General features: G+C 38.5%; 62 protein-coding genes and 1 pseudogene (2 of these 63 running past the window's edge). 28 read left to right on the top strand and 35 right to left on the bottom strand.

Features of this window, described 5'->3' with window-relative positions:
- Together F3G91_RS10045 and F3G91_RS10040 are read left to right on the top strand one after the other, a co-directional pair.
- Positions 1-172 carry the end of a zinc ribbon domain-containing protein gene (locus F3G91_RS10045; RefSeq protein ID WP_149701474.1) on the top strand. Its footprint begins 380 nt before the window's first position, so the window shows 172 of its 552 coding nt (coding positions 381-552); its start codon lies off the left edge, out of view; it ends in the stop codon at positions 170-172.
- Positions 173-184: 12 nt separating this feature from the next.
- Positions 185-2,155 carry a double zinc ribbon domain-containing protein gene (locus F3G91_RS10040; RefSeq protein ID WP_149701473.1) on the top strand — a complete coding sequence of 657 codons (1,971 nt, stop codon included), beginning with the start codon at positions 185-187 and terminating at the stop codon, positions 2,153-2,155.
- A 36-nt stretch (positions 2,156-2,191) separates the two neighbouring features.
- On the opposite strand, the gene F3G91_RS10035 is transcribed toward F3G91_RS10040, so the two are convergent.
- The 3 genes from F3G91_RS10035 to F3G91_RS10025 form a co-directional block, all read right to left on the bottom strand.
- Positions 2,192-3,742: a type IV secretory system conjugative DNA transfer family protein gene (locus tag F3G91_RS10035; protein WP_149701472.1), complete on the bottom strand. Its 1,551-nt coding sequence runs from the start codon at positions 3,740-3,742 to the stop codon at positions 2,192-2,194.
- Position 3,743: 1 nt separating this feature from the next.
- Complete coding sequence (locus F3G91_RS10030) at positions 3,744-4,301, bottom strand: ClpP family protease (protein ID WP_021083671.1); 558 nt, start codon at positions 4,299-4,301, stop codon at positions 3,744-3,746.
- 96 nt (positions 4,302-4,397) lie between these two features.
- A complete protein-coding gene (locus tag F3G91_RS10025; protein ID WP_149701471.1) occupies positions 4,398-5,687 on the bottom strand; it encodes a hypothetical protein in 1,290 nt (429 codons plus the stop codon).
- Positions 5,688-5,881: 194 nt separating this feature from the next.
- Between F3G91_RS10025 and F3G91_RS10020 the strand changes: the two genes are divergently transcribed.
- Together F3G91_RS10020 and F3G91_RS10015 are read left to right on the top strand one after the other, a co-directional pair.
- Positions 5,882-6,424: a hypothetical protein gene (locus F3G91_RS10020; RefSeq protein ID WP_149701470.1), complete on the top strand. Its 543-nt coding sequence runs from the start codon at positions 5,882-5,884 to the stop codon at positions 6,422-6,424.
- On the top strand, positions 6,421-6,912 hold the full coding sequence (locus F3G91_RS10015) for a hypothetical protein (protein ID WP_149701469.1): 492 nt from the start codon (positions 6,421-6,423) through the stop codon (positions 6,910-6,912). Before F3G91_RS10020 ends, F3G91_RS10015 begins: the two co-directional genes overlap by 4 nt.
- A 128-nt stretch (positions 6,913-7,040) precedes the next feature.
- Here F3G91_RS10015 and F3G91_RS10010 read toward each other — a convergent pair whose 3' ends face one another.
- From F3G91_RS10010 to F3G91_RS10000, 3 genes are all read right to left on the bottom strand, one after another.
- A complete protein-coding gene (locus F3G91_RS10010) occupies positions 7,041-7,661 on the bottom strand; it encodes a hypothetical protein (RefSeq protein WP_149701468.1) in 621 nt (206 codons plus the stop codon).
- Between the two features lie 14 nt (positions 7,662-7,675).
- A complete protein-coding gene (locus F3G91_RS10005) occupies positions 7,676-8,596 on the bottom strand; it encodes a hypothetical protein (RefSeq protein WP_149701467.1) in 921 nt (306 codons plus the stop codon).
- 128 nt (positions 8,597-8,724) lie between these two features.
- Positions 8,725-9,156, bottom strand: a complete 432-nt coding sequence (locus F3G91_RS10000) for a hypothetical protein (protein ID WP_002941319.1) — start codon at positions 9,154-9,156, stop codon at positions 8,725-8,727.
- A gap of 135 nt (positions 9,157-9,291) precedes the next feature.
- Here F3G91_RS10000 and F3G91_RS09995 point away from each other — a divergent pair, with 135 nt between their 5' ends.
- Positions 9,292-9,771 carry a hypothetical protein gene (locus tag F3G91_RS09995; RefSeq protein ID WP_149701466.1) on the top strand — a complete coding sequence of 160 codons (480 nt, stop codon included), beginning with the start codon at positions 9,292-9,294 and terminating at the stop codon, positions 9,769-9,771.
- 8 nt (positions 9,772-9,779) lie between these two features.
- The gene (locus F3G91_RS09990) at positions 9,780-11,069 is read left to right on the top strand and encodes an SEL1-like repeat protein (RefSeq protein ID WP_188116833.1); all 1,290 of its coding nucleotides are present in this window, start codon (positions 9,780-9,782) and stop codon (positions 11,067-11,069) included.
- Positions 11,070-11,341: 272 nt separating this feature from the next.
- Here F3G91_RS09990 and F3G91_RS09985 read toward each other — a convergent pair whose 3' ends face one another.
- Complete coding sequence (locus tag F3G91_RS09985) at positions 11,342-11,878, bottom strand: hypothetical protein (protein ID WP_149701464.1); 537 nt, start codon at positions 11,876-11,878, stop codon at positions 11,342-11,344.
- A 218-nt stretch (positions 11,879-12,096) separates the two neighbouring features.
- Here F3G91_RS09985 and F3G91_RS09980 point away from each other — a divergent pair, with 218 nt between their 5' ends.
- A complete protein-coding gene (locus F3G91_RS09980) occupies positions 12,097-13,335 on the top strand; it encodes a hypothetical protein (RefSeq protein WP_107796921.1) in 1,239 nt (412 codons plus the stop codon).
- Positions 13,336-13,356: 21 nt separating this feature from the next.
- Here F3G91_RS09980 and F3G91_RS09975 read toward each other — a convergent pair whose 3' ends face one another.
- The 4 genes from F3G91_RS09975 to tupA all read right to left on the bottom strand — a co-directional run bounded on the left by F3G91_RS09975 (position 13,357) and on the right by tupA (position 18,010).
- Positions 13,357-13,644 carry a type II toxin-antitoxin system RelE/ParE family toxin gene (locus F3G91_RS09975; protein ID WP_107796920.1) on the bottom strand — a complete coding sequence of 96 codons (288 nt, stop codon included), beginning with the start codon at positions 13,642-13,644 and terminating at the stop codon, positions 13,357-13,359.
- The gene (locus tag F3G91_RS09970) at positions 13,645-13,896 is read right to left on the bottom strand and encodes a hypothetical protein (protein WP_107796919.1); all 252 of its coding nucleotides are present in this window, start codon (positions 13,894-13,896) and stop codon (positions 13,645-13,647) included.
- Between the two features lie 791 nt (positions 13,897-14,687).
- Positions 14,688-16,931, bottom strand: a complete 2,244-nt coding sequence (locus F3G91_RS10775; RefSeq protein WP_411160734.1) for a molybdopterin oxidoreductase family protein — start codon at positions 16,929-16,931, stop codon at positions 14,688-14,690.
- A 260-nt stretch (positions 16,932-17,191) separates the two neighbouring features.
- Entirely contained in the window at positions 17,192-18,010 is an 819-nt protein-coding gene (gene tupA / locus F3G91_RS09955) for a tungstate ABC transporter substrate-binding protein TupA (protein ID WP_002941321.1), read from the bottom strand.
- Between the two features lie 71 nt (positions 18,011-18,081).
- On the opposite strand from tupA, the gene tupB reads away from it, so the two are divergent.
- The 10 genes from tupB to F3G91_RS09905 all read left to right on the top strand — a co-directional run bounded on the left by tupB (position 18,082) and on the right by F3G91_RS09905 (position 27,704).
- Positions 18,082-18,774, top strand: a complete 693-nt coding sequence (tupB, locus tag F3G91_RS09950) for a tungstate ABC transporter permease TupB (protein ID WP_107930093.1) — start codon at positions 18,082-18,084, stop codon at positions 18,772-18,774.
- A 9-nt stretch (positions 18,775-18,783) separates the two neighbouring features.
- Complete coding sequence (gene tupC, locus F3G91_RS09945) at positions 18,784-19,737, top strand: tungstate ABC transporter ATP-binding protein TupC (RefSeq protein ID WP_149701461.1); 954 nt, start codon at positions 18,784-18,786, stop codon at positions 19,735-19,737.
- 245 nt (positions 19,738-19,982) lie between these two features.
- Entirely contained in the window at positions 19,983-20,678 is a 696-nt protein-coding gene (locus tag F3G91_RS09940) for a TorD/DmsD family molecular chaperone (protein WP_148818444.1), read from the top strand.
- On the top strand, positions 20,668-20,841 hold the full coding sequence (locus F3G91_RS09935) for a twin-arginine translocation signal domain-containing protein (RefSeq protein ID WP_002941238.1): 174 nt from the start codon (positions 20,668-20,670) through the stop codon (positions 20,839-20,841). Before F3G91_RS09940 ends, F3G91_RS09935 begins: the two co-directional genes overlap by 11 nt.
- Before the next feature lie 30 nt (positions 20,842-20,871).
- Positions 20,872-23,697 (top strand): formate dehydrogenase subunit alpha, encoded by a 2,826-nt coding sequence (locus tag F3G91_RS09930; protein WP_149701460.1) that lies wholly within the window; start codon positions 20,872-20,874, stop codon positions 23,695-23,697.
- A gap of 1 nt (position 23,698) precedes the next feature.
- The gene (fdh3B, locus tag F3G91_RS09925; protein WP_009294800.1) at positions 23,699-24,340 is read left to right on the top strand and encodes a formate dehydrogenase FDH3 subunit beta; all 642 of its coding nucleotides are present in this window, start codon (positions 23,699-23,701) and stop codon (positions 24,338-24,340) included.
- A 218-nt stretch (positions 24,341-24,558) separates the two neighbouring features.
- Positions 24,559-25,341 (top strand): formate dehydrogenase accessory sulfurtransferase FdhD, encoded by a 783-nt coding sequence (gene fdhD / locus F3G91_RS09920; RefSeq protein WP_149701459.1) that lies wholly within the window; start codon positions 24,559-24,561, stop codon positions 25,339-25,341.
- Complete coding sequence (locus tag F3G91_RS09915) at positions 25,334-26,077, top strand: winged helix-turn-helix domain-containing protein (RefSeq protein ID WP_149701458.1); 744 nt, start codon at positions 25,334-25,336, stop codon at positions 26,075-26,077. Before fdhD ends, F3G91_RS09915 begins: the two co-directional genes overlap by 8 nt.
- 25 nt (positions 26,078-26,102) lie before the next feature.
- Positions 26,103-26,291 carry a hypothetical protein gene (locus F3G91_RS09910; RefSeq protein WP_002941192.1) on the top strand — a complete coding sequence of 63 codons (189 nt, stop codon included), beginning with the start codon at positions 26,103-26,105 and terminating at the stop codon, positions 26,289-26,291.
- A gap of 87 nt (positions 26,292-26,378) precedes the next feature.
- Positions 26,379-27,704, top strand: coding sequence for an aminotransferase class V-fold PLP-dependent enzyme (locus F3G91_RS09905; protein ID WP_149701457.1), 1,326 nt, complete (start codon positions 26,379-26,381; stop codon positions 27,702-27,704).
- Positions 27,705-28,114: 410 nt separating this feature from the next.
- On the opposite strand, the gene F3G91_RS09900 is transcribed toward F3G91_RS09905, so the two are convergent.
- The 6 genes from F3G91_RS09900 to F3G91_RS09875 are packed head-to-tail and all read right to left on the bottom strand — an operon-like array spanning position 28,115 to position 31,590.
- Positions 28,115-28,426: a DUF6980 family protein gene (locus tag F3G91_RS09900; protein WP_219811074.1), complete on the bottom strand. Its 312-nt coding sequence runs from the start codon at positions 28,424-28,426 to the stop codon at positions 28,115-28,117.
- Positions 28,427-28,463: 37 nt separating this feature from the next.
- Positions 28,464-29,078, bottom strand: a complete 615-nt coding sequence (gene hisG / locus F3G91_RS09895) for an ATP phosphoribosyltransferase (RefSeq protein ID WP_087582879.1) — start codon at positions 29,076-29,078, stop codon at positions 28,464-28,466.
- Positions 29,075-29,704 (bottom strand): type III pantothenate kinase, encoded by a 630-nt coding sequence (locus F3G91_RS09890; RefSeq protein ID WP_103569661.1) that lies wholly within the window; start codon positions 29,702-29,704, stop codon positions 29,075-29,077. The genes hisG and F3G91_RS09890 overlap by 4 nt, the downstream gene beginning before the upstream one ends.
- Positions 29,691-30,023 (bottom strand): hypothetical protein, encoded by a 333-nt coding sequence (locus tag F3G91_RS09885; RefSeq protein WP_103650332.1) that lies wholly within the window; start codon positions 30,021-30,023, stop codon positions 29,691-29,693. The genes F3G91_RS09890 and F3G91_RS09885 overlap by 14 nt, the downstream gene beginning before the upstream one ends.
- Entirely contained in the window at positions 30,020-31,027 is a 1,008-nt protein-coding gene (locus F3G91_RS09880) for an L-seryl-tRNA selenium transferase (protein WP_149701456.1), read from the bottom strand. Before F3G91_RS09880 ends, F3G91_RS09885 begins: the two co-directional genes overlap by 4 nt.
- Positions 31,027-31,590: a tetratricopeptide repeat protein gene (locus tag F3G91_RS09875; protein WP_103650330.1), complete on the bottom strand. Its 564-nt coding sequence runs from the start codon at positions 31,588-31,590 to the stop codon at positions 31,027-31,029. Before F3G91_RS09875 ends, F3G91_RS09880 begins: the two co-directional genes overlap by 1 nt.
- A gap of 124 nt (positions 31,591-31,714) precedes the next feature.
- Here F3G91_RS09875 and gatC point away from each other — a divergent pair, with 124 nt between their 5' ends.
- The 10 genes from gatC to F3G91_RS09825 are packed head-to-tail and all read left to right on the top strand — an operon-like array spanning position 31,715 to position 39,832.
- Positions 31,715-32,002, top strand: coding sequence for an Asp-tRNA(Asn)/Glu-tRNA(Gln) amidotransferase subunit GatC (gatC, locus tag F3G91_RS09870; RefSeq protein ID WP_021085025.1), 288 nt, complete (start codon positions 31,715-31,717; stop codon positions 32,000-32,002).
- Positions 32,003-32,005: 3 nt separating this feature from the next.
- Entirely contained in the window at positions 32,006-33,139 is a 1,134-nt protein-coding gene (locus F3G91_RS09865; protein WP_103650329.1) for a type IV pilus twitching motility protein PilT, read from the top strand.
- On the top strand, positions 33,139-33,756 hold the full coding sequence (locus F3G91_RS09860) for a CvpA family protein (RefSeq protein ID WP_149701493.1): 618 nt from the start codon (positions 33,139-33,141) through the stop codon (positions 33,754-33,756). The genes F3G91_RS09865 and F3G91_RS09860 overlap by 1 nt, the downstream gene beginning before the upstream one ends.
- Entirely contained in the window at positions 33,753-34,220 is a 468-nt protein-coding gene (locus F3G91_RS09855) for a Fur family transcriptional regulator (RefSeq protein WP_002941362.1), read from the top strand. The genes F3G91_RS09860 and F3G91_RS09855 overlap by 4 nt, the downstream gene beginning before the upstream one ends.
- A 4-nt stretch (positions 34,221-34,224) precedes the next feature.
- Positions 34,225-35,733 carry a lysine--tRNA ligase gene (gene lysS, locus F3G91_RS09850; protein WP_223227876.1) on the top strand — a complete coding sequence of 503 codons (1,509 nt, stop codon included), beginning with the start codon at positions 34,225-34,227 and terminating at the stop codon, positions 35,731-35,733.
- Positions 35,730-36,974, top strand: coding sequence for a serine hydroxymethyltransferase (locus F3G91_RS09845; RefSeq protein ID WP_103602875.1), 1,245 nt, complete (start codon positions 35,730-35,732; stop codon positions 36,972-36,974). The genes lysS and F3G91_RS09845 overlap by 4 nt, the downstream gene beginning before the upstream one ends.
- On the top strand, positions 36,974-37,516 hold the full coding sequence (locus F3G91_RS09840) for a DUF1882 domain-containing protein (RefSeq protein ID WP_002941307.1): 543 nt from the start codon (positions 36,974-36,976) through the stop codon (positions 37,514-37,516). Before F3G91_RS09845 ends, F3G91_RS09840 begins: the two co-directional genes overlap by 1 nt.
- A 9-nt stretch (positions 37,517-37,525) precedes the next feature.
- Positions 37,526-38,419, top strand: coding sequence for an SPOR domain-containing protein (locus tag F3G91_RS09835; RefSeq protein ID WP_149701455.1), 894 nt, complete (start codon positions 37,526-37,528; stop codon positions 38,417-38,419).
- Positions 38,416-39,204, top strand: coding sequence for a shikimate dehydrogenase (locus F3G91_RS09830; RefSeq protein ID WP_149701454.1), 789 nt, complete (start codon positions 38,416-38,418; stop codon positions 39,202-39,204). Before F3G91_RS09835 ends, F3G91_RS09830 begins: the two co-directional genes overlap by 4 nt.
- Before the next feature lie 49 nt (positions 39,205-39,253).
- A complete protein-coding gene (locus F3G91_RS09825) occupies positions 39,254-39,832 on the top strand; it encodes a hypothetical protein (RefSeq protein WP_149701453.1) in 579 nt (192 codons plus the stop codon).
- A gap of 58 nt (positions 39,833-39,890) precedes the next feature.
- Here F3G91_RS09825 and F3G91_RS09820 read toward each other — a convergent pair whose 3' ends face one another.
- The 7 genes from F3G91_RS09820 to gltX form a co-directional block, all read right to left on the bottom strand.
- Positions 39,891-41,726 carry an aryl-sulfate sulfotransferase gene (locus F3G91_RS09820; RefSeq protein WP_103573127.1) on the bottom strand — a complete coding sequence of 612 codons (1,836 nt, stop codon included), beginning with the start codon at positions 41,724-41,726 and terminating at the stop codon, positions 39,891-39,893.
- A 295-nt stretch (positions 41,727-42,021) separates the two neighbouring features.
- The gene (locus F3G91_RS09815) at positions 42,022-42,696 is read right to left on the bottom strand and encodes an MqnA/MqnD/SBP family protein (protein WP_103650325.1); all 675 of its coding nucleotides are present in this window, start codon (positions 42,694-42,696) and stop codon (positions 42,022-42,024) included.
- Complete coding sequence (locus F3G91_RS09810; protein WP_103650324.1) at positions 42,693-42,965, bottom strand: barstar family protein; 273 nt, start codon at positions 42,963-42,965, stop codon at positions 42,693-42,695. Before F3G91_RS09810 ends, F3G91_RS09815 begins: the two co-directional genes overlap by 4 nt.
- Complete coding sequence (locus F3G91_RS09805; RefSeq protein WP_004317681.1) at positions 42,962-43,468, bottom strand: ribonuclease domain-containing protein; 507 nt, start codon at positions 43,466-43,468, stop codon at positions 42,962-42,964. Before F3G91_RS09805 ends, F3G91_RS09810 begins: the two co-directional genes overlap by 4 nt.
- Before the next feature lie 9 nt (positions 43,469-43,477).
- The gene (upp, locus tag F3G91_RS09800) at positions 43,478-44,104 is read right to left on the bottom strand and encodes a uracil phosphoribosyltransferase (protein ID WP_103636570.1); all 627 of its coding nucleotides are present in this window, start codon (positions 44,102-44,104) and stop codon (positions 43,478-43,480) included.
- A 90-nt stretch (positions 44,105-44,194) separates the two neighbouring features.
- Entirely contained in the window at positions 44,195-45,448 is a 1,254-nt protein-coding gene (locus F3G91_RS09795; protein WP_149701452.1) for a malic enzyme-like NAD(P)-binding protein, read from the bottom strand.
- On the bottom strand, positions 45,445-46,824 hold the full coding sequence (gene gltX / locus F3G91_RS09790; RefSeq protein ID WP_148803498.1) for a glutamate--tRNA ligase: 1,380 nt from the start codon (positions 46,822-46,824) through the stop codon (positions 45,445-45,447). The genes F3G91_RS09795 and gltX overlap by 4 nt, the downstream gene beginning before the upstream one ends.
- Positions 46,825-46,894: 70 nt before the next feature.
- Here gltX and F3G91_RS09785 point away from each other — a divergent pair, with 70 nt between their 5' ends.
- Entirely contained in the window at positions 46,895-47,725 is an 831-nt protein-coding gene (locus F3G91_RS09785) for a peptidylprolyl isomerase (RefSeq protein ID WP_149701451.1), read from the top strand.
- A 90-nt stretch (positions 47,726-47,815) separates the two neighbouring features.
- Here the strand turns inward: F3G91_RS09785 and F3G91_RS09780 are convergent.
- The 11 genes and pseudogenes from F3G91_RS09780 to F3G91_RS09735 all read right to left on the bottom strand — a co-directional run.
- Positions 47,816-48,222: pseudogene (locus F3G91_RS09780) on the bottom strand (YedE family putative selenium transporter); the annotation flags it as partial.
- A gap of 89 nt (positions 48,223-48,311) precedes the next feature.
- Complete coding sequence (gene dapE, locus F3G91_RS09775; protein WP_149701450.1) at positions 48,312-49,403, bottom strand: succinyl-diaminopimelate desuccinylase; 1,092 nt, start codon at positions 49,401-49,403, stop codon at positions 48,312-48,314.
- A complete protein-coding gene (locus F3G91_RS09770; RefSeq protein WP_223227872.1) occupies positions 49,403-50,779 on the bottom strand; it encodes an EAL domain-containing protein in 1,377 nt (458 codons plus the stop codon). Before F3G91_RS09770 ends, dapE begins: the two co-directional genes overlap by 1 nt.
- A gap of 72 nt (positions 50,780-50,851) precedes the next feature.
- Positions 50,852-51,313, bottom strand: coding sequence for a hypothetical protein (locus tag F3G91_RS10535; RefSeq protein ID WP_223227871.1), 462 nt, complete (start codon positions 51,311-51,313; stop codon positions 50,852-50,854).
- A gap of 96 nt (positions 51,314-51,409) precedes the next feature.
- Positions 51,410-53,611 carry an endonuclease MutS2 gene (locus tag F3G91_RS09765; protein WP_188116832.1) on the bottom strand — a complete coding sequence of 734 codons (2,202 nt, stop codon included), beginning with the start codon at positions 53,609-53,611 and terminating at the stop codon, positions 51,410-51,412.
- Complete coding sequence (locus F3G91_RS09760) at positions 53,608-53,952, bottom strand: hypothetical protein (protein ID WP_149701448.1); 345 nt, start codon at positions 53,950-53,952, stop codon at positions 53,608-53,610. The genes F3G91_RS09765 and F3G91_RS09760 overlap by 4 nt, the downstream gene beginning before the upstream one ends.
- Complete coding sequence (locus tag F3G91_RS09755; RefSeq protein ID WP_149701447.1) at positions 53,946-54,263, bottom strand: hypothetical protein; 318 nt, start codon at positions 54,261-54,263, stop codon at positions 53,946-53,948. The genes F3G91_RS09760 and F3G91_RS09755 overlap by 7 nt, the downstream gene beginning before the upstream one ends.
- On the bottom strand, positions 54,263-55,570 hold the full coding sequence (gene murC, locus F3G91_RS09750; protein ID WP_103569703.1) for a UDP-N-acetylmuramate--L-alanine ligase: 1,308 nt from the start codon (positions 55,568-55,570) through the stop codon (positions 54,263-54,265). The genes F3G91_RS09755 and murC overlap by 1 nt, the downstream gene beginning before the upstream one ends.
- Positions 55,571-55,655: 85 nt before the next feature.
- Positions 55,656-56,009 (bottom strand): MmcQ/YjbR family DNA-binding protein, encoded by a 354-nt coding sequence (locus F3G91_RS09745; protein WP_149701446.1) that lies wholly within the window; start codon positions 56,007-56,009, stop codon positions 55,656-55,658.
- A 3-nt stretch (positions 56,010-56,012) separates the two neighbouring features.
- The gene (locus F3G91_RS09740; protein ID WP_149701445.1) at positions 56,013-56,573 is read right to left on the bottom strand and encodes a DNA-3-methyladenine glycosylase I; all 561 of its coding nucleotides are present in this window, start codon (positions 56,571-56,573) and stop codon (positions 56,013-56,015) included.
- On the bottom strand, positions 56,570-57,143 hold the 3' portion of the coding sequence (locus F3G91_RS09735; protein WP_149701492.1) for a carbon-nitrogen hydrolase family protein. 221 nt of this gene lie beyond the right edge of the window; only the last 574 of its 795 coding nucleotides appear in the window; its start codon lies off the right edge, out of view — the gene reads right to left on this strand; it ends in the stop codon at positions 56,570-56,572. The genes F3G91_RS09740 and F3G91_RS09735 overlap by 4 nt, the downstream gene beginning before the upstream one ends.

Raw genomic sequence — 57,143 nt, 5'->3', positions numbered from 1 at the left:
TATTGTTTCTATAGTTTATACAATAGGTTTGCTTGTGACGCAAATCATAGCGGGTGCAATAGCAAATAATGTTCTTCCAGTAAAAACAGTTAAATTTAATTATGGCTGGGCAATTGGTGCATTTTTAGTATTGCTTATTGCACAATTGATATCTCTAAGACTATTTTTTTAGTAGGATTTGAGCATGAACAACAATCTAGTCAAATGTCCTTTTTGTGCTGAAGAAATAGAAAATGATTTGGAATTTTGTCCAATCTGCGATACACAACTAAAAACGCAGTGCCCTTTTTGTAAAGAAGAAGTAAAGACAAATGCCACCAAGTGCAGATTTTGTGGTGAAACCTTGCACTTTATGCCAAAAACCAAAAAAGAGATCATTAAAGAGCAAGAAGAGAGTGAAAGAAAAAGGCTGCGAAAGTTAGAAGAAGAAGCAAGAGAGGAGCAGCTAAGAAAAGAAAAAGAAGAAGAGGCGATTCGCTTGAGAGAGCAAAGACAGCGTGAGCTAGAAGAAGCTAGACTTGCTGAGGAAGCCAAAAAAAGAGAAAACAAAGAGCAACTAAAAAAGCACATAAAAAAATACAAATTTATATATGCTATATCTATTTTTATACTTGCTGTTGCGGTAGCCTCTGCATTTATATTCTTAGGAAATCCAAGCAGATATGAAATTTATAGCTTAGAAAATGAATGCGAAAATCAAAATAGTGATAGTTGTATGAAGTTGGCATACTTTTATAACAAGGAGCATGACACTGCAGCAAAGCTGTATGCAGACAAAGCGATAAGTCTTCTAAAAGAGAAGTGCAAATCTGACCCTAAAGCCTGCTATCAACTAGGCCTGCTTTATGAACATGGCGACTATCAAACTAGTAGTTTTACTTTAGAGAAGATAAAAAATATAGATTATAAAGAGGCTTATGAATACTACAAAACATCTTGCAAATCAGATAATACGCAAGCTTGCGATAAGCAAAAAGCACTTGAAGACGATGCAAAAATTGCTTGCGAGATAGGGATAAGCGATGGCTGCATAAAACTGGCTAAAGATTATGAACAAAAAAACGACCTAGAGCATGCAAACGAGATCTATACAAAGCTTTGCAACAATAATAACAAAGAAGCTTGCAAGGCTTTAGCTGGCAATCTACTAAAAGGTAATCCCTCTGAAAAAAATATAAAAGTAGCTTATGAGATATATAAAAAAGTTGATGTCTCTAAAGCAAATACAGTTTTTAACGGCGAACATGGATGCCTTCTAAACAATAGTCTTGCTTGCTTTGAAATGGGATTAGAATATAACAGCAATGGTGATTATAAGAAGGCAAATGAATATTTTGAGATGGGGTGTAATTTAGGAGATGGCGGATCTTGCTCTCATTTAGGTGTTAATTACCAAATGGGAAATGGGGTCTTGGCAGATATAAATAAAGCAAAAGAGTTTTACCAAAAAGCTTGTGATCTTAAAGATGGTTTGACTTGCAAAAGCCTGGCCAATCTATATAGGCTTGAAAAAAATATAGATAGTGCTGCCATAAATTATGAAAAAGCTTGTAATCTTGATATGGCTGAATCATGTGGGTATGCAAGCGAACTTTTTAAGGATGACGCAAACTCTTTTAAAGATCTAAAAAAAGCTATCGAATTTGCTAAAAAAGGGTGCGATCTAAAAGATGGCAAGAGCTGCTTTATCCTTGGTGCTAGATACGGAGAAGGTGATGGTATAAAAAAGGATCTTAAAGAGGCCAATAAATACTATCAAAAAGCTTGCGATCTAAATAACGGTGCTGATGGATGTGCAAGTCTTGGTTATAACTATAAATATGGCTATGGGATAACTAAAGATCTAACTTTGGCCAATAAATATAATAAAAAAGCTTGCGACGCAGGAAGTGGTAGAGGTTGTAACTATCTTGGCGTAAACTATAGAGATGGGGTTGGCTTTGAAAAAAATATGCAAACCGCATACTCTTATTTCAGAAAATCTTGTTATGACTACAACTATGCTAGGGGATGCACAAATTTAGGCGAAATATTATGCATATATGGCAATTATACCAATGCAAAACAAGAGGCACAAGATGCGCTAAATAAAGCATACTATGAACTTGGTGACAAGAAAGCACTAGATATACTTAATAAATATTTTAGCTACTAAAAACTCATGGGAATTTCCCATGAGTAAATTTACATCTTATAAAACCCCCTGCCAGAGATCTTCATCTTCGTCTTTTGACTCTTTTGCTTCTTGAACTAAAACGTTTAGTCTTTTAAGTAGCGCATCAAGTTTTTGATTTAGCACTGGCACTTCAGACTTCTTTTTTGTCACTATGTCTTGCTTTATGAGCAAAGAGCGCCTTTTAAATAGCTGCTCGTTATATACCAAAATTTCATTATCCCCAAGAGTTACATTAGTAAAACTACTACCGATGCCAAGCTCTTTTTGGTAGCTTAGCTCAGCCTTTAAAAGATCATTTTCATCTATAAATATAGGCGAGGCCTTATAAATTTTACCATCGTGGTAATACTCAAATTTTTTTAACTTGCTAAAGTCTTTATCCTCTCCACTGGCGTATTGTCTGACCGAGTTTTTAAAGAAGTATTGATTGGTTAAATTTCCCACCAGCTCTTTATATCTTGAGTCGCTACCAAGGCTACTTTTTAGCACGTCTTCGTTTTGAAAGGCGAGTATGAGTTCGACCCTAGCCTCTCTTAGCACGTCAGCGTGCAGGTCCGTTGATGGATTTAGCACACGCTGCGCTTCATCTATAAAGATACTAACTGGCACCTTCTCTTCGTTTGCTATGCGTTGCGCCATATTTGAAAGGGTGGAATTTAGCATAAGCTCAACCGCACTATCCTTTAGCCCCTGAGAATTTACAACGACTATCTTTCCTTCATTTAGTAGCTTGCTTATGCTATTGCCATGATAGTTTAGCATCTCATCGTCAGCTATGCTTTGCAAGGCAAAAAGCATAAATGTGTAGTTTGAGAAAAGCCTTGCTTTTTGTGACTCTTCATCATTTCTTATACCTTCATACTCCTTAAAAGCTTGTATGAAATTTTCAGATTTTTCATTAAACTCGCCTAATGCCCAAATTTTCTCATTTAAAGAGCTAACCAAATGTCTTTTGCTTATACCTTTTGCAAATGCCGTTTCGCTTTTTACATGATCATCTACCAGCTTAACTAAGGCATAAAATTTTTTAAAGTCGCCTAGCTGCTGGGTTGATTTGCATAAATTTGCAAAGCTTGGCTTTATATCTTTTGCTCTATTTTCTATATATGGGGTGCAAAAACCTTGCTCCGTAAGGTCACATATCGCCTTCATCGTTGAAAGAGACTTTGTAGCGATATTTGCCGCTAAATTTCCCCAAAAAGGATCACGCTTTGTGCCAAATGTCTTTTGAAAGAAATTCATCAATAAACTCTCACTTGCGTCATCCATTATGTTTATTTTGTTTCCCCATGGCACATTTATCATTACGACATCTTTTAGTCTGCCATGCTTATTGGCTAGAAATTTAACCTTTTTATGCTCAACTCCTTTGTAGTCAAAGACAAGCATCCCATGCCCTACTTTTATGCGTTCGTCCATCGCTGGCAGGATCGCTGAAGTGGTCTTACCGCAACCTGTTTGCCCTGTTATCATCGCATGCGTAAAGCTAATAGGTATGCTAAGAGCGTTTGAAGTAGCGACTTGAGCTAGGTCTTTTTTGTTGTTGATTAGTGAAAAAACTGACATATTATTCTCCTTTATTAGTTGGTATTATTTCATTAGCTAGGCCATAAGCGATGGCTGATGATGCGTCTATATAGCAGTCTCTATCGGTGAGCTGTTCTATCTTTGCTATTTTTAGGTTGCTGTTAGCCTTTATCATCTCATTGACTTTTGATTTGATTTTTAAAATTTGATTTGCGATTAGCTCGATGTCGCTTGCCTGACCCGATGCACCGCCAAGAGGCTGATGAAGCATGAGGCTTGAGTTTGGCAACATATAGCGCTTATCTCCGTTTAAAAATATGAGTGCAGACATAGAGGCAGCTAGCCCCACGCAAAATGTATTGATTGGTGATTTTATGGTTTTCATAAAGTCGATTAGTCCAAAGCCATCATATATCGAGCCTCCAGGGCCACTTATATATATGTTTATGTCGCTTTGATCTACGCTGTCAAGATACAAAAGTGTCTTTTGCGTAGTTAGGCAAATTTCTTGATCGATCTGCCCATATAAAAAGATATTTCTATCAGCTAGCAAGCTCATGTGAATGTCGGCGAAATTTAACTTGTCAAACTCTGCCATCTTCTCTCCTTGTTTTGATTTTTGTGAGAGAAGTTTAAGATAGTAGATGAGTCTTTAAATTCCACCTATTGCTTCTAGAGCCGGTGGCTTGGTAGTTTATAAAAGCTCTATGTCGTTTATGTGATGTCCTAAAGCAGTAGTTCTTTTTTCATCGATGAATAAATTTAAGCTCTTACCAAGAAGATCTTCAAAGTAAATTTTAGCTAGCTCTTTAGAGTTTTTATATTTAAACGTAGCATGCACAGCAAGGTATAGTCCGTAGATATCATCTATAAGCCACTGCCTTGCGTATCTATCTTTGTTTAATTCAAAATTTTTGTAAGAAAGATCATTTTTTAGATTATCTAGCTCCTTTTTAAATTTGCTTAATACAAAGATATTTTCATCTTTAAGGGATTTATATATAAGCTCAGGATCTAAAAGCAAGCTATCGTCTAAAGATATTAAGTGCTTTTTAGTAGGGGTGGTTTTTATTTTTATCACATTTTGCTTTATTTTCCAAATTTCATCATAAATTTGATCAAAGTTACCAAAAAATGCGGGTGAAAATATAACCAAGGCATCATCTTCTCTAAAACTTATATATCTATCTTTAAAAATTTCAAGCTCAAAAATTTCTGATCCCATATTGCTAAAAACTAGCGTTTGATTGTCCCTATCTAGCCCCATCACAAAGCCTCTTTTTATGATCAAAACATTCATGCATTTTAAAAATCTCTGAACTTTTGCCTCGTCATAAACATAGCTTAAAAGATAAAGCGGCATACCATCTGGCTGGCTACTTGAAAAGTCTTTGTATTTGCCCTTCCAAAAGTACTCCCCTAGGTTTAAACACATCATTATAAAAGCAGCATCTTGCATATATGTAAATTTTTCATCATCATCTATTGACCTACTTTTAAGAGATTTTACATGCTTTTCTAGGTCATCATTTGGAGCTAGGATGTAACTATTTTTATCATTTATATGCTGTTTTTGGCTCGGTACCAAATTTTGATCTAGCTTTATAAGCGCAAAAAACTCTTCACATACTTTTTTTAGCTTTGTATTTATCTGCTTTCTTTTGCTGTCTATTTTTTCATCAAAATTTTTAATGTAGCTACGAAGTCTTGGCACATTTACTATTAGATCTTCGTCTTTACCACAAACTTTGCAAACTTCATCCATAAATTTTTTAGTCTGTCTGTCTCTTTTTTCGTCAACCATCTTTTTAAGTATAGATAGATCATTTTCTTTACTAAAATCATAAAATTTACCAACAAAAAGAGAGAGTGCATATGTATTTACAAGAGAGTTTAAAATAGGTGTTTGATCTATTTTAAGGTTTTTATCTGGTTGCTTTTTGCTTCTACCATTAAAAAGTTTATATTCGACCTCGAATGACATACTTTATCCTTGTAGTTTTTAATAGACCCGTAGTATTTCAATAAGCTACATCCACCAAAATTCTACCTATATTTTTATTAGTTTTCCAAAAAACAAAGCAAAAATATTTAAGTCATAAATAAATAGTAAAAATTATTCAAATAAATATAAAATTAGGTATAATTATTCACATAGTAAAACTATTAGGAGGAGTTATGGTAAAAAATATAGCATTTACCTTATTTTTATTGCTGATAGGCACCAATGCCAATGCAGCTTTTCTGGAGGCTTTAGTCAATGGTATAGCACAAGACATGAATGAATTTATGGCTCCCAAAAAGAAGCCAGTATGTCGTCCTATTATTACAAACTCAAGATCTATATATGTAAGAGACAGTAATGGTGTGGACTTTAACTATGAATATACATATAAAAGTCTTAGCAGGGATTCAAGCTTATACGTAGAAGACCCATCTAAAACAAAATATCCAAATATACAAAGAATAGCTACCATTAATTGCAGTAATAATATGATGTCAACTTATTTGAGCGTGTGGCATATTGATAAAGCAACAGGTAGAGTTATTTCAGAAAGTAGTCCGATAGCAAGCTACGAAAAGGAGCTAAGAAAACTTCCTTTACTTGACATAAGCGAAGCAGACAATAGAGGCTGGATTTCTGCGGATTTTCGTAGAAACTTTTTTGAAGAAGATTACTCAGTAATATATCTTAAAAACAAAAAGAGGAAAATGAGATGATTAGAAATTTAGCGCTTGCTTTTTTAGCAATATTTTTTTTAAGTGGTTGTGTAACGTCACTAAGCAAAGGTGGCAAAACGCAAAAAACAGATAGATCCGCCAAATCGCAAATAAGTTCTGATAGCGGAATATACTATCATATTTCTTATGGTCCTGAGGTCGATTTTGTGGGAAATGGAAATAAAACTTTTTATTATTACTTAGAAATTTTCCCAGTTAAGACTGATTTTATAAGTCCTTACATTGAAAGAAATGATGAATATACGACACTAGAAAAATGTTATCACAAATTACTCAATGTATCTTCCCAAACCGGAGCGATCCGTGTAAGCAGCAAAGATTATGTCTTGCCAGGTAACCCACAAAGCATAATGCTTTATAAGACTTTAGAATCTAAAAAAAGAATAGAACTTGGTGATTTCTCCGTATGTGACTCGTCTGTCAAATGGAAGAGACTACAAGAGGCCCCTAAAGAGTGGAGTAAATAGGTAAAACAAATTTTATTAAGGAGTAAAAATGAAAAAGGTTACAAGGCTATATGTGATCTAGCAAAATAAAAGTGATTTATGCTACTTTAAGCATTTATATAGTGCCTAAAGTAGCAAATATACTAAATTTAGTTTTGATTGTTTTGCGATTTTAAACGCTCCAACTCTCGTTCTAGCTCCCGTGCTCGCATGCTTTGAATTTGCATTATCTCCAGTCTGACTATATTTGCATCAGGAAAATTTTCTATTGTCTCTTGTCTGCCATTTATGTCCATTATAGTTATTGCATTTTTTGTTATCTCATCTTTTATCGCCATTTCATCTTTTATAGCTCTTTCGTCTTTTTCAGAAACTTTGGCATATAGTATTTCATCTATATTAAAGCTAGTTGGCTTAAATGATTTAATCACTATAACCCTTTGTTGTGTTATAACTATTCCACTTCCTATATAAAAGATAAATGTCTTCATTATATATATGGCATACAAAATAAAAAAAATTGCGCCAGCAGAAAAAGCTAAGATAGGATTGTTAAAAAAATGCTCAACTAAATCTACTATAATTATAGTAAAAAATATTAGTCCAAGTAATATTTTACTAAGGTCCAAGGAACTTGCTTTTAACAAAAATTTTCTTTCTACAAACTCATTAGGGCCAAGGTTAAGACATTTGTTAAAAGATTTTTCATACATACCATAAATAATAAATGAAACTACCAAAAATATTAATATTGTAATTGCAATAGACATTTCTAATCCTTTAGTTATTTATTTATATATTTTCTACCTTCATCTGACAATATATCTTCTATTAAATTATATGGCACCACTTTGAGATCATTATAACCTTGATCTACATACATCTTTCCATTAAATATATACATACTCTGAACTAGACAAGACATACCACAAGTAGTATCTATAATACCTTTTTGGCCCAATAGTCTCTCTAAACTTTCCTTATCAACCGTAAAAAAGTCTTGGATGTCCTTTTCTTTACCATCTTTTATCATCTTTACATCTCTATACTCTCCCTCTGCATTACCAGTAGTATTCATATATCTTAAAGAGTCTTCTATCGCTATGTCTGGTGAAGAGAAGTAAATATTTGTGTGACCTATCATATGTCCATTAGAATTTAAACTACTTTTTCTATAACTATCCAAAACACCATACGGCCCTGTATAACACACATCCATATTTCTAATATCTCCTTCCTCATCCGGTGTAAGCTTAATATCATAGTTTTTTACAAACATAGACTTCAGTTCAAAAACCTTTGTGAGAGGTAAACATTCGTTTTGTGTCTTTACACAATAGCTCGAATCTTGTGGTTTATCTTTATTGTATTGTATTGGTGTTATTACAAGAGCTTTTACTTTATTGCCAGATTCATCTTTTTTGAAGCACTCAATGTTTTTACCATTTTTGGCGCATTCTGCCTTTTGTCCATCTACTATTACCTCACCCATATTGCGGTAGTCGTAACATCCCTCAAAGGCATCCTTCTCATTTCTTTGCGAATCAAAAAAGTTAAAAACAAGCTGAAACGATAAGCTACCGTTAAGAACATAGATTGATTGAACACCTGTGTCTATAATGTATTTGAAATTGCTAGTAGCACCTCTTTCTAATCCATATACCATACTAGCCAAAAAGCATACAATAAATAATGCCTTTTTCATCTAGAACTCCTTTTTCTATAAGTAAAAATTTGCAAGTATATTATTCAATACGAACTTTATTTAATATAAAATTTATTCTAACTACATAGTTTCTAGGTATGGTTGTCTTTATGGCGAGTAGAAGGTGGTTATAAAAGAGAAATATCTCTCATATGTCTTAGCGTTTGCTCTTTGTTTTTCTCTAGAATTTCTATTAGCCTTGATAAGAGTGGCTCTGAAGCATATTGACAAAGATCTATGATGCGACTTATGTTTTGTAAATTTTCATATTCTTTATCATTGTAATTACATTTATTGACCATATCTTTTAAAAAGCTTGAGATATTAAGGTCGTCTATAAAAAGTTCTTGCTCGCTTACTTCAAGGGCTTTTGCTATATAAGGTATAAGCTCAGCCTTGATCTCTCTATTTCCATTGAGATAGTTGTATATAGATGGCAGAGACGGCACTTCGCCTGTGCTTTTTAGCCTAGGCTCAAGATCTATAAATTTTTGGACAAAGTCCTTTTTCTTTAACTTTTTACTTCTTAGGATCGCATTTATTCTTTCATAAATTTGCATTTTACACTCTTTGAAATTGCTCTAAATTTAAGAAGTATAGTTGATAAAAAAATACTATATGAATTAAGTATTCAATAAGAATAATTCTTATATGATTTTTAACCTAATGAATGAATTTCAAATAAGGAGATTGTTATGAAAAAAGTATTTTCAAGTTTGCTAATAGCTAGCTTGCCATTAGCTATGTTTGGGGCTGCGCCTTTTAAGTTAAAGCTATATCAAGACAATCCAGATGATGCTGGTTTTAGTTTTGAGATTACATCGCTTTATGATGGTAGGCTTATTGTTGATTACCCTAACATAGTAGTAAATAAAGGTAAGGCAGGATGTGTAATATATGATGACAAAAAATCAAATAAGGTATTTGATGATTATCTTAGACAACGTGGGGGAGGGAATTCCTTTGCTGGATATTTTGGAGAAATGTTTCAAAATGCATTTCGGTCAAAAGAAGAACGCAAAAATTTTGTTAGACAATTTGGTGTCGAAGAAAATAGCAAGCTTGCATTTGAGTATGGAGATGCTAGAGAATCTTTAATGGTATGCCAAAAAGATAGAATTTTAGAGATAGTTGTCCCAACAAATGTCGGAACATATACCTTTAGTTTTAGATAGGATAAATGATGGCAGTGATGAAAAATATCATAAAAGTTTTAATAATTACAGCTTTTAGTTTAAATTTGCTTCAAGCCAAAGCTACACTTTCCATAGATGGATATATGCCAAAAATGCTTTTTATGAAAGTCAAAGATGGTGGAACTGTCTATGTGGATGATGAAAAAAAAGGTATAACATCGGCAAGCGGTCCGTTGGTCGTTCAAATAGCAGAGGGAGAGCATAATGTAAAGGTATGCTTCCCTAATGAAAAAAATAATATGCTCAGGATATGTGGTGAGCAAAAAGTCTATGTAGCAGATGACACACAGGCAAGCGTAAGTATAAAAGCAGAAAGATCACAAAGTATAACAGATCTAGAAAAGTGTCAAGATGGTGATTTTAAAATTTGTGCTGAGCTAGGTAAGGCTTATTACTATGGCAATGGTGTAACTAAAGATATTAATAAGGCAATACAACTTTACGAAAAAGCTTGTGATGGCGGAATAATGGATGGATGTATTTATTCGGGTATTGCCTATCAAAAAGGAGAAGGAGCAGCCACGGATCTTGGCAAGGCAGTCCAGCTTTACGAAAAAGCTTGCAATGGTAAAAATATGTTTGGTTGTACTTTTTTGGGAGAAGCTTATCAATACGGCAATGGAGTATCTAAAGATCTTTATAAATCTGCACAGCTTTACGAACAAGCGTGTGATAATGAAGAGATGATTGGATGTCTTGATTTAGGTAATGCTTATTACAATGGTAATGGAGTAGCAAAAAATCTTAATAAGGCAGCACAACTTTACCAAAAAGCTTGTGATGGTGGGATAATGAAAGGATGTGCTAATCTAGGTGTTACTTACCAAAATGGCGATGGAGTAACCAAAGATTTTGGTAAGGCAGTACAGCTTTACCAAAAAGCTTGTGATAATGAAGAGATGATTGGATGTCTTAATTTAGGTAATGCCTATTATTTTGGTAATGGAGTAGCAAAAAATCTTAATAAAGCAGCGCAACTTCACCAAAAAGCTTGCGATGGTGGAGAAATGAAAGGATGTCTTTATTTAGGTAATGCTTATCGCAATGGCGATGGAGTAGCAAAAAATCTTAATAAGGCAGCACAACTTTACCAAAAAGCTTGCGATGGTGGAGAAGCAGAAGGATGCTTTAATCTAGGGAGTGCCTATTTCAATGGCGATGGAGTAGCAAGAGATATTGATAAGGCAATGAAACTTTTTCAAAAAGCTTGTGATGGTGGAGATATGGAAGGATGTAATGTGTTGCAAAGATTCAACTGGCTACGAGAATCAAATTAGGTAATACTTATAAGATAGCCTATAAACAAAAACATATATAGCTACTTATAAATTCATAAGTAGCTATATAACTTCAGGTTAGTTAATTTTTAATAAAATCTCTTTTAAACACTCTTTTAAATTTTGAATGCTATCAAAAAATCTTGATAGTAAAATAGCCTCAAGAAAACTGCTTTACTTAATGATAGTTCCATTGGGATCCTCTATGGTATTTCTCGTCCCCTATATTCTAAAATACCAACAAAGATAAATCCAGAATTTACTAATAATAATTAACTAAAAATATATTTCAAAAAGAAACCTAATACTGCAAACGCTATAACACCGCAGGCAAATTTATAATATGACTTGTAAAAACTAATAAAATTTACAAATAAAAAACCTAGAATATACAACAGATCTGCATTGGGGTCTTGACTTTTACGAATATATAGAAATAGCATTGCAAATAATATAATAGAGGCAGTTATAAGTATCTTATGAATTTTGCCAAAATCTTTACTAAAGATATTAAATACATGAAGAAAGGAACCGACTATAAGAGCTCCGCTTATGTATCCTAACTCCAACCCTAGTTGATATTTACAAATGGCATATAAAATTAACCCAGATATGAAAAAAATTAAAGGTTTTTCAAATATTATCAAGATAGTGTCAAAAATTCCTTGAGCGGCATCTGGAAGTTTTTTACCAATTTCCAAATCAGTTTGGGTTACTTTACCAGTCCCTCCACATACAGGACAGTTTTTGTCTGCTCTTATAAATCCATATCCTTGACAATACCTACATTTTATCTCTCTAGTTACCATATAAAACCTATATTTTTAAAATTAGTTATTCTATATAAAATCTTCTTATTCTATTTTTAACTTTATATTTTATGCTTATTTTTACATTAAAAAGCCTCGCAGAGCCCAAAGGTTTAGAGCTATCTAAACCAATTTGGGCAATAAAATGGTTTAGACGAATGATTTTTGCCCAAATACATATAATTACTATAAATAGATATTAAATTTAAAGAGGCAATATGTTTAAAAACCAACAAGCAAACATAACATTTGAGCTAGCTAGTAACCGCACAAATACTCACAATAGTAGAGAAGAAAAACCTGGCTACCTAATGCCAGGATACTATCTAAACGAAAAATATGGGATCTTGAAAAAGCCCGTGAGGCACGTAAGATTAAATAAGCTTAGCTTCGATGACTTATGGCAAAAAAGAAGAGATGAGATGAAGTATGAAGTATCGCATCTTGGCAAGATCAAGCTGATAGATAAGCACAAGGGCAAAAAACCACTAAAACAAAACTGTCACTATGAATGCGTCATAGGACTAAACGAGCATACGCAACTATCAAGCTTACTAAAATCCATAAAAGCTGTAAGCAAAATTTTAAATATTGAACCCATAAATTTATACATTCATAGTGATGAAGGGCACCTTTTGAGAAAGAGCGATAACAAGGAGATATTTCCACTATTTCATGATGAAAATGGCAAACTAGGTGGCACATACATTACAGATAAGGATGGCAGGGCTTATTACATACATATAAAAGAGAGTGTAAATGGTAAGCAATACTATGAAAAAGGGGCTGAACTAGAATATGAAGAGTTTGAACCAATATTTCAAAAGCATGCTCATGTAGAATGGAATAGCTTAGTAAATGGCAGAAACCAAATGCAAAGATTTAAGAAGAATACAACTGATCCGAATTTGGACTATAAAACCGTTTTTAAAATTGTATATAACACAAATGCTGAAATTCTGGGAATGATAAAAGGAGATGGTGGCAGTAAGCATAAGAAACTAAAAGCTTTTAGAGTAGCTAGTGAAAATGATAAGCTTATGAAAAAACTAGAAGAGCTAGAGGCTATCATTGAAAAAGATGAGACATATATAGGGATCATTACTGGATATAGTGAAGAGCAAAAAGTAAAGGTAGAAGAGCTAGAGCATGAAAATCAAACACTAAGAACAAGGCTTAGCGATCAAGAAAGCTTATATAAAGCTCAAGAGACGGAGCTACAAACTACTAAAAATGAGTTTTGCAAGGCTAATCAAGAGCTTATCAAAAAGAATAGTGAAATAGAATTGGCAAGAGAAGAGATAAGGCAAGTAAAAGAAGAAATTTATAATCTAGTCATAACTCATGCAAATACAAATATCAAGCTAAAAAGAGAGCTTGAACACTTTGGTATAGCCTTTCCTGTGGAGATTAAGATGCAAGAGCTAAATAGTAATTTAGAGCTACAGTCTTTATAAATTTAAGCTAATAGTGTATTTCTATGAGTAAGGAGTGAGATTGTGCTTATATATTGCAAGTATTTTTATATAGTCTTGTTCTATACGAAAGACCACCACATACCCTTTAAAGATAAGATCTCTCGTGTCTTCTCTATTGATTGTTTTATTTTTTCTAAATCTGTAAGGCATATAAGAGATGCTTTTTAGCCTTTCTACCAGCTCAATATAAAAAGCCCGAGCAGTCTCAATGCTATCCTTAGAGTAAAAATCTAAAATCGCATCAAGTTGGCTTAAAAAGTCCTTGCTTAAATAAGGAATTTGCTGCATTTAGGCATCGTATTTTTTAAAAAGAGAATTTACATGAGCATTCATTTCGTCCATTGAGACATACTCTAGCTCTCCTTTATCATCCATATCAGAAATCCTCTTTAGATGCTCTTCGTCCTCTTTGCTAAGATAGTTTTGCTGCTCACCATAAGTTTCAAAAATAGCAGCTGGATCTATTTTAAAAAGTAGAGCCTTTATCGCTTCAAGAGTAGTATTATCTGCAGTTGTTTGAATGTTTATCATGGTAGTCATAAAAGTCCTTTTAAATTTGGGTAGATTATAGCACTTTAGAGTCTTTGATTTTATTAAAACAAAAATTTCTATAGCTAAAAATTTTAGAAAAAGTTGTCCTGATAATCGGACAAGTTTTTTATTAAAAATACTCTAAAAGCTCCTTAAAATCATAGAATACTTGTTACAGAGAATTTGGATATTTGTTACAGAAAATCAGCAAAAATAAAGCTTTAAAATATATAATCTTCATATCAATAAAAAGCCGCATATATCGGGCTTTTGAAAGGTTAAAAAGTGATAAAAGTTATAAAATTGGCGGAGTGTCCCTCTCTGTCCGCCACCACTCATAAATAATCACGATTTTTTATCAACTTTTGCAAACATTGAACCGCGATTTTAACGTTATTTTAAAGCCTTTATTCAAAAAATTACAAACTATCACAAACAATGACAAACTATTATTATCATAACTTTTTAGCTGACTATTTGGCTGACTAGCTCAAAAAAGTAGCCAAAACATTTGCCTTAGTCAGCTAAAAGAAAAACAATACCTATGCTCTCATGCCAATTAGTGATCACAGAATTTAAAAGTTAAAGCCAACAAAGCTTTTAGCTGACGCATACAAGCTTTAAAAGTCTAAGAGCCTTGATAGATGTAAAAAATAGAGATAGCACTTCATAGCAATTTTATAAAAACAACCTATTCTTACTATGAGATTTCATCTAAAACAATAGAAAATTTTAGTTAATAAAAGTTGATTTACTATGAAAATTTGAATTAAAATTTCAAGGGCATTGCGCCCTTGAAATTATGATCTAACAGGTGAAAGATAAGGTTTTTCAGAGTGCATAGACATCTCGTTTTGTTGTCTAAATGCTATATACTCTTCTTCGCTTAATTTTTTTATGTTAGCTATAGTGATCTTAAGAGGTGTGATACCTGAGAGTGGGTCGTGGTCTTGTGCGTTTGCAAGCTCGTTACCGTCAGCCTCACTATAGTGGAAAGTCGTAAATATCGTGCTTTCTCTAAGGTCAGGATTTACGCGAAGTTTAGCTGCAATCCTACCACGTTTATTCTCTACCATTGCGTAGCAGCCATCTTCTAGCTCTCTTTCTCTTGCGATATCAGGGCTTACTTCGATTAGCGGACCTTCGATACCAGCACCATACTCTAGTGGTGGGCACTCTCTAGTCATCGTACCTGTATGGTAGTGATAAACTTTTCTACCTGTTGTAAATAAGCAAGGATAGACCTCATCTGGTACTTCGCTCATCGCACCTGAGCCTACTGGATAGCCATCAGGTATATGCATTTTGGCTTTAAATTCAGCCTCCATACTCGCACGCTTATCTTTATCGTCAGCGTAAAGCACTGGAGCTAGGCGGAATTTACCATCAGGTAGCATTGATTTGTGATCGGTATAAAGATCAGGTGTGCCTGGGTGATCTTCATCAGGGCATGGCCAGCTGATGCCACCTAGTTTTTCAAGCCTATAGTAGCTGATACCACCAAAGAATTTAGGCATTAGTTTTCTAAGCTCATCCCAAACCTCTTCTGCACTTAAGAAGTCAAATCCCTCAAGTCCCATAGCTTTTGCGATGTTGCAAACTACTTTCCAGTCAGGCTCTACGCCACCTACTGGTTCGCTTGCTTTTCTAGTTCTTTGAACGCGGCGAGATGTGTTGATAAATGTACCATCTTTTTCGCCCCATCCAGCTGCAGGTAAGACGACATCGGCCTTTTGAGCACTTTCAGTAAAGAATAGATCTTGCACGATAAAGCAGTCTAGGTGGTGCGTAGCATGCACAAAGTGCTCTGTCCAAGGGTCACTCATAACAGGGTTTTCGCCATAAACGTAAAGCACTTTTAGCTCGCCGCTATCCATCTTATCAGGTGCGTATGTTAGTTTAAAGCCAGGCACTGGATTAAGCTCGAAGTGCCAAACTTTGCGAGCTTGCTCTTGTGCATAAGCGCTATTTACTGCACCTGCTGGGATGACGTTAGGTAGTGCGCCCATATCGCATGAGCCTTGAACGTTGTTTTGTCCACGAAGTGGATTTACTCCAGCGCCTTTTTTACCTAAATTTCCTGTTAGGATCGCTAAATTTGAAAGCGAAAATACATTTGATGTACCGTCGCTAAACTGAGTGATACCCATAGTGTAGCAAATAGCAGCACTGCCAGCTTTTGCATACATCCTAGCAGCCTCAGTGATAAGCTCTTTTTTGACGCCAGTCTCACGCTCAAATCTCTCAGGAGTGAAGTCTTTTACGGCTTCTTTTAGGTACTCAAAACCCTCTGCATATTTTTCGATAAATTCACTATCTTGTAAATTTTCAGAGATGATGACATTCATCATTGTGTTTAGTGTTTTGATGTTTGAGCCAACTGGAATTTGCAAGAATATATCGGCTTTTTTAGCCATATCGGTGCGTTTTGGATCCACAACGATCATTTTTGCACCGCGCTCTAAGCCTCTTTGCATCTGCATAGCGATGATAGGGTGGCATTCGCTTGTGTTTGTGCCTATTAGTAAAAATACATCTGTATCAGTCGCAAATTCAACAAGATCGTTTGTCATTGTTCCATTTCCAAGGGTGCTGGCAAGACCTGCCACTGTTGGAGCGTGTCAAAGACGAGCGCAGTGATCTACGTTGTTACTTCCTAAAGCACGAAAGAATTTTTGAAATACATAGTTGTCTTCGTTGTTTGAACGAGCTGAACTAAAGCCCATTATAGAGCTTGGACCATATTTTTCAACGCTATTTTTAAAAGTCTTTCCTAAAAATTCATAAACCTCTTCAAAGCTAACCTCTTCAAGTTTGCCCTCTTTGTTAAACTCTCCGTTTAGTTTTCTCATCATTGGTTTAGTTAAACGTTTTGGAGAATTTACAAATTCCCAACCAAACATACCTTTTAAGCACAACTCGCCATCATTTACATGGTGGTTCTCAGTCGGCTTTGCATCGACTATCCTACCGTTTTCTACGATAAGGTCTATGCCGCAACCAGTTCCGCAATACGGACAGGTTGTTTGAATAATCTTTTGCATAGATTTCCTTTCAAGTAATATTTCTAATAACTCGGTTATTATATACCTTAGAATATAAAATTATTTTTAAAACTAATAATTTTTTTTAATTTTCTTTTAAGTAAATATGCAAAATTTGCATATTTCTTTGACACTGAATTTACGGAGCTTTTTGCCGTTTTTGTCTTATTTTGAATTTGGTTTTTTAGTTTAAGTGATTAAAAATAAATTTAAAAAATATGAAAATTTATAAAAAAATGGGCGATTGCTCGCCCGTTGAATTAGTTTTTGCGTGTGTTTGCGTCTGGAGTGAAAAGTGGCTTATCAAGAAGTTTGAAGTCACCTATAAATTTCTGACCCTCTTCGCTTGTTGCCCATTTTATAAATTTCTCTGCATTTTCGATGTCAGTTTTAGGGCAGTGTTTTGGATTTACTGCTATTAGAGAGTAGAAGTTTTTAAGGTCGTTGTCGCCCTCGTTGATGATGACCATCTCAGGATGACCTTTTTGATTTGCTTCATATTTGATATAAGTACCGCGATCAGTAAATGTAACGCCTTTTTGCTCAGCAGCAGCATTTATCGTAGCTAGCATGCCTTGACCTGTTTGCATATACCAGCTATCTTTTTCAGGGACTTCACCAGCGATCTTTTTCCAGATGCCTTTTTCTTTATTATCTGTGCCTGATTTGTCGCCACGTGAGAAGAATTTGATACCATCTTTTTTGATAAGCTCAAAACTTTGTTTGATATCTTTACCTTTAAATTTATCAGCGATTGATTTATCAGCGATAACGACGAAGTCATTGTACATTACGGCATTTCTTTTTAAGCCAAAGCCTTTTTCTACAAATTCTTTCTCAACTTTTGGTGAGTGAACAAAAAGTATGTCAGCATTGCAGTCTTCGCCAAGCTTTAGAGCCGCACCTGTACCAACAGCTGTCCATTTTATATCAACACCTGTTTTTGCTTTATAAGCTGGATAGATCGCATCAAGTAAGCCAGTGTTATCTGTACTTGTTGTAGTCGCCATGATTAGTTCATTGTCAGCGCCAAACGCCAAAACTGCGGCTGCTAGTGAGCCTAAAATAATCTTTTTCATTTTTCTCCTTTTTAGAAAATGTGGTATTATAGCACATTAAAATAATATGAATAAAAATTTAGGAATAATATTTGGATTTTTTACTTAATGGCTTTGCAGAAGCCTTTAATCTACTTTTAAACGGCAACCTTGAAACATATTCAGCCATCAAGGCTACTCTTTACACATCAAGCGTGTCGATACTTCTTGCTGTTATTGTGGGTTTTCCACTTGGTTTCATGCTTGGCTTTTATGACTTTAGGGGCCGAAAAATTTTACGCCTTTTAAGTGACACGGCTCTTGCCATGCCAACAGTTGCGATCGGTCTTATTTTATACGCATTTATCACTAGAAATGGCCCGCTTGGCAGCTTAAATTTACTCTTTACGCTAAAAGCGGTCATGCTAGGTCAGTTTGTGCTAGCTCTTCCTATCATCATCTCGCTTACCGCAAGCGTGGTTGAAAATATGGACAGAAAGCACTATCTAACTATCCTAAATTTGCGCCTTGCGCCGGCAAAGCTAGTTTGTTGTGTGCTTTACGAGCTGCGCTACGCCCTCATGGTCGTCATCGCCACCGCATACGGCAGGATCGTGGCTGAAGTGGGCGTTGCGATGATGATAGGTGGCAACATCAAGTACTTTACTAGAACGATCACCACAGCCGTTTCGCTTGAGACAAATAAGGGCGAATTTGCCATGGGTATTGCGCTTGCCATGGTTTTGATATTTATCGCATTTTTAGTAAATTTAGCGATCTTTGCGCTCAAAAAACTAGACAAATAGGAGCAAATTTTGATAAAGATAAGAAATTTACACCTAAGCTACGGCAAAAGCGAGATCCTAAATATCCCAAGCCTTGATATAAATACTAAAAAAATAACCGCCCTAATGGGCAGTAATGGCAGTGGCAAAAGCACGCTAATAAGATTACTCTCGCGCCTGCAAAGCCCAGATAGCGGCGAAATTTCACTTTGGGGTGAAAATAGACCAAGCCTTGAAATGCTGCGTAAAATTTGCGTTTTGCTGCCTGAGCCTGCCCTTTTAAAAAGAAATGTTAGAGAAAATTTCAAAGCCATTTTAAAAAGTAGAAATTTACTAAGCGAATTTGAGGAGCGAACCAGCGAAGCACTAGCTCTTGTAGGACTTGATGAGAAATTTTTAGACAAGCGCCACTTTGAGTTAAGCTCGGGGCAAACGCAGCGCATCGCATTTGCACTTGCACTTTCTTTAAGGGTGCCATTTTATCTGCTTGATGAGCCGACAAATAGCGTTGATATCGCCACTTCAAAGCTCTTTAGCAAGGCTATAAATTTGATGCACGAGAAATATGGCTGCGGCTTTGTCATCGCAAGTCACGACGAGAAGTGGCTTAGTATGCTAGCAAACGAGTGCGTGTTTTTACACAAAGGCAGGGTATGCGAGTTTGAATACAAAAATATCTTTGAGATAGAAGGTGGCGTGCTAAGCTTTGGCGACGAAGCAAAGTTAAATTTAGCTTCAAATTTTAAAGACAAAAGCAAGATCACGATCAACCCAAGCAAGATAAAAATTTCTAAAACAAGTGGAGAGGGTCAAATTTCAGGGATATTGCACTCAGCCTCGCTTTACATGGGCGATGAAAAGCTTTTGAAGGTCAAAGTTGGCGACTTTTTGATCAAAATTTTTAGCCACGATGATGAAATTACAAAGATCGGCGAGAGGGTATTTTTAGAATTTGAAGATGGCTCGATGCTCGCTTTAGAGTAAAATTTACTCCCACTATTTAAATTTAGCCCAAATTTAAAAATGGATATCAAAAAATAGCTAAATTTTAATAATCCTTCTAAAAAATCATATCTTACATAACTCCCTAAAAATGGCGTTTTTAAATATGCAATTAAGGCATATTTAAGCTTTTTTTAACTTTTCTAATTTATTTTATTTTAAGCCACATTAATAAGGCAATTAATTGTATAGTTTCGGTGTCGTTAAAAAACTATTTAAGGAAAAAGGTGAGCACAAAAGAGGAATTTGCAGCTGGCAGAAAACTTTACTACGCTACTTTCTCTAAATTCTTCGTATTTAGTGAAGATGAAAAGAGATTTGATGGCCTTAGTAAAATGCTTGATCTCATAGAAGAATACAGCCTAAATGATGAAGTATCACATGCTGTTGCAAAGATAAAAAGTAAAATTAATGAAAAAAATCCAGAGAATTTGATCACCGAATTTGATGACATTTTTCACACTCCGCCAAGTCCGCTTCGAAACTCGCTCTCTTTTTACGATGAGGGTTATGAAGTGGGTCATGCTTGCGCTGATGTGCGTAAAATTTTGGCTAAGACAAACATCAGAAGAGATGAGAGTAAATTTAAAGAGAATGAAGATAACGTGGGCTTTGTCTTTACGCTTATGAACGAGTTTATCGGTAAATTTGACGAGTGCGAAGAGGAGCTTTTTAAAAATATTATAAATCCAAACATTGATGAGTTTATAGAGAATTTATATGAGCATAAAAATAGTGAAATTTACAAGGATGTGGCCGTTTTGCTAAACGAATTTATCGCGTTTGAGCGCGTGGCACTAAACTCACCAAAACCGGTCAAGATAGACCACAAAAAGAGCGATGGTCTTTCAAGATCTGAAAGCATAAGAAGAGAAAAAAATAGGATAAGAAAACTAAGAACGGAGGGTACATATGCAAAATAGACGCGAATTTCTAAAAAAAGTCGGTCTAGTTGGCGCTGTGGCAGCAAGTGGTGCGGTAGCAGCAAATGCTAATGAAAATTTAAAATCAGGAAAGAGTAAAAAGACCGAAGTGCTTTATAAAAGAAGCAAAAACTGGGAACTTTACTACAAACAAGCAAAATAAAATTTGATAGAAATTTAAGAAAGGATGAAAATGTCTGAAGCTAGATTAAACACTACGCCAAACAACATCGGTCGTAGATCGTTTTTAAAAATGGCTGCATTAGCAAGTACTTGTGGCGCGGCTGGCTTTGCAGCAAGCAATGTCACAAGAGAAGCAACAGCTCAAGAGATGGCAAACCCATTTCCAGACTCAAAAATAGTAAAAACTGTCTGCACAGTTTGCTCTGTAGGATGCGGAGTATTAGCAGAGGTAGAAAATGGTGCATGGGTACGTCAAGAAGTAGCACAAGATCACCCAGTAAGTGCTGGTGGTCACTGCTGTAAAGGTGCAGACGTTATCGATATGGTGCGCTCACACTGCCGTGTAAAATATCCGATGAAAAAAGTTGGCGGCAAGTGGCAACGCATCTCTATGACGCAAGCACTTGACGAGATCGGCGCAAAGCTAAAAGCTTACCGCGAGAAAAATCCAGAGCAAGTTATGTTCTTAGGATCAGCAAAAGATAGCAACGAGCAGAGCTACTACATCAGTAAATTCTCTGCGATGTTTGGGACAAACAACCTAGATCACCAAGCAAGAATTTGACATAGCGCAACAGTCGCCGGTGTGGCGAATACGTGGGGTTATGGAGCTATGACAAATCACCTTGGAGATATCCAAAACGCGAAGTCTATCTTTATAATCGGCGCAAATCCAGCGGTAAATCACCCAGTTGGCTTTAGACACTTTTTAAAAGCAAAAGAGAATAATGGCGCAAAGCTGATCGTTGTCGATCCAAGATACACAAGAACTGCAGCAAAGGCTGATTATTTCGCACAAATTCGCCCAGGCACAGACATACCATTTATGTATGGCATGATGAATCTCATCTTTAAAAATGGCTGGGAGGATAAGAAATTTATAGATGAGCGCACATACGGCATCGATGAGATCCGTAAAGAGGCTGCAAAATGGACACCAGAAGTCGTTGAAGATGTGACTGGAGTGCCAGCCGCAACTCTAAAAGAGATCACAGAAATTTATGCTAAAAACCGCCCTGGCTCAGTCGTTTGGGCGATGGGTCTAACTCAGCACACAATAGGCAGCTCAAACACTCGTATAGCTCCGATCTTGCAACTAGTTCTTGGCAACATGGGCGTAAGTGGCGGCGGATGTAACATCCTAAGAGGCCACGACAACGTTCAGGGCGCTAGCGACATGGCAAACGCACCTGATAGCTTGCCTGGATACTATGCTAAAAACGAAGCTACATGGAAATATTTTGCCAAAATGTGGAAAGTAGACTACGAGTGGCTACAAGGCAACTTTGTAAAACCAGAGTGGATGTTTAAGCCTGGATTTACCCTAGCTCGCTGGTGGGCTGGCGTACTTGACGGCAAAAATGGCAATGACCCAGTTGAGAACGCAGGAGATAGCCTAAAAGCACTTGTTGTTATCGGCAATGGTATCACTTCAACAGCACAACAAGCAAAGGTTCAAGAAGGTCTTGACGGACTTGAGCTTTTAGTGCTTATGGATCCATTTGTAAATGATGCTGGCGTTATCACTAACAAAAAAGATGGAGTTTATCTTCTCCCAGCAGCAACTCAATATGAAACTAGCGGCACAGTCGTAGCTACAAACAGAAGTGGTCAATGGAGAAGCCAAGTATGTAAGCCACTTTATGAGAGCATGCCAGATCATGAAGTTTTATTTGAACTAGCTAAACGCATAGGCTTCTATGACGAGCTAACTCGCACCATAAGGGACGCTGATGGCAAGATAGAGTGGCCAGAAGCTGCTACCCGTGAGATAGCAAATATCGTAAAAAGTATCGGACTTACAGGCTGGACACCTGAACGCCTAAAACGCCACCAAGAAAATTGGGATAAATTTGATGAAAAAACACTTATGGGCAAAGAGGGCACTGACGTAGCTGGTGAGTATTACGGCTTGCCATGGCCTTGCTGGACGGAAAAGCACCCTGGTAGTCCAAATTTATATGATATAAGCAAACCAGTAATGCAAGGTGGTATGGGATTTAGAAACCGCTTTGGTTTAGAGCATAACGGCGTTAATCAGCTTGCAGCTGATGGCTCTGCTCCAGAGCAAGGCGCGGTAAATGGCGGATATCCTGAGATAACTAAGAAAAATATCGAGGAGGTTCTTGGCATAAAACTTACAGATGAAGAGCGCGAAAAAATGGGCGCTACATGGGCTACTGATGGCAGTGGCATAATCGCTGAAAAATGTATGCAAAAAGGCATAGCTCCATACGGTAATGCACGTGCTAGAGCGATAGTTTGGACATTTGTTGATCAGATCCCTCAGCATAGAGAGCCGATCCACTCACAGCGTCAAGATCTTGCGCAAAAATATCCAAGCTTTGAGGATAAACCAAATCACTACCGTGTCTATACGAAGTATAAGAGCTTGCAACAAAGTAAGGACTTCTCAAAAGAATTCCCTATCAACCTCATTACAGCTCGTCTCGTAAATTTCAGTGGTGCTGGTATGGAGACGCGTGCTAGTAAGTATCTATCACGCATTACGCCTGAGATGTTTGCCGACATTCACCCAGAGCTAGCGGCTAAACATGGCATTAAAAATTGGGATTTTGTTTGGGTTTATTCACCTGAGGGCACTAAGATCAAGGTTCGCGCAAGGATCGTACCATCAGTCAAGCCTAATATGATCTTCTTACCATTCCACTGGGCTGGATATATGCAAGGTGTTGATATGACTGGAAATTTCCCTGATGGGACAAGACCTTTTGCAGTTGGCGAGAGCGCAAATACCGTAACAAACTACGGATATGACATAGTCACTCAAATTCCAGAAACAAAAGGCGGTCTTTGCCGCATAGAAAGGGCATAATATGAGCGCATTTAACGATAACAATAGACTTAAATTTTACTGCGACACAGATAGATGCATTGATTGCAACGGCTGCGCAGTAGCATGTGATGAAGCTCATGAACTACCTATCGGCGTTAGAAGACGCCGCGTTATAACACTAAATGAAGGTGTGCCCGGCAAAGAAATTTCAACGTCAATCGCATGTATGCACTGCGAAGACGCGCCTTGTTCGCTTGTTTGTCCGGTTGATTGTTTCTACATCAGAGCTGATGGCATCGTGCTTCACGATAAAGATATCTGCATAGGCTGTGGATACTGCTTGTATGCTTGCCCATTTGGTGCGCCACAATTCCCTAAAGATGGTGCGTTTGGCGCAAGAGGCGTAATGGATAAATGCACCATGTGTGCAGGCGGTCCGTTACCAACTAATAGTGAAGAAGAGCGCGAAGTATATGGACAAGATAGAATTTCTGAGGGCAAGGTGCCAGTTTGTGCTGCGATGTGCTCTACAAAAGCTCTACTAGTTGGCGAGTCAGATGTCATCGAAAAAATCTACAATGACAGAGTTGCTGCAAGAGGTTATGGCGAAAAGAACCTAAAACAAACCACTGTTTGGAAGATCGCTTACTACGCTGGCGACAGACTAAAACTAAAAGCGTAAATTTATAGGTGCTTTTTGCACCTATAAAATTTGTTATTTTCTCTAATTTTATACTTTAAGAAATATGCCTATTTTGCATATCAAATTTTAATTATAATAACGTTTATTTCGTATCAAGATGCGTTTAAGCTTTTTGCTTTGTTTAAGCAAGTTTTTACTACAATCCAAAATAAATTTAGCTTTTTGGGCTATCATTTGTGAAAACTTCAAGGAGCAAGATGGAACCGATTTATAAAACGCAGATCATCAAATATAAAGGCGAGCAAAAAGCACGAGTTGATGATATTTTGGTGCGTGAGATCAAGCTTGAAATTTACATAAATGACAAAAAATTTGGTGCTGTTATGGCAACGCCTACAGATCAAAAGGCGCTTGCTGTAGGCTATTTGATCAGCGAAAATGTCATCACAAAGCCAGAAGACATAGCTGAAGTTAGGCTCTCAACCGACGAGCTAAGCGTCTATGTAAGCGCCAAAGTGAATGAAAAACGCTTAGAGCAGTTTGACGAAGAGAAGGTCATAATAAGTGGCTGTGGCAGAAGCTCAACGGCAAATATCGACCCACAGGCGATGGCGGCAAGAGCCGTAAAGAGCGGGGCTAAATTTAACAAAGATATGATCCTTGCTCAAATGAGGGAGTTTTACACGCAGTGCGAGCTTTATGAGATGACTGGCTGCGTGCATACGGCAAAGCTCTTTGTGAGTGAAGATAAATTTTATATAGGCGAGGATATCGCTCAGCACAATACGATCGATAAAGCCGTTGGCAAGGCCGTTTTAGACGGGGCTAATTTAGCAAATTCATTTTTGATGGTGAGTGGCAGGCTTAGCTCAGAGATGGTCGCAAAGGCTGTTATGCACGGGGTGCCAGCGCTTATCTCAAGGACAGCACCGACTAGCCTTGGCGTAGTGATCGCTCGTAAATTCGATCTTACACTTTGTGGATTTGCAAGGGGCGAAAATATCAACATTTATAGCGGCGAAGAGAGAATTTATGAGTAAAAATTTAGAAGAGCTAATAAAACAAACGCTAAATAAAAGTGGCAAACTTGACTGCGGAACGGCTTTTAAGATCGCTAGCAAGCTAGGCATAGAAGTAAGCGAGGTAAGCGACGAGGCAACCAAACTTGGCATCAAGATAGACAACTGCGAGCTTGGACAGTTTGGTGGTTTGGATAAAGACCGCGGTAAATTTACATTGTCACTAAAACTAAAAGAAGTGAGCGACGAAAAGGGCAGAGTTTTTTGCAAAGATGCAAGGGAGATGGCGGCAGCTAATGGCGGACTAAAGACCATGCGCTCGACACTTAGAGACTACGGCTTTGACGTGAAGTACTGTCAGCTAGGCTGTTTTAAGGAAAAGAAAGGCAAAAAGATGAGAGTAAAGACAAAGACTTGGATAGAAAACGACGAGGGCGAGCTTATATTTGGCAAGGGTAAAACCGAAGTTTTAGACGTTATAGCCGAGGTTGGCTCGATATCAAAGGCAGCTGAAATTTTAGGTATGAACTATAAAAAATGCTGGTCGCATCTGCAAATTTTGCAAAAAAATTTAAAAGAAGATCTCTTTACGACCAAGCAAGGCGGCGGAGATAGCGCTGGCACCACGCTAAATGATAGGGCTCATGAGCTCATAAACGCTTATAAACAGCTTCAAAACGACATCGAAGACTATGCAAATAAGCGCTTTAAAGAGCTATTTTTAAAACAAGACGAGAATAAAAACGATAAAAAATAAACCAAATTTTTAAAAGGAGAAAAACATGTATGTAAAACTAAACGACAGGACTTATCTAAACAAAGATAAGATCACTAGAATCAAGATCGATAGCGTTCAAGATGGCATTCGCATCCGTTTTTATGAGGGTGCAAACCAAGTTGCTAAGAGCCAAAGATTTGAGAGTGAAGCAAAAGCTAACGAGTGGTTAGAGAAAAACTTCTTAAACAAATAAACAGACGCGAGTGGGCGCCCTGCCCGCTTGTAACCTCACTTTATACAAAATTTCACTATAATCGCGCTTTTAACCAAAGGGAAAATCGTGCCAACTATAGATGAAGTAAGAAAAAATATCATTTTAAAAGATGGAATTTACTATTTTGACTACACGGCCTCAGGCCTTGCCTACGCGCCTATCGAAGATGAAATTTCAAAATTTTTAAAAACCTACGCAAACACTCACTCAGACAGTAGTTCAAACGCTGTGCTAACGCAAAAACGCTATGAAAACGCAAGGGCTGAGCTAAAGGAGCTTTTAGGACTTGATGATAGCTTTTATCTAATAGCAACAGGTCAAGGTGCAACGGCTGCGATAAAGAAGTTTCAGGAGATAATGGGAATTTATCTGCCGCCAGCAACAAGAGCCTTGATCGGCGAAGCAAATTTAAGAAGCGTAAATTTACCACTCGTGCTTGTTGGGCCCTATGAGCACCACTCAAACGAGATTAGCTTTCGCGAGGGACTTTGCGACTGCGAGCGCACCTTGCTTGATGAAAATGGCGAGATAGACTACGTGATGCTTGAGAGGACGCTAAAACTAAACGCAAAAAGAAAGATCATCGCCTGCTTTAGCGCCGCCTCAAACGTCACAGGCGTAAAAACCGACTACAAAAGAATTTACTCGCTCGTTAAAAAATTTGGCGGAGTGGTGGCATTTGACTGTGCAGCGACCAGCTCGCATGAAATTTTAAACGCCGCATACTTTGATGCAGCCTTTTTCTCGCCTCACAAGCTACTTGGCGGAGTTGGGAGTTGCGGTCTTTTGGCGATCAAAAAAGAGCTTTATACAAGCGATATACCAAGCTTTGCAGGTGGCGGCACCATAGCACTTGCGACGCCATCAAAGCACCTTTTTATAAAAAATGCCGAGCAGCTTGAAGAGGCTGGCACGCCCTATATCTTGGGGCTGGTGCGAGCAAGTCTAGCCTACAACTTGCAAGCAAGTGTCGGAGTAGAAAATATCAAAGCACGCGAAGATGAGCTGGCAAATTTCTTTGAAAAAGAGCTTAGCAGCATCGAAGATATCACCATTTATGGCCCTAAAAATGCAGAAAAACTGCCTATTTTTTCATTTAATGTGCGAGACATTTCACCTTATGACTTTGCCGCAACGCTTAGCAACAACTACGGTATACAAAGCCGCGCTGGTGTGATGTGCGCTGGGCCTTATGCTTTTGATCTGCTGGGGCTTAAAGAGAATAAGATCTTAGAGAAAAAGCCAGGTTTTGTGAGGGTGAGCATGCACTACACGCACACAAAAGAGGACGTGCTCTATCTCATAAACGCTATCAAATCATCGATCAAAAAGCATCGCGAGCTTTGGGGCGAGGAGAAGGCGATGTATGAAATGTTTGGCGGTAAAATTTAGGCTGAGTTTTTGTTTTCGGTTAAATTTAACTATCAAGAAAAGTTAAAAATTTAAATTTAGATTGCCATTTTAAAATGCAAAAACAATTATTATTTTTTGATCTGAATTTGCTCGTTATTTCCATTTAAATTTTAACTGTATCAAATAAAATTTACCATCTTGGATCAAATTTTGCCAGCAGAATTTAAAGCAAATTTGCTGTTTTTATACAAAGTTATATCTGCTCGGTCTTAAAAAATCTAACAAAACACACCGCCATTCTGAGCGGACAAAAAAATATTAAGTATTTTATCTTGCTTTTACATCTAGTTAAATAGAAATTTCTAAAGATTTTTTATGTGATAGCCGTTTAAAATTGGCAACAACTAGTTTTTATGTTGATTAAAAAGAGTTAAAAAATAAATTTTCAATCACTTCTTCAACCACCAACCATAATTTAAATATACTTTAGGAATTTCATCATTATCAACATCTATTCCTAATTTTTCCATTTTGTCAAACCATTTATCTCGTTTTGATTTTGGTAATTTTGTACCACAAAAAGGGCAAAATTTGATTGAAATACTGCTTGTGCCACCATCGTGAACGATAATTCCATATTCATCAAATTTAGGATAATATGAAATAAGCACGTCTGGGCAATCATAAATATTGTTATGAATCTTACAATTTAATTTCGTTGCCTCTTTCATTTGAGAGCAACAGTGTTTTACCTTAACCATTTTTTCTTTATTTGTGCTATTTACATTTTTTCAAATTTTACTTTGAAATTTCATCTTTTATCTTTTGATAAAGCTCCAAAATTTCATCTTTTTTGATGATAAAACTATTTTTATTTGCGATCAAGTAAGCTGAGCTTTGCATGATGTCGCCAGCCACTTTTAGCCCATTTTGCTTCATGGTTGAGCCAGTCTCGACCACATCGACGATCGCATCACTTAGCCCAACAAGTGGTGCTAGCTCGATCGAGCCATAAAGCTTAATGATCTTGACGCCAACAGCAAGCTTGGCAAAGTAGTTTCTAGTGATATTTGGCATCTTAGTAGCGATCCTTAGCTCAGACCTTGAAAAATCAAGCTCATCTTCGTTTTTTATGCCGATGCAGACCTTGCACTTGCCTATTTGCAGATCAAGTAGCCTTACTACATTTGGCTTATGCTCTTCAAGCACATCAAGGCCGACCACGCCGATATCTGCGGCTCCTTCAGTGACGTATGTTGGTATATCTTGGTTGCGAACCATTAAAAATCTAAAATTTCCCTCTTCAAGGATGAGTTTTCTATCCTCAAACATAAAGCTCGAACCAAAAATTTTTCTAAAAATTTCAAGTGTATCTTCTGCGATCCTACCCTTTGGTAAGGCTACTGTTATCATTTTAAAATTTCCTTTTTTTCATCGATTATTTTTTGCATGGCGCGAAAGATCAGCATCTTGTCGCAAATGGCATTTTTAAAAAATTTAGATAAAAAGTCGCCATCTCCGCCAGTAAAATAGACTTTTTTGCTGCCAGCTAGCTTTGAAATGAGCGTGATAATGGGCTTTATGATGCCATAACTCACAGCGTCGCTCGTCTTTTGAGGCAACGCATCGATATCTATTTGCGAATTTAGCGTCACATCAAGGCGTGGCGAGATGCTTTTATAGGCATTTAACATAGTTGCGATGCCTGGCAAGATGTAGCCGCCAAGATGAAGTGAGTTTGCCATTATATCGACGGTTATGGCACTTCCAGCATCTACTATAACGCCATCATTTATCATATAGCAACCTGCTTTTCTATCTACACCAAGACCTTGGTATATCGTGTCTATCTCAAAGTAAGGCTCTAAATTTACAAACATTTCATCCTTATCTATCATGCGCAAAATTTCTTCATTTACACAGATAAAATAGACCTTTTCGTTTGGTTTATAGTTCTTAAATTCACTAACTTTTATGTGTGTGATCTTGCCATTTTGTAAAAAAGAGGCGTTGGTGTTGCCGATATCACACAAAATCATAACAGCTCCAGCCTTCTTCTTTGAAGTAGTTTAGGGATTTTGAGCAAATTTGAGAGTTGTAAAAGATCACACGTTTTTTGATCTTGGTTTGAAATTTCTCTTCAAATTTAGTACAAATTTCATTTATCTCGCTGGCTTCTTTAAGCAAAAGCCTGCTATTTGCACTTCTTAAAAAAACGATCTCGTAGAAATTTTTTGTATCAACACCAAAAAACGCCTCAAGCGAGCGTTTCTTGGTAAATTCGCTAAGCTCAAGCCTTTTTAGATCCCTTAGCAAGATCTTTTTAGCTTCAAAAAGCTCCCAAATTTTTTGGTTCATTGTCCTAGATTAACATACTCGTTATCGTAGTAAAATGCGCCATTGCCCATGAAGCTTTTATCTTTTATCTCGTCGCTAAATTCATAAATTTCAGCTCCGCTAAGGTCTAAATTTGTCTTTATAACATAGCCTGTTTTTTCGATAACATAGAGCTTATTGTTGATGATAGTAGCCGCTGAGAAGATAGCAAATTTGAAATTTACCTTATTTTGCTCTTTTAGCATAAGGTCTGTTCTTACGATCGTGCCATCTTTTTTAAAGATGTAAATTTCATCGTTATGAACTAGCACGTCTTTGATCTCACCGTCATAATAAACTGTCTGGCTTGGGTTGATGACGATTAGTTTTTTGGCTGTTGCTGCGATCAAGTTATCACCCTCAACTCCCAAAAATAGGATATTGTTAAAGAAATTTTCAGAGCTTACGACAACGTCGCGTAAAATTCTACCAGTATCTTTTTGCACGATGTAAATTTTACCATCAAGCGCTGGATAGACGATGAGTGAGCTCATGAAGTAAGGTGCTACAACTCTTGAATCAACCGCTGCGATCTCAGATGAGCTATACTCCATTAGTGTAGTAGCAGTGCTTATATCGATTAGATAGATGTGGTTTGATGCGCTGATAGCTGCAAGCTGGTTTTGATCAAGTGAGGCTGCTACGATCGCAGTTGGAAATTTACCGCTATAAACGCTGTGGCCGCTAGGATCAGTCACGTTTAGGTCGCCATTTATGCTAGCTGAGATGACAAAACCGTTGTTTTCGTTTAAGAAGTTGAAATTTTCAGGCAAAGTAACGCTTTTATTTAGCCCATTTTTAGTGATAATGTTGCCATTATCAAGCGTTGCGCCATTTGCATTTGCTGATTTGATGTAAGAAGGAAGATCTTTTGATAAAGATATCTCACCAGAAGTTTGCGCAGGCTCAAAATATTGTCTTTTTGTGCCGCATCCGCTTAGAACTAAAGCCAAGGCAAAAGCCAAGAATAGTGTAAGTTTTTTCATTATTTTATTCCCTGATAGTGTTTTAAATTTTTAACTAAAGTTTGTAGTTGTGAGTCAAGTGCGATCTTGTTAAATTCGTCGTTTGCCTCTTTGATCTTGTTTTCTTTTAAAAGCTCAAAACCTTTTAAAAGCGCGTTATATTCGCTTAAAATTTGAGTATTTGCATCGCCAGTTTGTGAAAGAATGATATCTTTTACGATCGGATTTATTTTTAAATTTGCAAGCTCGCTAATGCCTTTTGTATCGTTTTTATCAAGCATTTGTCCAAGTGAAAAAAGCGCATATAAGCTTGGCTCTTTCTCCTTTAAAACATTTAAAGCACTTGCGTCATTTGGATTTAAGATAAGCTTTGAATAGGCTAAATTTGCCTCCTCAACTCTGTTGTCGTTTAAAACCTTACTAGCGTAAAATCCAATGACTGCGACGATAGCTGCCACGCATAGCACGATCAGCAAAGTTTTGTATTTCCTAAAAAAACGCTCTCCCTTGATCATACTCTCAAGAAACTGTTCCTGGGCGTCGATCTCTTTTTTTATCTCGGTTAAGTCTTCTTTTATAGCCAACGTTTTTCCTTGCTTTTGAAAAATTTTAATTCGCAGATTTTAGCATAATTAAATTAAAAGTAGCCCAAAATTAAAGCTTGAATGTGATATAATGCCTCAAAATCAATTAAAAGGTTGCTTAATAATGCAAATAGACGACACTCTCTTAAATAAACTAGAAAAACTCTCCGCATTACAAATTAATGATGAAAAGAGAGAAGAGATCAAGAAGCAATTAAGTGAAATCGTATCTTTTGTCGATGTCTTAAACGAGCTCGATCTAAGCAGCGATGAGGCCGTAGTTAGCTCTATAAAAGGTGGCACTCCATTAAGAGAAGATGAGCCACATTTAAGTGACGTTGTCGATGAAATTTTAAAGCACGCCCCTTCACGCGAGGGACACTTCTTTGCCGTGCCAAAGATCATAGAGTAAAATATGGATCTAATCGAACAACTAAGAGCGCAAAGCTCGGACGCTCAAGCCAAAGCACTAGAGAGCAATCTCTCTGGTGACATCCAAACGCTTCTAAAAACCGTTGTTTTCAATAAAGCCAGTGACCTCCACCTAGTCTCAAGGTCTGAGCCTCAGATAAGGATAGATGGCACTTTAAGACCGCTTGAATTTGGCGTGCTAAGTGGCAAAGATATAGAAAATTTATGCTACGCTCTAATCACAGACGCCCAAAAAAGCGAACTTGAAAACAATAAAGAGCTTGACTTTGCCATAGAGCTTCCAAATATCGGTCGCTTTCGTGGTAACTACTACTACACGATGAATGGCGATCTAGCGGCAGCTTTTCGTATCATACCTATCGACATCCCTTCGCTTGATGATCTAAATGCACCACAAATTTTTAAATATATCATCAAACGAGAAAAAGGCCTTATCCTAGTTACTGGACCAACAGGCAGTGGTAAATCAACGACGCTTGCTGCGATGCTTAATGAGATAAATTTAAATTATAGAAAGCACATCATCACCGTTGAAGACCCAGTCGAGTTTGTGCATAACAACAAAAAAGCCCTATTTTCACATAGAAATATCGGCACCGACACGCACTCTTACTCGAAGGCGCTAAAATTTGCACTTCGTGAGGACCCAGATATCATACTAGTAGGCGAGATGAGGGATAGAGAGACGATCTCTACGGCTATTACAGCAGCTGAGACTGGACACCTAGTCTTTGGCACTCTTCACACAAACTCAGCCATACAAACTATAAATAGGATCGTTGATAGCTTCGATGGAAGCGAGCAGCTTCAAGTAAGAAATATGCTTAGCGTTTCGCTAACTGCCGTCATCTCACAAAGTCTGATACCAAAAATAGGCGGCGGAAGATGCGCTGTGCATGAAATTTTGATAAATAATATGGCGATTTCAAACTTGATACGCGAAAACAAAGTGCATCAAATTTACTCTCAAATGCAGCTAAATCAGCAACAAACTGGCATGAGCACGCAGACTCAAGCACTAATGAAAGCGCTAAAAGAGGGCTTGATCACAAAAGAAAACGCGCTAGCCTACTCGACTAGCCAACAAGAACTTCAAAATTTAATAGGAACTGTATGATGGATTTAGTAACTTGGTTTGACATTATCGTCATCGCCCTTGTCCTGATACTTGGTGTAAAAGGCATAATAAACGGGCTTATAAAAGAGACATTTGGGCTTATCGGGCTAATAGGTGGCCTAGTTGTCGCTAGTAGATTTTCAGATGTAGCTGAGAGCTTCATAAGCAAAAATATCTATAAATTTGAAAATCCTTCATTTTTACAATTTGTCGCATTTATCGGACTTTGGCTAGTTTTTTGGCTAGTTTGTCTGCTAGTTGGCAAATTTTTATCAAAGATAGTTTCAGTAAGCGGCCTTGGCTTTTTAGATAGGCTTGGTGGATTTGTCATGGGAAGTGGCAAAATTTTCCTCACATTTTCAGCAGTCGTCGCCGTAATGTCAGGCACTTCGCTAAATAAAATGATCGAACCATACTTCACAAACAGCAAGGTCTATCCGCTCCTACTTGAAACTGGTAGATGGATAACAAATATCGATGTGAAAAACATCAAAAATGAGCTAGATGAGATGGTAGTAAGACCAAAGGATACAAACAAGAGTGATGCATTTATATCAATGGATGCAAATGCGAGCATAAACACCGACACAAACGTCACTAAAGGGGAAGAAAAATGATAGAAAATTTAGAATATGATGCCTTGCTTGAGAAATTTAAAAGAGTTCTTCGCGACAACGGTTTAAAATATACAAAACAGCGTGAAATTTTACTAAAAACGCTTTATAACAACGACGAGCACTTTACGCCAGAGAGGCTATATCTTTTTATAAAAGAGACCTATCCTGAGCTAAATATCGGCATCGCAACTGTTTATAGGACGCTAAATTTGCTAGAAGAATCAGAGATGGTAACATCTATCAGCTTTGGCTCTCAAGGCAAGAAATTTGAGCTTGCCACAAAGCCACACCATGACCACATGATATGCAGAAAGTGCGGCCTTATCATAGAATTTGAAGATCCTATGATAGAAAAAAGGCAGATAAGCATCGCAAAAGAGCATGGCTTTAAACTAACTGGTCACATGATGCAGCTTTATGGAATTTGCGAAAAATGTTCAAAAAATAATATAAAGGGAAAGTAAGGTGATATTTGACAACCAACATGAAATTCAAAGATTAGAAAGCATAGATGAGCTTAGAAATTTAGGTATAAATCCATATCCACATTTTCTTAGAAGAGATATGAATATCTCTAAATTTAGACTTAAATTTAATTATATAAAAGATACAGAAGAGAAAAAAGCAGAGGGGCAGCTAGTTGGCCTTGCAGGTAGGATAAAGCTGATCCGTGACGCTGGTAAAGCGGTCTTTGCAAACATCGAAGACGAAAATGGAAATTTACAAATTTATTTTAGCAACAAGACTCTTGATCCAGAGTGGTTTAAAATCGTTAAAAAATATGTAGAAATAGGCGACATCGTCTATGTTAGAGGCTACGCTTTTATAACAAAAACTGGCGAATTTTCAATGCATGTAAATGAGCTTAGCTTAGCTACAAAATCAATTAGTCCGCTTCCAGAGAAATACCATGGGCTAGTTGATGTTGAGACAAGATACCGCCAAAGATACCTTGATATGATAATGAACCCTGAAGTTAGGGCTGATTTTAAAAAGCGCTCGGTGATTATAAGCACGATTAGAAGATTTTTTGAAGAAAAGGGCTTTTTAGAGGTTGAAACTCCGATGCTTCACCCAATAGCTGGCGGTGCAAATGCAAAACCATTTGTGACATTTCACAACGCTCTTGGAGTTGAGAGATACCTAAGAATCGCACCTGAGCTATATCTAAAACGCCTTGTAGTTGGCGGTTTTGAAGCTGTTTATGAGATGAATAGAAACTTCAGAAACGAGGGTATGGATCTAACTCACAACCCTGAATTTACAAGTATAGAGTTTTACTGGGCATATCACAACTACCACGATCTAATGGGCATCACAGAGGATCTATTTAATGTCATTTTAGAAAAACTTGGCATGGAGAAAATGATAAATTTTGATGGTATGGAAATTGATTTTAGCAAGCCATTTAAACGCATAAGCTATAAAAAAGCCTTAGTTGAGATAGGCGGACTTGCTGAAGATATCGTAAGCGATAAGGCTAAAATTTTAGCAAAACTAAAAGCTGATGGCTTTGAGGCAAACGAGAAGCTCGACCTTGGCCACTTGCAGGCTGAACTCTTTGATAACTACGTAGAGAGTAAGCTAATACACCCAACTTTTGTCATCGACTATCCGATCTCTATAAGCCCACTTTCAAGAAGAAGTGACACAAATCCTGATGTGGCAGAGAGATTTGAGCTATTTATCGCTGGTCGTGAGCTGGCAAATGGCTTTAACGAGCTAAATGATCCAATCGATCAATACAACCGCTTTAAAGCGCAAATAGATGCTAAAAACGCAGGCGATGACGAGGCTCACGAGATGGATGAAGACTATGTAAAAGCCCTAGGATACGGCATGCCACCAGTTGCAGGCGAAGGCATAGGCATCGATAGGCTTGTGATGCTTCTAACAGATAAAAAATCAATCCGCGACGTTGTTCTCTTCCCAGCGATGAGACCACTAAAAACTGAGACAAAGGAGAATGAAAAATGAGTTTGCAAAGCTACGATAAAGAAATTTTTGATCTAGTAAATTTAGAGCTAAAACGCCAGTGCGACCACCTAGAAATGATCGCTAGTGAAAATTTCACTTATCCAGATGTTATGGAGGTGATGGGCTCAATCCTAACAAACAAATACGCCGAAGGCTACCCTGGAAAGAGATATTATGGTGGCTGCGAATTTGTCGATGAGATCGAGCAAATCGCGATCGATAGATGTAAAGAGCTCTTTGGATGTGAATTTGCAAACGTTCAACCAAACTCAGGCTCTCAGGCAAACCAAGGCGTTTATGGTGCTTTGCTTAATCCAGGCGATAAAATTTTAGGTATGGATCTAAGCCACGGCGGACACCTAACTCACGGTGCAAAGGTAAGCAGCTCTGGCAAGATGTATGAGAGCTTTTTCTACGGCGTCGAGCTTGATGGTCGCATAAACTACGATAGAGTTATGGATATCGCAAAGATAGTAAAACCAAAAATGATCGTTTGTGGCGCGAGCGCATATACAAGAGAGATCGAGTTTAAGAAATTTAGAGAGATAGCTGACGCTGTTGGCGCGATACTATTTGCAGACGTTGCCCACATCGCTGGTCTTGTAGTAGCTGGCGAGCATCAAAATCCTTTCCCGCACTGCGACGTCGTAAGCTCAACTACGCATAAAACTCTAAGAGGCCCAAGAGGCGGCATCATCATGACAAACAACGAAGAGTACGCTAAAAAGATAAACTCTTCTATCTTCCCAGGCATCCAGGGCGGACCACTAGTTCACGTCATCGCTGCAAAGGCAGTTGGCTTCAAGCACAACCTTAGCCCTGAGTGGAAAATTTACGCCAAACAAGTAAAAGCAAACGCTAAAAAGCTTGGCGAAGTGCTAATAAGCAGAGGCTTTGATCTAGTAAGTGGTGGCACTGATAACCACCTAATCCTAATGAGCTTTTTAAACCGCGAATTTAGCGGAAAAGACGCTGATATCGCTTTAGGAAATGCTGGCATAACTGTAAATAAAAACACGGTCCCAGGCGAGACAAGAAGTCCGTTTATAACAAGCGGCATACGTGTAGGTAGTCCAGCCCTTACAGCTCGTGGTATGAAAGAGGCTGAGTTTGAGCTAATAGCAAACAAGATCGCTGACGTTCTAAGCGATATCAACAACACCTCTTTACAAGAGAAGACAAAAGCTGAACTAGTTGAGCTTGCTCATAAATTTATAATCTACGATAAAGCGACATTTTGATGCAAAGTATTGATACATCTCTTATAAAGATAATAACGACCCACTACTACATCAAACGTGACACGATCGTCAATAAGATAGAGTACAAGGGTAAAATTTTCTTTGATAAATTTGAAAAGATCAACGAACCACTAACTTATAGTGTCATGAAAGAGCATGAGGAGGGCAAAGCTATAATCGCCCACTCGCTAATTAATGCAAGTGATAAGGTCGAAAATATAGTCTTTGACTACAACGGCAGAACTCCAGATAGGTTTTGGCATAGAGCTCAGCTTCTTTTAAGAGAAGAAGGCTTTATAAATTTCACAGCCTACGAGACCAAGACGCCAGGGCATTTGCACCTTTATGTGCATAAAGGTCACACTACGCTAAATGAAGCTTGCACGCTTGCAAATATGCTAAGCGCAAAACTCTCACAAAAGTTAGCCAAAGAGTGGAGAATGTTTCCTAATCAAGATATGCCAAAAGAATTTAACATCCTAACTTTGCCATATAACCTCTATCAAAAAGAGCGTGGGGCAAGTTGGTCAAAATATATGTAAGGAGAAATAATGGAAAACGAAGAGTTAAAAGATATACTTTTAGAAAAAGATGATGAGGCAAAGGGCGCAAAACTAAAGAAACTTCTTATGTTTATAGCAGCTCTTGTTATACTTTTTTTAATCATCATCGTAGCCATGAAGCTTATAAACTCAAGCGACTCAACACAAGCACAAAATGAAGCCGACTCAAGACTAGTTCTGCCTCCAGTGCCAGCAGAGCAGCCAGTCGATACGCAGGTACCTGCACAAGACACAAATTCAGATGTTAAAAAAGGCGATACACAACTTTTCGAGCAAGTGCCTATCGTGCCTGAAAATAAGCAACAAGATGATTTTGAAGATATGATCAAAAAGCTAAAAGATAAAGAAGGTGCAAAATCAGCTCCTAAAACTGAAGAGCCAAAAGAGGTAGTAAAAGCTGTCGAGCATCCAACTGAAGCACCTAAAAAAGCTGAGGCAAAGGTAGAGGCTCCAGCTAAAAAAGCTGAAACAAAAAGCGAAGCTAAAGTAGAGAAAAAAGTTGAAGCAAAGCCAGCCAAAACTGAGGCAAAAACAGAGAAGAAAGCTGAAACTAAAGCCGAGAAAAAACCTGAAACAAAGGTAGAAAAAAAGGCTGAAACTGCTGCAAAAGCAGAAAAAGTAGAGAAAAAAGCCGAAGCTCCAGCAAAAGCTGAGAGCGTCGCAAAAGGCTCTTATGTTCAAGTATTTGCAACTAGTAAATTTAACCCAAATGCCGACTATATGAAAAAAATAGCAGCCAAAGGCTATAGCTACAAAACTATAAAAGCTGGCGAGCTAACTAAAATTTTAGTTGGTCCATTTGATGAAAAAGGGCTACAAAAAGCTGTAAATGACATAAGAAAAGATGTCAATAAAGACGCTTTTGTCTTTAGAGCAAAATGAAAACCTTCGCAGTTTTTGGAGATCCGATAGCTCACTCGGTATCTCCAAGACTACACAACAAAGCCATTGCCGATCTAGCTCTTGATGCCCTATATACTAGGGTTTTGCTAAAAGATGGCAATGAGCTAATCAATAAATTTAAATCCCTAAAACTAAACGGCGCAAATGTCACACTCCCACATAAAGAATTTGCTCTAAATTTAGCCGATGAGGCCTCAGAAGCAGCACGTAAAATAGGCTCTGCAAACACCTTGGTGCTAAAAAATGAGAAAATTTATGCCTACAACACTGACGCACCTGGCTTTTTAAAAGCGATATCAAATTTCAAAGAGGCAAAAAGCGCCATCATCCTTGGAGCTGGAGGCACAGCAAACGCCCTAGCCTACGCACTTAGATCACAAAACATAGATGTTTGCATACTAAATAGAAGCAAGGCAAGACTTGATAAATTTAAAGATCACTATGAGTGCTTTAGCTGGGATGACTATAAAGAGCATAAATTTGATCTAGTAGTAAATTCAACCTCAGCAGGGCTAAAAGACGATCTTTTGCCAGCACCAAAAGAGATTTTAGATGGCATTTTAAAAAGCGCTAAATTTGCATTTGACGTGATATATGGCAAGCAAACGCCATTTTTAAAAGAGGCTAAAAGGCAAAATTTAGCATGCAAAGACGGAGCTGATATGCTCTTGTATCAAGCGGTTTTAGCGTTAAATTTATTTTATAACAGCACCCTCGATGAGAAAAAGATAGAAATTTCTATGCGAGAGGCTTTGAGTTTATAGGGTTTGCAAGACCATATCGTTTAAAATCAAAATGGATAAATCATCAAGCTTGATAAATAAGGCTCTAAAGTTTAGCGATATAAATTTTAACTCCTTTAGCCACTCTAAAAACTGGATAGGCTTTTTTGAGATAGAGGATGAAAGCTGGGCTTCTGGTGTAGATACCGCGCTAAAGCTTTTTGATAAATATTTTTATAAATTTAAAAATGAAGCATTTGTCATAAGCGCCTTAAACTACGACGATACTAACTTGAGCGATGAAGCGCTTGAGGTAAAAACTTTGCACGATAAATTTAAAAAGTTAGGCATCTTGCAAGAGCCAAATGAGCACTTTGACCTTGGTTTAGATGGTGAGATTTTGCTGCCTGCCATCTGCCTTAGGATAGATACTTTGAAATTTGATGAGATCAAAGATCTAGCTAAACTACTCATGCTCTATACATACTCCTTAAACGAGTGGTGCTTTTTCATCTTTCCAAGTCTAAATTTAGCGCTTTATCCGCATGATGAGAAGGGCTTTGGCTGCACCAGACTAAATGACGATATAAAAAATGGGAGAGAATTTCTGGAATTTTGTAAAAAAGAGAAAAATGCAAAGGTTATTTTAAAAGAGCAAAATACCAACTAAATTTTAAAATCAAACAAAACTAAAAAGCCTCCCTTGCCGAAGCAAAGGAGGAAAATTTTTATTTCTCAAACGCTTTTTGCAAGCTAAATGGAAACGCCTGATAGCCCATAGCATTTGTCATCTTTATCTCGATGCTAGGCTCTTTTGCGCCCCACTCAAACTCATCGATGTGCGGGCTAGGAAGTCCTACTGGGCGACCTTTTGCGATGTCAAACTGCATGCCAGCAACGGCTGAATAGACCATCACGCTATCAAGGTCATCTTGATACTGCGTAAGGCTAGTAACCGAGCTATACCACTCTTTACCGCGCTCTTTGCCATACTCCCAGATCTGCTCAACGGTCTTTTTGTTCTCATCGATCTTATAAACGACCGCACGAGAGTACTTCATGCCAGCGATGGCTGGTTGCTCCATGCCCCTTGTGTCGCCGTTGTCAAAAACACTTAGATAAATTTCACCTTTTTTAGACTTGCTATCTATCCTAAATGCCGTGTGTTGCGTCCATTGCCAGTCAAAGCCACCTTTGTCGCTCTCGTATCCTGGGCATTTTGAGTACTCATCTTCGCAGACGATCTTATTGCCCTTGCTATCAACTGGCTGAAGGAGTTTATCTTTAAATTTATCACTCCAGCCCTTGTGAGCGCCCATGATCCATTTTACTTGTTTATCACGGCCGATCTTGATAACTGCGTCTTGGTGGCGGCTTGAGATGATGATACTATCGTCGCTTGGGTCGTAATCCACGCTATTTACGTGTGCCCAGTTGCGTCCTGGACCTGCTCCTACGATGTCGCCCCATTTATCGTGCGTATCCATAGATTGAAGCTCGTCAGAGCTTGCTGTGTGTCCTGCTTTTTTAGCGTCTATGTTTAAGCAAACTGCGCCTTGATCAAGTGTTTTTAGCACGATATCGCGGTAAGGATCGAGGATCTCATATAGTCTAAAGTCATCAACTACGTTGCCATCTCTGTCAAGCTCAACGATGACGTCGCGCACTGTTCTTACGTTTTTGCCATCAGCCCTTTTGTAGTCGGCATTTGCCACGCGCAAAAAGTAGTGTCCGTTTTGTGCTACGTCCATTGAGTGAGAGAAGTCGTTGTAGCTAGCTGGTAGCTCGCGGTTGAAAATTTCTCTACCCATGATGTCGTATTTTGCGTATCTTTGGCCGTATCCCCAAGTCATCGCGCCGTCGTCATTTTGCTTAAAGCCCATCATAACGCCAGCGTGAAATGGCTGTTTTAGGTCGTAAATTTTACTTGGTTCAAGATACCATCTAACCTCGCCTTTTGTATCAAGGATGAAGTTATTTGGGCTGTAGTTCCACTCGATCGCACCGCCAGCTGGGTTGTTCCAAACGACTTTTGTGCCCTTGCCTGTTTTATTTACAAAGTTATTTACGTAGTAAAGGCGGTTTGCAAATTTAGCACTCGCTGGCTTAGTAACCTCGATCTTGTCAAATAACGCGCCCTTTTGATTTGGCGTGCCAGCGCTCTCTAGGTAGATAGCTGGGGCGTAAATTTTATAGCTCTCTTTTATATGCTCAGTCTTGCCCTTGTAGCTCTTGTCGTACTCGACTTCAACGGTGTTTTGATAGTCAGGATACATGCCAAAAACTGGGATGCCGCCATGTGTGCGAAGATGCTTGTCAGCCACTTTGTAGCTTATCACCTGACCGCCTTGTTTTGGCACGATAGTGACCTTAGCGTTGCTTAGTGTGTAGCCGCCATTTTTGATGACTGCTGTAAGTGGGGCAGTATCGTATGGATTTACCACTACTTCGCCGATCTGCCCAGTGATAGCGTAGTCAAGTTTAGCCCCGCTTGGACCGCCTATCGCAAAAGCGCTCGAGCAAAGCACAGAGGCTAGTGCAACACAACTCAAAGTCTTTTTCATAACATCTCCTTTAGATAAATTTTATAAACTCTACTCATAAAGCTTATAAAATTTAGAAAAAGCCTTGGCAAAAACCAAGGCTTAAATCAGTAAAAGGAATAACAAAAATGATTTGCTTTGTGTGTAATTGTAGTAAATCTTTATAACATAAATTTCACGCTAAGATTAATAATAGCTTAAAATTTAAAAATATATTTAAAATTTATTAAATAGCGTATCGGGCCTCGTTATCTTCGCCATTTATAAGGTCAAATATAATAAAAAATGATGCTAGCAAATTTACCTAGGCTTATTACTACTTTACCTCTCTTAAAAACCTATGTTCTTTAAAAAATTTGCGGAGTGATTTCTGCTCTTTTGGGCCTATTTTGTAGCTTATAAATTTCAAATACCACTTGATATCTTGCTCGCTTATGCCGCGACTTTTAGCGTACTTGGCCAAGATATAGTTTGGGATTTTTACATTTTTTTGCAAAAATTTTGCGACTAGTCTTTTGTAAAACGAGCCATTTTTTACGTAAGAAAATCTACCAAAAACAAAGGGTAAATTTGTCTTTTCGTGCCAAATTTGACCAAGATCAAAAAAGCACTCTTTGCCATCGCTTAAATATGCCTTTAGCGCCCTGTCGCCTATGATCACCTCGCCATTTAGATGAAGTATCTTTGCAAGGGCGTTTGAGCTAGCTGAAGCTGGGTCAAATTTCATATCTGAGTTTTTGCGCACAAGCACGCTTTTTACATCCTTTTTGGCGACTATTCCAAAATTTAGCTTCTTTAAATTTGCCTTTTTGCTAGCTATGCTTGAGATAACCGCAGCGTCGATCTTTCTGGCATTTAGGGCTCTGTTTAGCTTGCTTGGCACGCCCTTTTTAAACTCTATCGCCTTTTTTATCTGAGAGCTTAGTGGGGCTGATTTTAAAAATACGTGAAATGGGAGTAAATTTAGATAATCAATCTTTCCAAATATCATTTTTCATCTTTTACAAGCTTAAATTTAACCATCTCATTTTCGTTGCTAACGTCGCGAAATAGCTGGATTAAGCTCTCTTTTGCGCCATCATCCAAAGCATTTTCGTTTTTTAGCTTTATAAGCGTTGGCTCATTTATCTCACAAAGGCAGTCAAAAAGCGCGTCTAAATTTTTGCCGTAGTACTCTGGCAGGTCAAATTTCTTAGCAAAATACTCATGCATCTTCTCTTTTTCGAGCATCTTTTTGGCGTCTAAACTCACGCTTTTCATTGCATCCTCTTCTCATAAAGCAGGTAAAAATGCTCGTAGTGATCGGGCGTGTAGTAGATAAGCCCGTCGTTTGAGTATAAAATTCTCTCAGCGCCGCGCCTGCCGCCATTATAATTAACATCGCACTCAAACCACTTTCTGCCATCAGCCTCAGGCAGCCTCTTTTCTCTGTTTGAAAATCTATCCCCGCCGATGCTTTTGCCGCCGCTTATCTGCCATAAATTTCCGCTTTTTGCGTCCCAGCCAAGTTCAAGTGCCTCTTTTTTGGTTATGAAATTCTTTGGTAGCTTGTTAAATTTATATATATAAAGAGCGACCTCATCTTTTGAGGTGTATGAGCCGTTTTCTGCGAGGCTCTGGCTCTTTTGCCCCTCTTTATTAAGCTGCTCAAGTAAAATTTGAGCGTTTTTGTTTGCCTCGCCACCCTCTTTTGAAAAAAAGAAGGTGCCAACGATGATAGCAATGACAAAGGCAACTAGAGCTGGCAAAAGTCTTTTGTTCAAATTTTGCCCTTAAAGTGTGTTAAAAACTCTATCACCAGCATCGCCAAGACCTGGAACGATATAGTTTTTCTCGTTTAGTTTCTCATCGATCGATGCCGTATAGACCTCGACGTCTGGGTAAATTTCGCTAAATCTCTTTAGTCCTTCAGGTGCAGCGATGATAGAGATAAATTTGATCTCTTTAACGCCTTTTTCACGCAAGAGCTTAACCGCGTCTATCGCCGTGCCGCCAGTTGCAAACATAGGGTCGATGATGATCGCCATGCGCTCTTTTGCGTCTTTTGGAAGCTTTGCGTAGAAAAACTCAGCCTGCGCTGTCTCCTCGTTTCGCTGAAAGCCCAAAAAGCCCACACTCGCATCTGGGATGATGGTAAAAACGCTATCAAGCATGCCAAGCGCAGCCCTTAAGATAGGGCATATCATCACCTTTGTAGTAAGCCTCTTTGCGTCTGCCAGCGCAACTGGGGTTTGGACTTTGACATCTTTTACCTTTAAATTTCTAGTCGCCTCAAAGATCATAAGATAACTGATCTCATCAACTAGCATGCGAAACTGAAAAGGCTGGGTGTTTTTATCACGTAAGATTGTTAATTTATGCTCGATCAATGGGTGTGAGATGAGCTTCACGTTTTGCATTTTTTGTCCTTAAATTTATAATTTTTGTAAGGTTTGGCATTAAAAAGCCAAATTTAAAAGGGATTTAGCCCAAAGTTGGGCTAAATTTGATTAAAAATCTTTTGCAAGTTTTGCTTTGTAAGCCTCAACATCAAAATCTTTTACTCTCGCTACGCCATCTTCAACTGCAGCTTTTGCAACCGCTGGAGCGACCGCTGTTAGCACACGCTTGTCAAATGGTTTTGGGATGATGTACTCTTTGCCAAATTTTAGCTCACTAACGCCACTTGCTTTTAAAACTTCAGCTGGCACTGGCTCTTTTGCAAGCTGTGCAAGCGCTCTAGCTGCAGCCATTTTCATATTTTCAGTGATCTTTTTAGCCCTAACATCAAGCGCGCCTCTAAAGATAAATGGAAAGCCCAAAACGTTATTTACTTGGTTAGGATAGTCGCTTCTGCCTGTGCCCATCATAACATCATCTCTTACAGCTACGACGTCCTCTGGGAAAATTTCAGGCACTGGGTTTGCCAAAGCAAAGATGATAGGCTCTTTGTTCATCGACACGACCATCTCTTTTGTCACAACGCCAGGCTTTGAAAGACCTAAAAACATATCAGCGCCTTTCATCGCATCAGCTAGTGTCCTATCCTCAGTCTCAAGCGCAAATTCGACCTTCTCTGGAGTTAGGTCTGTTCTTTTTGAGTGGATGACGCCTTTGCTATCTATCATCACGATGTGTTTTGCGCCAAGTGCTTTATACATCTTAGCGCAAGCTATGCCAGCCGCACCTGCGCCACTAACTACGATCTTTATCTTAGATATATCTTTGCCAGAAATTTCCATCGCATTTATAATGCCAGCACTTGTTATCATCGCTGTGCCGTGCTGATCATCGTGCATTACAGGGATATCGACTGCTTCTTGAAGCTTTCTTTCTATCTCAAAGCACTTTGGAGCGCGGATATCTTCTAAATTTATACCGCCAAATGTCGGAGCAAGAGCCTTGCAAATTTCAACGATCTTATCAGGATCATGCTCATCTAGCTCGATGTCAAAGGCATCAACGTTTGCAAATTTCTTAAATAGCACCGCCTTGCCCTCCATAACTGGCTTACCAGCGATAGCGCCGATGTCACCAAGTCCAAGAACAGCCGTGCCATCGGTGATGACAGCTACTAAATTTGCTTTATTTGTATATTTATAAGCTAGTTCATTGTCAGCCTCTATCTCTTTACAAGGCTCAGCAACGCCTGGTGTATAGGCCATTGAAAGGTCTCTTGAAGTCTCGCAAGGTGTCTTTACCCTGATCTCGATCTTACCGCCGATGTGGTAGTTTAGTGCCTCTTCTTTAGTTACATGTGTCATTTCTCTTCCTTTAATAAATTTTGTATTCTGTTTTTGATCTCGTTGCTACCTACTACTTCAAGCACTTCAAAGATACTTGGGCTCACGCTTGAGCCAGTTAGCGCTATCCTTAGGGCCTGAGCTAGGTCTTTTAGTTTTAAGCCATTTTGCTCTAAAAATTTATTAGTTAGCTCCTCGTAGCCCTTTGCGTCAAGGTCGCGGTCTAAAATTTGAGCAAATTTCGCCAAAATTTCTTTGCTATTTTCATTTATAAATTTAGCCCAAGCTTTCTCATCGTAGCTTTTTGGAGCGTTGATGATCGCATTTGCGCTGTTTGCCATTTCGATTAAGGTTTTTGACCTCTCACGGAGTGAATTTAGCAGTAGCTCACCCTTTACCAAAGCCTTAAAATCCACGCCAAACTCGAGCATATCGTGCGCTAGTCTCTCGTAAGGCAAGGTCTTGATGTAGTGAGAATTTAGCCAGTCAAGCTTTTGAGCGTTGTAGGTGCTTGAGCTTTTGTTGATGTCGTTTGGATTGAAGTATTTAAGCATATCCTCGATAGTAAAAATCTCATCATCGCCGTGACTCCAGCCAAGACGAACAAGAAAATTTAAGAGCGCTTCAGGCAAGTAGCCCATCTTTTTATACTCCATAACGTCAGTCGCGCCGTGCCTTTTGCTAAGCTTTTTGCCGTCCTCACCATTTATCATAGCGACGTGATAAAATTTAGGTGTTTTAAAGCCAAGCGCCTCGTAAAGAACGATCTGTTTTGGGGTATTTGAGAGGTGATCATCGCCGCGAATGACGTCTGTTACGCCCATTAGAGCATCATCTATCACAACCGTGAAGTTGTATGTTGGCGTGCCGTCGCTTCTTGCGATGATGAAGTCGTCTAAGATATCTTCAACCTTAAATTTAACCTCGCCCTTTATACCATCATGTATGACGATCTCGCCGCTAAGTGGGGCTTTTATACGGATAACTGGCTCGATGCCAGCTGGAGGCGTGCCTTTAAAGTCTCTATATCTATTATCATATTTTGGGCGCTCTTTTCTAGCCTCTTGGCTGGCTCTAAGCTCCTCAAGCTCCTCTTTGCTCATGTAGCATTTGTAGGCTTTGCCCTCATCAAGCAGCTTTTTAACATACTCTTTATAAATGTCAAATCTCTTTGACTGATAGGTCACTTCGCCGTCGTGATCTAGCTTGCACCAGGCAAATGCCTCTTTTATGGCTTGTGTGGCTTCTTCTGAGTTTCGTTTTAAGTCAGTGTCTTCGATGCGGAGCAAAAATTTTCCATTGTTAGCTCTTGCGTATAAATAATTATAAAGAGCTGTCCTAAGTCCGCCTATGTGTAGGTATCCAGTAGGCGACGGAGCAAATCTAGTAACTATCATTTTGTGCCTTATTTTTATGTTATAATTGCCCAAAATTATATTTACTAAATACTTAAATAAAGGTTTCATTATGAAAAAATTGCTCTTTTTGGCTGTTGGCGTGTTAAGTGCCTTAAATTTATATTCAGCTCAGATGATAAACGGCATCGCAGCTATCGTGGAGAACGAACCTATCACGCTTTACGAGGTTTATAGCTTGAAGGAACAGCTAAAGACAACAGAGCAGGACGCTTTAAATTTGCTTATCAGAGATAGGCTTGAAGATGCGCAGATAAAAAACTTAAATTTAAGCGTGACACCTTTTGAGCTAAACGACAGGATCGAGGCGATCGCAAAGCAAAATGGCATGACAAATTCGCAGTTTAGAAGCTCTATCCAAGCTCAAGGCATGGACTTTTTGGACTTCAAAAACAACTTAGAGCACAAGATGCTTCAAGAAAAGCTCTATAAAAGCATAGCTGCTGAGGCTGGCAAAAACATAAATGAGCAAAAAGCAAAGGCGTATTTTGACGCTAATCCTGACAAATTTAAGGTCTTTAGCACCGCTAGAGTCGTAGTTTATAGAGCAAAAGACCCTGATCTACTTGAAGCTCAAAAGACAAGCCCAAAACTACTAGACGGCGTGCAAACACAAGAGGTGAGTTTGGACTATCAAAGCATAGATCCAAGACTTGCTGCGATCATTTCAAGCACAAATAACGGCGACTACACACAGCCTTTGCAAGGACCTGATAGCTTTGATATGTTTTTAGTAAAAGAGAAGATCGGCTCATACACACCAAGCTTTGCTGATGTAAAAGATAACGTTATAAATGAGCTTTACCAAGGCGAGCAAGAAAAATTAATGAGTGATTACTTCGAAAAACTCCGCGCAAAAGCAAAAATTCAAATCCTAAGATAACTTCAAATTTAGCCACTTTGGTGGCTAAATTTCTCTAAAATTTAAATTTAAAATTTATAAGCAAAAACCTGCAAAAGCAGTCAAATTCAGTTAAACTTTTTTAGTGAAAAATCCAACGTAGATGGCGTAGATAAAGCCTATCACTACGGCATACGGGGCATAAGGTGGATGCCAGCTCCTGAGCTTGCAAGCGCAAAGTTATGACTTATCGCAGCACCTGCGCCCATGCCTAAAACAAAAAACTGAGCTTCAAAGCCAAATTTGTATTGATTTAGCACTAAATTTGTGATGCTTGCAAAAAGGACGATAGAGACTATGCCATAAAACATAGAGAAGTCACGCTCAAAAATTTTACTGATAGCTACCACTGAGCAAAATTTACTTCTTTGCATAAATGCGCCATTTTCACCAAGTTTTAGACCAAATATAAGTGCTGTCAAAAGTAAAAAAGCGATGATCGGTGGCAAAAATCCTATCGCCTTTGCAGTGGTTTCGCTCTATGGCAAAACGTAGCCGTTTTTTGAAAATTTATTCTAAAAAACGCTAGTAGTGGCGACTAAATTTAACTATTTGATAACAAATGAGATTAATGAAAATTTTCTATCAGGTCTTTAAAAACTTCATAAAGTTTATTTACTTCGCTGATGCTGACACGTTCGTTTTTAGCGTGTATGCGGTCGTTTATGACGCCAAATTCTATCGCATCTACGCCAAATTCAGCAAAATGCCTAGCATCGCTCGTGCCACCCTTTGTATTTAAAAGTGGCGTAACACCGGTGATCTTTGTGACAGAGGCCATTAAATTTCTTACGATCTTGCTATCTTTGTTCGTTAAAAATCTCTTTGAGCTTTGCTTTATACTAAGCTCGTAACTAAGCCCATCTAAAACGCTTCTAAGATAGCTCTCGACGTCATTTACATCGGTTAAATTTGAGTTTCTAACGTTAAACATTATGCTAAGCTCGCTTGGCGTGACGTTGCAAACCTGCATGCCGCCACGAATGTCCGTAACCACGATCTTGCTTGGGCTAAAAAACTCGCTCCCCCCGTCCATATCATGGTCAGCTATCTTACTTAAAAGTGGAGCTATTAAATTTACTGGATTTACGCATTTTTCTGGGTATGCTACGTGTCCTTGAACGCCCTTTATCACGATCTTGCCATTTATCGAACCACGTCTGCCGACCTTTATACTATCGCCAAATTTCTTATCACAAGTTGGCTCAGCCACGACGCAAAATTTGGGCAGATCCCCTATCTCACGCAGATACTCAAGTGCCAAAGGTGTGCCATAAGTGCCATCGCCCTCTTCGTCACTTGTTAAGATGAGGCTTAGTTTGCCATCAAATTTTGCATCTTTAGCAGCACAAACAAAGGCAGCCACGCCGCTTTTCATATCCTGCGCACCCCTTGCGTAGATGTAGCCATCTTTTTCTAGCGTGGTAAATGGCTCGCTATCCCAGCCATCGCCTGGTGGCACGACATCGACATGCCCTGCAAAGGCTAGATGCTCGCCATCTCCATAAATTTTAGAAAGTATGAGATTTTTTGTGCCATTTTTTTCTATAAATTTAGCCTCAAAATCAGGCAAAAATTTAGCGATAAACTCCAAGCTGCCTGCATCATCTGGCGTGATAGAGCGAAATTTTAAAAGCTCTTTTAAAAAGCTAACTACCACTAAAACGCCTTTTTAGAAGGAAGTCCCAAGTAAAATCCCTGGAATTCGTCGATGCCTATCTCCTTACAGACGTTAAAGATTTCTTTAGAATGAACATACTCTGCGATCGTTTTTATGCCAAGATCCTTTGCAAATGCCACGATCGCGCTAGCGATGGCGTATGAGTCTTTATTGATATCGATGTCTTTGATGATAGAGCCATCTATCTTCACATAGTCTGGCTTGATCTTTATGATATAAGAGAAATTTGAGTAGCCAGAGCCAAAGTCATCGATCGCTATCATAGCGCCCATGCTCTTTGCTCGCTCGATAAAGACTGAGACGCGCTCAGCACTCTTTAGCTCCTCGTCTTCAACTATCTCAAACACTATCCTACCAGCAACATTGTGCTTGTTTAGCAAATTTAAAACCAGCGCAGAGACGTCGCCATCTATCATATCTCGGCTGCTTAAATTTATAGAAAGAACCAAATTTGGATCCTCTATCAAGTGGTCAAAACACTTCTTGATGAGCTGTTTTTCAAGGTCTGCGTAACGCTTGATACGCTTTGAGATATCTAAAAATACACTTGGCGAGATGACGTCGTCGCGGTCTAAAATTCTTATCAAGCATTCATATTTTATAGGGATCTTTTTCTCGTCAAATATCGGCTGAAAATACGGCACGATGTTATCATTTATCGTAGCGTTTTGGATCAGTTTTGAGCGCTCGATCTGATTTGCGTATTCATCTTTTTGACTTAGTCCTTTAAAGTAGCAAACATAGTCTTTATCAAGCGTCTTAGCTGATTTTAGCGCGATGGTTGCCTTTCTTAAGGTCTGGTCGCTATCAAGCGCAAAGCCTATGGTGTTGTGAATTTCTATATCATCGACCTCTACGCCATTTTCATCTTTTATGCTAAGCATCCTGCCTTTAAAGATATCTAGTAAATTTTCAGCAAGCTCTTCGTATCTGTCGATAAAGTCGTTATTATCTTCAACCAAAGCAAATCTGTCCGCCTCGATACAATAAGCCTTCATATTCTCATTTTTGGCAAATTCTTTGATGAGATTTGCCATCTGTTTTAGTATCTGGTCACACACGTATTTGCCGTAGTAGTCGTTCATCTTGCCAAAATCATCGATATCCATAAGTATCACTTTTGGATATTTATACTCGCTCACATCTTTTATGAGCGCTGCCTTGTTAAAAAGCCCAGTCATCGGATCGATATATAGCTTCTCTTGTAGCTGGGCGATCTTAGTAGTGCTCTCTTCTTTTACTTTTAGATAGTCAAATTTGATGTTTAGATACTTAAATACAAACCAAAGACAGACCGCAAGCCCTAAAAATAGACCAATCGAGCTTAAGATCAAAGTAAGAGTCATATTTTTCATCAGCCACTGAAAATAAAATTGGTCGCTAGTGCCAGTTATCCTTTGATCTATATGCGCTTTATAGCCTAAAATTTAGTCGTTCACGGCGACAAACATACATACTTTGGCGCTATTTTCTGGCAAAATTTCAGCCCAAAAATAATTCTTTTGAAAATCATGCGAGTAGATGTCGCCACAGCTCTTGTCTTCGTAGTCTTTACCAACGAGGTTTTTGTCTGACGATGCCTCTATCTTAAAGCCATTTTTACCATTTTCTTTTAGCAAAAAGACTTCGCCAAAAGCGTTATCGGTTATATAATTTTGAAAATCTAAGACACTAAATTTACTTATATTTTTAAAGTAATTTACATATTGAGATGTTAGATACTCGGTCTTTTTTTTGAGGCCAAAGTTGTTTGTAGAAAGTGCGTTGTTGTATTTATACGAATAGACGATTAAATTTTCAGTTAAGAAAAATGCAAAAAGCAAAACCACGACCAAAGTGACGGTTTTAACCATACTAAAGTGCTTTTTTTGCGATTCGTCACCTGGCATAAAGTTTAAACTTCCTTTCTTAAATTTAAATTTTTCTACTGGATTATATCCAAGCTAAATAAAAATTTTCTTTCATTTTTTAATTAAAAATTTAGCTCAAAGCTTAACGATCTTTGCACCGTATCCGCCTTGATTTGCCGGTGCGTCAAAAAACTCTTTCACGCTTGGATGCTCTTTTAAGAAATTTTTAACAGCAAAGGCGAGCTTGCCAGTGCCGATGCCGTGAAATACGCTAACCTCATCAAATCCCATAACAAGACTATCTGAGATAAATTTATCAAGCTTTGCTATCGCCTCGTCAGCTCTCATACCGTGCAGATCAAGCGAGAGCGAGGCCGTTTTTGGCTTATCGACATTTAGGCTAACGCTGCTTTTTTTAGGCGGCGCCACTTCATTGCCATTTTTTCTTAAAAGTTCGAGTGGCACGCGCAAATTTATGCCATTTGACTCGATCATCGCATCATTTTTTGAGATACTTAAAACCGTGCCTTTGATATTTTCATACTTCACTCTATCGCCTATTTTTAGGCTCTCTCGCTCAGTTTTTTTAGGCTTAACGATGGCAGCTTTTTTCTCATTTGCCACGTTTAGCGCCCTTTGCTTGTCTTTTATCTCTTTGAAATTTATAACAGCTTTTGCCGCATTTATCGCTTCATAATACTCTTTTTCTAGGCGCGAAATAGTCGCATTTAGCTTGATCTCATTTTTCTCTTTTAGCTCTTTTTGCTCCTCAAGCAAGCGCTCTAGCCGCTCCTCTTTTGCCGTGACCTCTTTTATGCCTTCATCAAGCTTGGTTTGTAAATTTAGCGTCTTTGTGATGATCTCGTTTAAATTCTCTTTATCTTCACCATAAATTTTCTTAGCCTGAGCCACTAAATTTTGAGATATGCCGTATCTTGCCGCCGTTTCAAAGGCGTAAGACTTGCCGATCGTGCCCTTTAAAAACTCAAATTTAGGCCTTTGAGCCGCCTCATCGTAAAGTGCCGCCACCAGCTCAACCTCTGGATTTTTAGCTAGCAACATCGCAAGGCGCTTGTGGTGGGTCGTGATGATCATTTTGATATCTTGAGTGATGAGGCGCTCTATCATGACGCCATACAAGCTCGCAGCCTCTTCAAAGTCGGTGCCAAGCTCGATCTCGTCGATACCTATGATGATCGATTTTTTAGTAAAAAGCCTTGCAAAATGCACCATCCTGCCAGCAAAGGTCGAGATGTCGTTTTTCACACTTTGCGGATCTTCTATGATCGCGTCAAATTCTTTAAAAGAGCCGATCGTTGAGCGGTTTGCGTCGATACGCATAGGCAGCAGATACTTTGCAAGCAGCGTGGCTGAGATGATAGATTTTAAAAGCATCGACTTACCGCCAGCATTTACGCCGGTTATTAAAAGCACTTTTTTGCTAAAATCCACGCTCACACTCTTTGGGTTTTTTAGCGCTGGATGGGCAAATTTCTCAAGCTTTATAACGTGTGAGCTATTTGGCAAAACAAACTCATAATCACGCGATCTAGCCAAATTTACACGAGCCTGATACGCATCAAACTGATCAAAAGCGTTATTTATAAATTTCAAAAAGAGTAGGCTCTTGTTCATCTGCAGGCTAAATTTCTTGCAGTGCTCGTAAATGATCTCCTCTTTTCTATCAAGCAGCTCGCTTTGCTCCTTTTTTAGGCGCTCGGTGCTTGCAGGTGCGACGTAGAAGTAGCCGCCTGAGCTTCTAGCGATCACAGTGCCTTTTAGGGCGTGGTTAAAGCCGCCACGCACCAAAAGTGCCTCTTGTGAGTTGATGTAGTGCGTCTGGGTATCGACTAGATAGGGCGTGATGTGCTTTGAGTAGATGAGCTTTTTAAGCTCGGCGTCTATCTGGCGCTTTTTCTCGCTAAAAGCCTGCTTTATCGCAGCAAATCTCTCATCCACGCTGTCGCTAAACTCGCCGTTTTCATCAAAACTGTTTGCCATCTGGCTCATCGCTTCAGGGATTTCAACCTTTGCGATCCACTCACCAAGCCTGCCTTCAAATTTTTGCTTTTTTAGATATGAAAAATACTTAATGATCTTTGCAAACTCGTAAATTTCGCTGATGTGAAGCACCGCTTGCTTACTAAGTCTCATAAGCGCATCATCAAGTTCTTTTATCTCGTCAGGTGCCTTAAAATCATACTTTGAAAGCTCGCTGATGTTTTCAAAGTGGATTTTGCTGTCGCCTTGTAAAAATAGCGGTTTTTGCCTTGCTAAAAAGGAGTTAAATTTATCCAGATACTCGCCCAGATCGAGCTTTGCAAATATATCGTTCATTGCTCGCAGCTCGTTATAGGCACGATGAGACCTGAAAGATCACTAAATTCTCGTTTTGGCAAAAATGACGCCGTGCCAAATTCGTAGTTAAATTTCTCAGCGCTCACGTTGTATTCGCCACATTTTAGTGTTTTACCCTGCTTAAAGTCTGTCACTAGCTTCGAGATGGCGTCCTCGTTTTTGGATAAATTCTCCTCGTAAAAATAGACACAAACAAGGATCGCTACAAGCACCGCGCTAACGAGCGCTTTTATGCTTTTGCTGATCTTTTCATCTTTTATCGCCCAGATCGCTCCAAAAAGCAGCATCACGCCGGCGATTATTATCAAATTTCTTACCATTTTACGCCTTTATACTTTGCGATGAGCTCCTTGTAAAGCTCAGCATGAGGCTTGATCTTTTCTAAAATTTCAGCCCTCACCTCGCTGATATCTTGCTTTTCAACCAGCAAGCAAACGGCTAGATATGGGGCATTTGGCAGCATATCTTTTATCTGGGTGCTATTTAGCTTTTGTGACCTTGCAAGCGCGATCAAGATATCTTTTTTGCCTAAATTTATAAGGCTAGAAATTTCATCCTCGCTTAGCTCTTTTTCTTTTATCTCTTTTAAAATTTCATTTTCATCTTGGGGCTTGAAACTACTTAGATCCATTAATATCCGCCTCTTAGTTGCACGCTGATATCGCCCGCTCCAAAGCCAACTACTATGCCGTCGCTTAGGCGGTTTTTCACGCCAAATTCATCTGTAAATTCTATCCCCTCTTCAACCCTCTCGACCTTGTCTGTAAAGATCGGGTTATACTCGCTAAATTCGCTCTTCATATCAACTTCGATCGGATTTTCTCCAGCTGCATAAACTGGCAAGATGACAAGCTCATCAACGCCCTTAAAGCACTCTTTAAAGCCAGGTAAATTTGTGCTAAGTCTTGTGTAGCGGTGTGGCTGAAATATCGCTGTGACGCTTTTTATACCTAAAATTTTGGCGTATTCAAAGACTGATTTTAGTGTCGCTTTTATCTCTGTTGGATGGTGTGCGTAGTCGTCTATTAGGACGAAATTTTTGTTTGCGCTAAGGATGTCAAAACGCTTTTTGATGCCTTTAAAATTTAGTAAATTTTCTCTTATGTCTTTAAGCGGCGTCTCGTGCATCGCAGCAAGAATGGCCAAAGATGCGTCTATGGCGATGTGCTCGCCCATGCCAAAGGCTTCAAATTTGCCTAAATTTTTAAGGTTAAAGCTGGTATATGGCTGATAGTCTCTCACAACCATCGTTAGCTCGGTGATATCGGTGCTTGGATAAAGCCTGATCGCATCAAGCTTAAGCGTGCTTAAAAACTCGTCCTCAGCGTTTATCACTCTAACCTTCGCGCGCTCCAAAAAGCCCTTGTAGGCTGCGTAAAATTTAGCTAGATCGTAGTCGTAGTGCTCCATGTGCTCTGGCTCTGCGTTTGTGACGATGGCTAGATATGGGTTTGAGTTTAGAAAGCTAGAATCGCTCTCATCAGCCTCAAATACGACGTTGTCGCTTTTGGCGTAGCGCATATTTGAGCCAAACTGCTTTGAAATGGCGCCGATGATGACTGAGCCCTCAATGAGGCTTGCTAGCATCGCTGAAGTCGTACTTTTGCCGTGCGCGCCAGCTACCGCGAAAACGCACTTATCTTCAAGCACGTAAGGCAAAATTTCTTTTCTTGAAAAGCACTTTATGCCCTTTCTTCTGGCCTCCACTAGCTCGATGTTGTCCTCTTTTATCGCAGCTGAATAGACCACGAAGTCTTGGTCTTTTATCGCCTCTTTACAGTGTGGCGTGATGACCTCGATGCCTTCATCTTTTAGCTCTAGTGTCGTCTTGCTCTCTTTGATGTCGCTACCGCTTATCTTGTGGCCTTTTTCGTGTAAAAATCTAGCGATGGCTGAGATGCCGATGCCGCCAATGCCTATGAAATGGACTTTTCTGATCTCGTTGTTTAGCTCTTGCAAATTTTATCCTTAAGTTTTTCGTGATTTTAACAAAAACTACTAAATTTAAGGCTGAAAATGGCTTTTATTTGCTTAAGGCAAAGCTTTCATCTATCAGGTCAAAAACAGTTTTTTGTGAGATTTTGGAGTTTAAATTTACGCTTATCCAGTGCTTTTTATTCATGTGATATGCTTTAAAAATTTGCCGCTCATCAACTAGCACCATGGCTAGATCTGGGCTACATTTTAGATTTAAAACCTCTATCATCTCGTCACTTTCAAGGCCAAGTTTGCTTGCACTTAGCTGCATAAGTAGCGCAAACCACTTCTTGTTTTTCTTGTGACGAAAGACACTAAATTTTGGATATTTTGGGAAAATTTGCTCACCTAAAATGTCAAATTTCTCTTTTATATATTTTTCAATCTCACTTCGTTTCAAATTTCACTCCGAAATTCCTTTGCAAAAGCACTCATTTTCGTGATCGTCGATGACGCCAACGCCTTGTAAAAACGAGTAGATGATCACAGCGCCTACAAATTTAAAGCCGCGCTTTTTCATATCTTTTGAGATGCGCTTAGAGAGCTCGCTACTTGCTGGCATGTCTTTGGCACTTTTTATGTCATTTATGACGCGCTTACCATTTGTAAATTTATAGATGTAGTTATAAAACGAGCCAAACTCGGCACAAAGCTCTAAAAAAGCCTTGGCATTTTTTGGCAGGGAGTAAATTTTAAGTCGGTTTTTGATCGCTCTATCATCACTTAAAAGACTTTGAAGCTTTGTTTCATCGTAGCTAGCGATCTTTTTTGCGTCAAAGCCGTCTAAAATTTGAGCAAGCCCAGCTCTTTTTCGTAGCACATAGTCCCAGCTAAGGCCTGCTTGAAAGCCCTCTAAAATGAGCATTTCAAAAAATTTCTTATCATCTTTTACCGCTCTGCCCCACTCATAGTCGTGATAGCTCCTGCTAAACTCGCTCTTCTCAGCCCAGGCGCAGCGCTTCATCTTTTAAATTTAGCCTCTATCTGCATAAAGCCCCAGGTGCTTCTAGCCTCGCTAAGCTCCTTTTTGCTAAGCTCATCGATCATCATCTCTTCATTTTTGCCAAGCCTGTTTTTGACCTCGCCAAATGGGCTAATGAGCATCGAATCACCATAAAAACTCCACTGCTCGTCCTCGCTCTTGTGGCTCCCTACGCGATTTACGCGGAGCACATAAACGTTGTTTGTAAAGGCTCTAACCTTTAAAAGCTCCTCCCAGCGCGCCTGAGAAAAAAACGTGCAAGCCGTTGGCACAAGCACGATATCGACCTTTTTAGCGCTCATATATGCCCAGCACACGTCAAAATGCGCCTCGAAGCCAAACATGACGCCAACCTTAAATTTATCGTAGGTAAAGATAGGTAAATTTAGCTCTTCGCTTGCGTTGCTAAAAAATTTTGCCTCGTTCCAGTGTACATAAGGCATGAGGATCTGCTGATCGTATAGTTTTACTTGCGTAGGGCTAAATTTAGCTAGGCTCTTAAAAATTTCTTTGCCTTTTAAATTTATGATAGGTGCGATGATGTTTAGATCA

This window comes from Campylobacter concisus (assembly GCF_902460715.1).
GTDB lineage: Bacteria > Campylobacterota > Campylobacteria > Campylobacterales > Campylobacteraceae > Campylobacter_A > Campylobacter_A concisus_AK.
Note: the sequence above shows the minus strand (reverse complement) of the source record. Positions and strands in the feature narration are given on the sequence as shown.

Coding starts and splice junctions, on each gene's coding strand:
- F3G91_RS10040 (WP_149701473.1), top strand. CDS start 185: ATGAACAACAATCTAGTCAAATGTCCTTTTTGTGCTGAAGAAATAGAA.
- F3G91_RS10035 (WP_149701472.1), bottom strand. CDS start 3,742: ATGTCAGTTTTTTCACTAATCAACAACAAAAAAGACCTAGCTCAAGTC.
- F3G91_RS10030 (WP_021083671.1), bottom strand. CDS start 4,301: ATGGCAGAGTTTGACAAGTTAAATTTCGCCGACATTCACATGAGCTTG.
- F3G91_RS10025 (WP_149701471.1), bottom strand. CDS start 5,687: ATGTCATTCGAGGTCGAATATAAACTTTTTAATGGTAGAAGCAAAAAG.
- F3G91_RS10020 (WP_149701470.1), top strand. CDS start 5,882: ATGGTAAAAAATATAGCATTTACCTTATTTTTATTGCTGATAGGCACC.
- F3G91_RS10015 (WP_149701469.1), top strand. CDS start 6,421: ATGATTAGAAATTTAGCGCTTGCTTTTTTAGCAATATTTTTTTTAAGT.
- F3G91_RS10010 (WP_149701468.1), bottom strand. CDS start 7,661: ATGTCTATTGCAATTACAATATTAATATTTTTGGTAGTTTCATTTATT.
- F3G91_RS10005 (WP_149701467.1), bottom strand. CDS start 8,596: ATGAAAAAGGCATTATTTATTGTATGCTTTTTGGCTAGTATGGTATAT.
- F3G91_RS10000 (WP_002941319.1), bottom strand. CDS start 9,156: ATGCAAATTTATGAAAGAATAAATGCGATCCTAAGAAGTAAAAAGTTA.
- F3G91_RS09995 (WP_149701466.1), top strand. CDS start 9,292: ATGAAAAAAGTATTTTCAAGTTTGCTAATAGCTAGCTTGCCATTAGCT.
- F3G91_RS09990 (WP_188116833.1), top strand. CDS start 9,780: ATGGCAGTGATGAAAAATATCATAAAAGTTTTAATAATTACAGCTTTT.
- F3G91_RS09985 (WP_149701464.1), bottom strand. CDS start 11,878: ATGGTAACTAGAGAGATAAAATGTAGGTATTGTCAAGGATATGGATTT.
- F3G91_RS09980 (WP_107796921.1), top strand. CDS start 12,097: ATGTTTAAAAACCAACAAGCAAACATAACATTTGAGCTAGCTAGTAAC.
- F3G91_RS09975 (WP_107796920.1), bottom strand. CDS start 13,644: ATGCAGCAAATTCCTTATTTAAGCAAGGACTTTTTAAGCCAACTTGAT.
- F3G91_RS09970 (WP_107796919.1), bottom strand. CDS start 13,896: ATGACTACCATGATAAACATTCAAACAACTGCAGATAATACTACTCTT.
- tupA (WP_002941321.1), bottom strand. CDS start 18,010: ATGAAAAAGATTATTTTAGGCTCACTAGCAGCCGCAGTTTTGGCGTTT.
- F3G91_RS09935 (WP_002941238.1), top strand. CDS start 20,668: ATGCAAAATAGACGCGAATTTCTAAAAAAAGTCGGTCTAGTTGGCGCT.
- fdh3B (WP_009294800.1), top strand. CDS start 23,699: ATGAGCGCATTTAACGATAACAATAGACTTAAATTTTACTGCGACACA.
- fdhD (WP_149701459.1), top strand. CDS start 24,559: ATGGAACCGATTTATAAAACGCAGATCATCAAATATAAAGGCGAGCAA.
- F3G91_RS09915 (WP_149701458.1), top strand. CDS start 25,334: ATGAGTAAAAATTTAGAAGAGCTAATAAAACAAACGCTAAATAAAAGT.
- F3G91_RS09910 (WP_002941192.1), top strand. CDS start 26,103: ATGTATGTAAAACTAAACGACAGGACTTATCTAAACAAAGATAAGATC.
- F3G91_RS09900 (WP_219811074.1), bottom strand. CDS start 28,426: ATGGTTAAGGTAAAACACTGTTGCTCTCAAATGAAAGAGGCAACGAAA.
- hisG (WP_087582879.1), bottom strand. CDS start 29,078: ATGATAACAGTAGCCTTACCAAAGGGTAGGATCGCAGAAGATACACTT.
- F3G91_RS09890 (WP_103569661.1), bottom strand. CDS start 29,704: ATGATTTTGTGTGATATCGGCAACACCAACGCCTCTTTTTTACAAAAT.
- F3G91_RS09885 (WP_103650332.1), bottom strand. CDS start 30,023: ATGAACCAAAAAATTTGGGAGCTTTTTGAAGCTAAAAAGATCTTGCTA.
- F3G91_RS09880 (WP_149701456.1), bottom strand. CDS start 31,027: ATGAAAAAACTTACACTATTCTTGGCTTTTGCCTTGGCTTTAGTTCTA.
- gatC (WP_021085025.1), top strand. CDS start 31,715: ATGCAAATAGACGACACTCTCTTAAATAAACTAGAAAAACTCTCCGCA.
- F3G91_RS09865 (WP_103650329.1), top strand. CDS start 32,006: ATGGATCTAATCGAACAACTAAGAGCGCAAAGCTCGGACGCTCAAGCC.
- F3G91_RS09860 (WP_149701493.1), top strand. CDS start 33,139: ATGGATTTAGTAACTTGGTTTGACATTATCGTCATCGCCCTTGTCCTG.
- F3G91_RS09855 (WP_002941362.1), top strand. CDS start 33,753: ATGATAGAAAATTTAGAATATGATGCCTTGCTTGAGAAATTTAAAAGA.
- F3G91_RS09845 (WP_103602875.1), top strand. CDS start 35,730: ATGAGTTTGCAAAGCTACGATAAAGAAATTTTTGATCTAGTAAATTTA.
- F3G91_RS09840 (WP_002941307.1), top strand. CDS start 36,974: ATGCAAAGTATTGATACATCTCTTATAAAGATAATAACGACCCACTAC.
- F3G91_RS09835 (WP_149701455.1), top strand. CDS start 37,526: ATGGAAAACGAAGAGTTAAAAGATATACTTTTAGAAAAAGATGATGAG.
- F3G91_RS09830 (WP_149701454.1), top strand. CDS start 38,416: ATGAAAACCTTCGCAGTTTTTGGAGATCCGATAGCTCACTCGGTATCT.
- F3G91_RS09820 (WP_103573127.1), bottom strand. CDS start 41,726: ATGAAAAAGACTTTGAGTTGTGTTGCACTAGCCTCTGTGCTTTGCTCG.
- F3G91_RS09815 (WP_103650325.1), bottom strand. CDS start 42,696: ATGATATTTGGAAAGATTGATTATCTAAATTTACTCCCATTTCACGTA.
- F3G91_RS09810 (WP_103650324.1), bottom strand. CDS start 42,965: ATGAAAAGCGTGAGTTTAGACGCCAAAAAGATGCTCGAAAAAGAGAAG.
- upp (WP_103636570.1), bottom strand. CDS start 44,104: ATGCAAAACGTGAAGCTCATCTCACACCCATTGATCGAGCATAAATTA.
- F3G91_RS09795 (WP_149701452.1), bottom strand. CDS start 45,448: ATGACACATGTAACTAAAGAAGAGGCACTAAACTACCACATCGGCGGT.
- gltX (WP_148803498.1), bottom strand. CDS start 46,824: ATGATAGTTACTAGATTTGCTCCGTCGCCTACTGGATACCTACACATA.
- F3G91_RS09785 (WP_149701451.1), top strand. CDS start 46,895: ATGAAAAAATTGCTCTTTTTGGCTGTTGGCGTGTTAAGTGCCTTAAAT.
- F3G91_RS09770 (WP_223227872.1), bottom strand. CDS start 50,779: ATGAAAAATATGACTCTTACTTTGATCTTAAGCTCGATTGGTCTATTT.
- F3G91_RS10535 (WP_223227871.1), bottom strand. CDS start 51,313: ATGCCAGGTGACGAATCGCAAAAAAAGCACTTTAGTATGGTTAAAACC.
- F3G91_RS09765 (WP_188116832.1), bottom strand. CDS start 53,611: ATGAACGATATATTTGCAAAGCTCGATCTGGGCGAGTATCTGGATAAA.
- F3G91_RS09760 (WP_149701448.1), bottom strand. CDS start 53,952: ATGGTAAGAAATTTGATAATAATCGCCGGCGTGATGCTGCTTTTTGGA.
- F3G91_RS09755 (WP_149701447.1), bottom strand. CDS start 54,263: ATGGATCTAAGTAGTTTCAAGCCCCAAGATGAAAATGAAATTTTAAAA.
- F3G91_RS09740 (WP_149701445.1), bottom strand. CDS start 56,573: ATGAAGCGCTGCGCCTGGGCTGAGAAGAGCGAGTTTAGCAGGAGCTAT.